Origin of the sequence: Xanthomonas sp., assembly GCF_017163755.1 — a bacterium.
GTDB lineage: Bacteria > Pseudomonadota > Gammaproteobacteria > Xanthomonadales > Xanthomonadaceae > Xanthomonas_A.
This window is the reverse complement of record NZ_JAFIWC010000023.1, coordinates 1-56502: the sequence shown is the minus strand read 5'-3', so window position 1 is coordinate 56502 and position 56502 is coordinate 1. Positions and strand designations below refer to the sequence as shown.

The following is a 56502-nucleotide window of genomic DNA, read 5'->3' as shown; positions in this document are numbered from 1 at the left end:
CGCTGGCGAGGGAGACGATGTACTTCTGGGGGGCGCCGGTAACGATGAAATGACCGGTGGCGCGGGCGACAACCGCTACTATTTCAACCGGGGCTTCGGCAGAGACATCGTCCATCTCGAGGATGGTGTCGATGGCTTGGTCTTTCAGGACGGTATCGCCTCGCATGAACTCGCCTTCACCCGATCAGGTGATGACCTGCTGGTCGATTTGATCGGACAGGCGGATCAGGTGCGGATCGTCAACTATTTCTCGGCCGGAACACGGGTTACGATCTTCACCGCGGATGGTCGCGCATATGGCCGTGCTGACTTCGATAGCGCCATCTTGTACACCATGCCGGTGGCGGGTGGAGACGGCGCCGACAGCTTGAACGCGGGTGAAGGTGCGCGCCTCTATGGGTTCGGTGGCGACGATACGCTGAATGGCGGTGGCGGCGATGACCTCCTCGATGGCGGCAGCGGCAATGATGTGCTGGTTGATGGGCTTGGCGGCGACATCATGCTGGGCGGTGCTGGCAACGACACGCTTCATTTTGTCGCCGGATCCAGCTCGACCACCAGCGACATCGCCGACGGCGGATCGGGCAACGACGTCTATCATGTTGCATGGCACTCCGGCATGGACACGATCGCTGGGTTGGGCGCCGCCGATGCTGGCATCGACCGGATCATCCTGGACGGTATCGCCGACACGATGGTGACCAACTTCCAGATTTCCGGAAATGACCTTTACGTCATGGTGGGCAATCCGTCGATCGGGGCCACCGACAATATTCTGAGGCTTTTGGGGTTTCTCGCGGAAGGCGCCGCGGCTCACACGCTCGAGTTCTCGAACGGCGTAACGTTGACCGCAGCGGACTTCATGAAGCAATGGTGGTTCGGTACAACGGGAGATGACGAATTTACCGGAACATTCGCACCCGACAGCATCCAGGGATACGGCGGAAACGACGTGCTGTCCGGGGGGATGGGCAATGACGACATCATCGGATCAGAAGGCGACGACATCCTTCACGGCAACGAAGGCAACGACGACTTGTACGACGGTGTGGGCCAGGATGTTGTCTATGGCGATGCCGGAGATGACGAGTTCTATATCGAATACGACAGCAGCGCGGATCGCTTCATTGGTGGGGTGGGTGACGACAAGTACTATTTCCGCAAATCGGACTTGAGTGCATTCACCGCGCAGGTAGAAGAGGACGTGGCGGGCGGAACAGACACGGTGTACAGCATGTCTTACCACACGACGCTGTCAGCCAACGTGGAAAACCTCGTCGCCGAGCACGGTGGCGTCACGTATCTCCAGAACGGGGTCGTCGTGCCGCGGAGGCTTGTGGGCAACGATCTGGCGAATGTCATCAGCATCGCGCGGGCTGGCGGCGCCAACTCGCACCGTGGAATGGTCTATTTGATGGACGGCGGTGCTGGCGAGGACACGTATATCGGCAGCGAGGCTGACGAGATATATGTGGTGGATAGTCCGGACGACGTGATTATTGAGCAGGACGTGCCCGGATACAGGTCAAGCGACACGGTACGCGCTTCCTTCTCGTATTCGATTGCCGGCCGGGCCGAGCTTGAGAACGTGGAGTTGACCATCGCTGGCACCACGGCCATCGGCAACGAGGGGGGCAACCGCCTGGATGGGCGGATGGCGGATGGTGCAAATACCTTGATTGGCGGCAACGGCGACGATGTCTATGTGATCGACTACCAGGATGTGATGGTGGAGGGTATCTCGGGCGGGCGAGACACCGCGATCGTCGGTGGCTTGCAGAGTGGTAGCGATTACTTCGATGTCCCGATTGGCACGTATGTCGAGGTGTTTCAGCTCCACGAGGATCTCGGCAATGCACATTTGCGCGGCAATGCCGAAAACAACGTACTGGTGGGGAACAGTTACTCCAACTGGCTGTCAGGCGGTGCTGGCGACGATGAGCTGAGGGTAGGGGCAGGCATGAGCGCCTATATCAACGACAGGCTTGACGGCGACGAAGGAAACGACCTGCTTGTGGCTGGCGGTGGCAATGCTGGCCTTTACGGCGGGAAGGGCAATGACGTGATCGAGCTGGGGTGGGGCGTCAACACGGTGGGTTATGCGTCGGGTGACGGTAGCGACGTGGTTCGCGCAGGTCCAGCAGCAGCCGGAAAGAAAGATAGGATATTTTTTGATTTGAGCATCGATGGCGATGATGCCGTCTGGGCGCGTGACGGAAATGATCTGCTGATCACGTTCGTCGATACCGCTGGCGACGCTATTACAGTAAAGGACTATTGGCGCCAGGAGCAGGGTGTCGATGTGCTGTCGGGCGTTATAGATGAATTTTATTTCAGTAATGGGCAGTCAACCAGGACCGGGCTAACGCTGGAACAGCTGCGCAATAAGGCCCCGGTGGCGAATATCGGGTACCGTCAAGAGTACGCGACTAGTGGCCAGTTCTTCAGTTATACCATGCCTGAAGATATGTTCTCCGATGAAGATATGGCGACGCTGGTCTACTCGGTGGCCAATTTGCCGGCTTGGTTAAGCTTCGATGCGGCGACCCGTACATTCTCTGGACTACCGACATCAAACGATGAGCCAACGAGCTATATTGAAGTCTTCGCCACCGATTCCTTAGGTGCATCGGCGACCTTGACATTGTCGATGTCGGTCATGAATCCGATCAGTGGGACCAGCGGCAATGACTCCATTGTGGGAACCGATCGGCCAGATCTCATCTTCGCCGGTGCGGGCAACGATGTTATCAACGGCGGACTGGGCGTGGATCGCATGTATGGTGAGGCCGGAAACGACAGCTATACCGTCGATGATGGCCGAGATGTCGTCGTGGAAGCGGAGTCAAATGGAGATGACTTGGTCAATGCTTCCGTAGACTACAGTTTGACGGACAACGTCGAGCGCCTGACACTAGGCGGCCAAGCCATGGAGGGAAGCGGCAATGCCCTGGACAACGCTATTACTGGCAACGGCTACTATAACGTGTTGAATGGGGAAGACGGCAACGACACCTTGCTTGGAAATGGCGGCGATGATTCTTTGGGGGGGGCTCGGGGAACGACTACCTGGACGGCGGGAGCGGTTCCGACTCGATGTACGGTGGCGAAGGCAACGATACCTATGTCGTGGCTAGCGCTGGAGACATGGTGCAGGAATGGGAGGGCGGTGGCATCGACACGGTTCGTGCGTCCATTTCCTACACGCTGGGCTACGAGATGGAGAATCTGGTGCTGACCGGCTCAAGCGGGCTGAGCGGCTCGGGCAACGAGCTCGACAACGTGATCACCGGGAATGGTGGTGCCAACACCTTGCAGGGTTTTGAGGGAAATGACTTCCTGGACGGCGGAAGCGGCAACGATAATCTGGTAGGCGGTATCGGCAACGATACATACGTTGTCGGATCTACTGGGGATGTGGTGACCGAGTCGGCTGGCGAGGGCGTTGATACCGTCAGGTCCTCGATCACCTACACGCTGGGCGCCGAGCTTGAAAACCTTACGCTTACCGGTACCTCCGTCATCAATGGCAGCGGCAACGCCGGCGCCAATATCCTTGTTGGCAACAGTGGAAACAACTCACTGTCCGGTCTGGGTGGCAATGATGTGCTTGAAGGCATGGGTGGCGTGGATACGCTGACGGGCGCGGCCGGGAACGACACCTATCTGATGGCGCGGGGCTATGGCACCGACACCGTAGTCGATAGTGATTCCGCAACGGGCAACTTTGATGTCGCTCGCTTCTTGACTGGAGTTGCGCACGACCAACTGTGGTTTAGGCGTCCATCAGGAACCAATAATCTCGAGATAGCGATCATCGGTACCACGGATAAGCTTGTGGTAAAGGATTGGTACCTGGGGTCGCAGTATCATGTAGAGGAGTTCCGTGCTGATGACGGGAACAAGATATTGCGTGCCGCAGATGTCCAGGTGCTGGTGAATGCCATGGCCGGAATGACGCAGCCCGCCCAAGGCCAAACTATCCTCAACCCGAGCCAGCGAGCGGCGCTCGACGCTGTCATCGCAAGCGCTTGGCAGTCTGGTCCGACTTCTGCAACCAGCGGGAGTGCACAGCGTATGACGGTGCAACAAAGCGGCGCCGAACTCGCCGTCATTCAGTCGTATGGGCTCGTGACAGCGGCGGCAGAGTCGCTCAATAGCGGAAGCGACCTCCATGCTCCCACCGCCATCGAGGCAGGTGCCGCTCCTCGGCAGTGGGGCTCGCTACCGTGGGAAGAAGATGGCTATGCTCAGCATTGGCGTCTTCACGATTTGAATAGTGGGGACTGGACCAGTGGGCCGGCGGACACCGGTCTAGTACCAGCTTTGCAATCATCGGTAGTTGATAAAATTCCGGCGTTGGATGTCCTGGTTTCCGCGATGGCAAGTTTCCAGGTGCATGAGGGTACGCTGGCGGCGGCGCCTATTCACGAGCGGCCACATCACGTGCTGTTCTCGATTCCGTTGGCCTGAGGGCTTTCGTCGTTGCAAGTGATAGTGGAGGTCGAGGCAGCTTTCGTCTCGACCTCTTTTTGTACCCGCTCGCTACATGCAGAAAGCCATGAGGCCGTCAGTTGCAGTAGCGCGATCAGCAGCCTCCACGCCCCGCCGCATAGCGCAGCCCCTGCCGCAGTTGCGCCAGGAAATTCGCGTCGGCGTATACCGCTTCGTCGTGGCCCAGGCCGGTGTACCAGCTGCGGCCGCCGTCGAAGGGGTGGCACCAGGCGATGGGGTGGTCCGTGCCCATCGTGCCGCCTTCGTAGAGGCCTTCGTCCACGGTGGCGATGACCTGCACCTGCGCGCGCGGATTGCTGCGGTAGTTGTAGATCTCGTCGCGGATGGGCCACGGCGCGCCGGCGGGGCGGCCGTCGCGTTCGGGCTGCACCTGGGTGGACTGCAATCCGGGCGGATGGCCCTTGAACCAGGCGCCGACCAGGCGCCCGTACCACGGCCATTCGTATTCGGTGTCGGCGGCCGAGTGCACGCCGACGAAGCCGCCGCCGTTGCGCACGAAGCCCTCGAACGCCTGCTGCTGCGCCGGGTCCAGGATCGCGCCGGTGGTGCTGGCGAACGCCACCACGCGGTAGCGGGCGAGGTTGGCGGGGGTGAAGTCGTCGGCGTTTTCGCTGTGGTCGGCGACCAGCCCTTCCTCCGCCGCAAGCCGGCGCAGCGTCGCGACGGCGGTGGGAATGGACTCGTGGCGGAAGCCGGCGGTCTTGCTGAAGACCAGCATGCGGTCCGGCGGCGGAGCGGCCGTGGCGGCCCCAGCGAGCATCGTGGCGAGCGAGAGGGCGAGTACGTTCATGGGCCGATTCTGCGCCCAATGGCGCGGCCGCGGTAGGGACGCATTCGACGCCTGGTGCCGGCGCCAATGCATTGCGTCTTGCTGCTCGTCCGGTTCCGTGGGACGGTCTCGGGCTGCGGACGCCGCTCAGCTGCCAACGGGCGGGATTTCCAGCGGCGTGTGCGCGCGGTCCACCGCCAGGATCGATGCGTCGTCGGGGTCGCGCAGCAGGTGCACCGTGGTGCCGGCCACGCAGAACTGCGGCAGCAGCGCTTCGTCGATCAGCGTGCGCAGCGTCGCCAGGCGGGTGGCGCCCTTGTGGTCAAAGACGTTCAACGCCAGCTCGACCGCGTGCACGGTCTGTCCATGGCTGCCGCCGCGGGTCAGTCCATGCTCGGAGCGCTTGAGCGATTCGATCTGCGCCTCGGTCGGGATGCCGCGGTGCACCAGGCGCTGCCAGGTCTTGGCTTCGGCGGAGTAGATGCGGTTCTCGCGCGTGGCGACGACGACCACCGAGGCCCCGGCCACCAGGACCGCGCCCATCATGATCGCGAACACGCTCCACATCAGGATCTCAAGGATGGCCATGCTCCGTCGTGGCCCATACCACTCGCTGTGCGGGAGTCTAGGAACCGCCTGTGTCACATGCATGACGCAAACCGCGGGCGCCGCCGGCACCGCCATAGGGCGCCGTGACTTCCGGGCCGCGACCGCCGGGCGCGATTGCGCTGCAATCGCGGGCATTCGCGCGGCGGGAACGGGACATGGGCATCGGCAGGTTCGCAACGATCGTTCCGCTGCTGCTGGCCGCCACGGCCATGGCCGCGCCCGCCGCGGACGACGAGGCGCAGGTGCGTGCCGCCGACGCGCGGTTCTGGCAGGCGTACAACGCCTGCGACCTGGCGGCGGTGGGCGAGGGCTTCACCGCCGACGTCGAGTTCTACCACGACAAGACCGGCCTGACCCAGTCGAAGCAGGCGGTGGTCGAATCGCTGCGCAAGGGCCCGTGCGCGGATCCGCGCATGCGCCTGCGGCGCGAGGCGGTGCAGGAGAGCCTGCGCTTCCACGCGCTCAAGGGCGGCTACGCCATCCTGTCCGGCAGGCACCGGTTCTACGTGGAGGAAGCCGGCAAGCCGGAGCGCCTGGACGGCGAAGCCGAGTTCACCAACCTCTGGCAACTCGCCGACGGCCGCTGGCGCATGCGCCGCGTGCTGAGCTACGACCACGGGCCGGCGGCGTACGTGCCGCCGCCACGAACGCTGACGCTGCCGGCCGACACGCTGGCGCGCTACGCGGGGCGCTACCGCTCGCCGCGTATCGGGCAGATCGTGGTCGCCGTCGATGGCGACCATCTCGCGCTGGTGGCCGGCAGCTTCGTCGCCACGCTGTATCCGGAGTCGCCACGGCGGTTCTTCGCGATGGAGCGCGACCTGCGCTTCGAGTTCGAAGGCGGCGGCGACGGAAAGGCGCAGGCACTGGCGGTCTACGAGCACGGCGCGCTCAGCGAGCGTGCGCAACGCGCCGAGTGAGGCGGTGCCAGGCCTGCGCTGCGCGTTCCGGGTTGGAGCGTGGCGGGGCTAGTGGTGCCCGCTGACCGCATGCGGCACGTAGTGGGCCTCCAGCGCCGCGATCTCGTCCGCGCTCAGCGCCAGGTCCAATGCGGCGACCGCGTCGTCCAGGTGCTGCGGCTGGGTGGCGCCGATGATCGGGGACGAGACCTGCGGCTTGGCCAGCACCCAGGCCAGCGCCACCTGCGCCATCGGCACGCCGCGCACGTGCGCGAGCTGCTCGACGGCGTCGATCACGCGTCCGTCGGCGTCCTCGGTGCCGGCGTACAGGGTCTGGCCGAAGGCGTCGCTGCGGGTGCGCTCGGTCTGCACGCCCTTGGGCCGGGTCAGGCGGCCGCGCGCCTGCGGACTCCACGGGATCAGGCCCACGCGCTGGTCGGCGCACAGCGGGATCATCTCGCGCTCTTCCTCGCGGTAGAGCAGGTTGAGGTGGTTCTGCATCGTCACGAAGCGGGTCCAGCCGTGGGCGCGCGCCACGTCCTGCGCCTTGGCGAACTGCCAGGCATGCATCGACGAGGCGCCGATATAGCGCGCCTTGCCGGCCTTGACCACGTCGTGCAGCGCTTCCATGGTCTCTTCGATCGGCGTGTCGTAGTCCCAGCGGTGGGTCTGGTACAGGTCCACGTAGTCCAGGCCCAGGCGCTGCAGGCTGGCGTCGATCGCGGCCATGATCGCCTTGCGCGACAGGCCCTTGCGGTTGGGCCCGTCGCCGTCCACGACGTTGAACACCTTGGTCGCCACCACCGCTTCGTCGCGGCGGGTGAACTCCTTCAGCAGGGTGCCGACGATGCGCTCGGAGGTGCCGGCCGAATAGGTGTTGGCGGTGTCGAAGAAGTTGATGCCGTGCTCCACCGCGCGGCGGAAGATCGGCCGGCTCGCCGCTTCGTCCAGGCTCCACGGGTGGGTGCCGGCGGCGGGGTCGCCGAAGCTCATGCACCCCAGGCACAGCCGCGAGACGTCCAGCCCGGTGCTTCCCAGTTTCACGTACTTCATCGTCTGCGCTCTCCGGTAATCGTTGCGACTGCGGGAGGGTAGCGCCTGGGCCCGCGCGGTGGGGCGGTGCGGGCGAAACAGCGCGTTGCGCGCGAAGCGCCAGCGCGGTCCTGCACCGCTGCGTGCGGGAGTCCGGCGCACGTTCGCCTGCCGCAGCGTCGCCGCGGCGGAAGGAGACGATCTGTGTGGCGCCGCAGGCGGCGGCTCCCGACCGAACGCCTAGGCGATATGCGCAGCGAACCCGGTCAGCGCCGGCGCGATCTCCGGCCGCAACACGAGCTCGGGAATCCGGTAGTCGCCGCCGTTCTGCGCGCGGAACGCGATCGGCGCGGCCGTCCACAGCGTGTCCAGGCGCTGCGCGAGCGCGTCGCGCACCTGCGCCAGCCGCGCCTCGTCCATGCGCCCGGTGCGATGGACCACGAACGGCGGCAGCACGTCGAAGCCGGGGTAGTGCAGGATGCCGTGCTGGATCGGGAACAGCAGGTCGTCGATGGGGCCGTTGATGCCGCGCGGGCCGTAGTGCGATTCCCAGCCGCCGGTGGTGACGATCAGCATGGCGCGCTTGCCGGCCAGCGTGCCCTCGCCGTAGCGCTCGCCCCAGCGCGTGTCGGAGTGCTCGCCCACGCCGTACGCGAAGCCGTAGGCATAGACGCGCTCGACCCAGCCTTTGAGGATCGCCGGCATCGAGAACCACCACAGCGGGAACTGCAGGACGACCGCGTCGGCCCATTGCAGCTTGTGCTGTTCGCGCGCGATGTCCGGGCTCTGCCGGCCGGCCGCGAACGCGCGCCGGGAGTCGAGCGATGGATCGAACCGTTCGCCCGCCGCGCCGTCGAGGCTGTCGTCGGCATCGAGCACGGCCTTCCACTGCATGGCGTACAGGTCCGAGACCTGGACCGTATGGCCGGCGCGGGTCAGGCGTTCGACCGCGAAGTCCTTGAGCGTGCCGTTCAACGAACGGGGTTCGGGATGCGCATAGACGAGAAGGAGGTTCATGTGGCGCCTTGGGAGTGGGGATGGACCCAAGCTAGGCGCGCGCCAGGTATATTGGAAATGAATTTCGAGTATTCCAGGTATCGACTTGGTTAATCTCAGGAGCTTGGACCTCAACCTGCTGGTCACGCTCGATGCGCTGCTCGCCGAGCACAACGTGACCCGTGCGGCCGAGCGCCTGCACCTGTCGCAGCCATCGGTCAGCGTGCACCTGGCCAAGCTGCGGCAGGCGCTTGGCGACCCGCTGCTGCTGCCGGGGCCGCGCGGCATGCGTCCGACCGCACGCGCCGACGCGCTGCGCGAGCCGCTGCGGCAGGCGCTGGAGGCGCTGCAGCGCGCGGTGGCGCCGGCCGCGCCGTTCGATCCGTCCCAGGCCGGCGATACCTGGCGCGTGGCCGCGTCCGACTACGGCGAATCGACGGTGCTGCTGCCGGCGCTGCGCGGCCTGCGCGCCGCGGCGCCGGGCACGCGGCTGGCGATCGTGGACATGGTGCCGGCGCGCATCGCCCGGCAGGCCGAACAGGGCGAGATCGACCTGGCCTTGCACACCAGCGAAGGCGCGCCGCCGGGGCTGCGCCGGCGCACGCTGTTCGCCGAACGCTACGTGCTGGCCGGCCGCGCGGACCATCCGCGCCTGCGGCGGCGGCCCACGCTGGCGCAGTTCTGCAAGCTCGAGCACGTGGTGGTGTCGCCGGACGGCGGCGGCTTCCACGGCGTCACCGACCAGGCGCTGGCCGAGGCGGGACTGGCGCGGCGGGTGGCGCTATCCGTACCGCATTTCCTGTTCGTGATGGCGGCGCTGGCCAGCACCGACCTGGTGGCGATGCTACCGGAGCGGCTGCTGCGCGATCATCCGGCGTTGCGCGTGGTCGAGCCGCCGATCGCGGTGCCGGGATACGAGATGGCGATGCTGTGGCACGAGCGCACGCATCGCGACCCGGCGCAGCAATGGCTGCGCGAGCACATCGCGCGCTCGGTGTGAGCGTGGCCGGGCCGTCGCGGCGGCATGGCGGCATCGCCGGGCGCGCCAGGCGCGCGCCGCGGCCGTCGCGCTCCTGGCAGGCGGATGCCCGGGCCCCGTCGCTCGGGTACACTGCCGCCGCTTGACGACGCGCCAGCCTCCGTTGCCGCCAGCCACAGTCGTGAGAGTCCGCGCCGGCGCCTGCCCGCGGTCCATTCCACACTTTGGAAACCTGCATGCGTATCTCTCCTGTTCGCGCCGGCGCGCTGCGCGTCGGCCTGCTGGCGGCCGGCCTGTCCGTGGCGGTGCCGGCCATGGCGCAAGCCGATGCCTCCGGCCCGACCGAACTGGACGCGGTCAACGTCAAGGGCCAGCGCGTGCGCTCCTATGCGGTGGAGCAGACCGCGGCGGCGACGCGGCTGGCGCTGACGCCGCAGGACACGCCGCAGTCGGTGAGCATCGTCACCGAGCAGCGGATCGAGGACCAGCACCTGACCTCGGTGCGCGAGGTGCTGGACAACGTCACCGGCGTGTCCTCCAGCGCCTACGACACCGAGCGGGTGCTGTTCTACGCGCGCGGTTTCCAGGTCGAGAACATGGCCTACGACGGGGTGCCGGTGGCGCCGGGGCTGAATTCCGGTTCGGCCGACGCCAGCCTGGACACGGCCATCTACGAACGCATCGAAGTGTTGCGCGGCGCCAGCGGCCTGCTCAGCGGCGCCGGCAGCCCGTCGGCCACGATCAACTTCGTGCGCAAGCGCGCCGACAGCGGCACCGCGCGGGCCGAAGCGTCGCTGAGCGCCGGTTCGTGGGACAGCGTGCGCGGCAGCGTCGACGTCGCCGCGCCGCTGAACGCCGACGGCAGCGTGCGCGGCCGCCTGGTCGGCGCGTACGAGCAGGGCGATTCCTACCTGGACCGCTACAGCAGGAAGAAGAACGTGCTGTACGGCGTGGTCGATGCCGACCTGGGCGCGGACACCACGCTGAGCCTGGGCTACGACTACCAGAAGAGCCGGCCGGAAGGGGTGACCTGGGGCACCTACCCGGTGTTCTACGACGACGGCGGCTTCATCGAATGGCCGCGCAGCTTCAGCAGCGCGGCCGACTGGACGTTCTGGAACAACACCACCCAGACCGCGTTCGCCGACCTGCGGCACCAGTTCGGCAACGGCTGGCTGCTGCGCGCGATGGCCAGCCGCCGCGAGACCGACGGCGACATGGCGCTGTTCTACGTCTACGGTTTCCCCAACCGCGCCACCGGCGAAACCGTGGATCCGTTCGCCTTCCGCGGCCGCGACCGCGGCCGCCAGAACATGCTCGACGTCTACGCGTCCGGCCCGTTCCGGGCCTGGGGCCGCGAGCACGAGCTGGTGGTGGGATTGAGCGGCTCGCGCTACACCAAGGCCTCGTGGGAGGCCGCGCACGGCGAACTGGCGCCGGTCGGCGACTTCCTGCAATGGAACGGCGACTATCCGTACCCGGATTTCGCCGCCGACGCCGACAAGGTCACCGACATCCGCACCGAGCAACAGGGCCTGTATGCCGCCGTGCGCCTGGCGCTGGCCGAGCCGTTGAAGCTGATCGCCGGCGCCCGCTACAGCCGCTGGAAGAACGACACCGACGACGTGTACAGCGGCGTGTTCCGCCACGACCACCGCAAGACCGTGCCCTATGCCGGCCTGGTCTACGAGATCACCCCGGTGTATTCGGCCTTCGTCAGCTACACCGAGATCTTCGACCCGCAGGACAGCCGCCGCCGCGACGGCAGCTTCCTCGACCCGGTGCTCGGCAGCAGCCGCGAGGTCGGCATCAAGGGCCGCCATTTCGACGGCCGCCTCAACACCTCGCTGGTGCTGTTCGACACCCGCCAGGACAACGTGGCCGAAGCCGACGTCGGCCAGACCCTGCCCGACGGCATGACCCAGGCCTACTACGCGGTGGACGGCACCCGCTCGCGCGGCTTCGAACTGGAGGCCTCGGGCGAACTGGCGCAGGACTGGAGCGCCGCGTTCGGCTGGTCGCACTTCGAGCTGGAGGGGCCGGACGGCGCCGACCTGCGCACGTCGCTGCCGCGCACCCTGGTGCGCCTGTTCACCACCTACCGGTTGCCCGGCCGGTGGCAACGGCTCACCGTGGGCGGCGGCGCCAACTGGCAGGCGGCCAGCGAGGTGCAAGTGGACGGCCCCGCCGGCCCGCAGCCGGTGGCGCAATCGTCGGTGACCCTGGTCAACGCGATGGCGCGCTACGCCTTCGGCGCGCAGGCGTCGCTGCAGTTCAACGCGACCAACCTGCTGGACCGCAAGTACTTCGTGCTGGACGAATACAGCAACCTGTACTACGCCGCCGGACGCGGCGCGACGCTGAGCTTCAGCTACCGGTTCTGAGCGATCGCGCTGCCGCGGGCGCCGCGTTCGTGACGCGGCGCCCGTGGGACGGCCGCGCGATGCGGCGGACGGCGCGGCCAGCGTGTGCGCGGCGCCTCCGCACGTCGTCGCCGGCGCCTATTTGTTCAGCTCGAGTATCGGCACGAAGCCGCCGTAGATCATGCGCTTGCCGTCGAACGGCATCGGATTCTTGGCCGGATCCATGCGCGGGTCTTCCATCATCTTCTGCATGCCGGCGTCGCGGGTGGCCTTGTCCGGCCACTCGATCCACGAGAACACCACCGTCTCGTCGTCCTTGGCCTCCACTGCGCGGTAGAAATCGGTCTGCTGGCCGCGCGGCACGTCGTCGCCCCAGCACTCGAGCACGCGCAGCGCGCCGAATTCGATGAAGACCGAGTCGATGCGCGCGTGTTCGAGGAACTTCTCCTTGTTGGCGGTGGGCACGGCGAGCACGAAACCATCGATGTACGACATGGAGAACCTCCGGTTGGGCGCACCGGAACGGGCGCCTTCCTGCATATGACGTACGAAGGGGCGGGAAATCGACATCCCGTGGCGGGCAAGGGCGCTTTGTCTACGCAGCGCCGGCGAAGAGGACGGGCGCCGCCGCGGGTGCATGCCGCCGGCCGGCTCATGGCACGCGTCGCGCTTTCCTGGCGCGCGGCGTGCGGCTGCCGGACGCAGCGGCGTCCATGAGCCGGCGGAAGCGGGCGCAATCCATATGGCTGGGCGCGGGGCAGGCCGCGGCGTGGCGCAGGCCGTCGCGCATGGCGCCGAGCCTGCGGATGGTCCGGTCCAACGCGTCCGCCTTGGCCGCGAGCATGCCCCGGTCGATGCGCGGTGTGCCGTCGGCCGCGAACATCCGCGCGATCTCGTCGAGCGAGAAGCCGGCGCTGCGCCCCAGCGCGATCAGCGCCAGCCGCTGCACCACGCCGGCATCGAACACGCGGCGCAGCCCGCGCCGGCCGACCGAGGCGATCAGGCCCTTCTCCTCGTAGTACCGCAGCGCCGAGGCGGCGACGCCGGAACGCTGCGCGACCTGGCCGATATCCAGTTCCGCCATCCGCTTGACCTCAAGTCGACTTGAACCTGCACAGTGGCGCTTTCCGCCTTCCCAGGCAAGCCGAGGACACGACGATGGAGGCCAGCCAAGCTGCCGGCGATGCGCAGGCCCTGCTGTGGAACGGCGCGGCCGGGCAGGCCTGGGTCCAGGCGCAGGCCACGCTGGACGGGATATTCGCGCCGTTCGCCGAACTGCTGGTCGAGGCGGTGGACCGTAGCGATGCACGCCGGGTGCTGGACGTCGGCTGCGGCACCGGCGGCACCACGCTGGCCATCGCCCGCCGCCTCGGCGCGGGCGGGCGCTGCGCCGGCGTCGACATATCGGCGCCGATGATCGCCGCCGCACGCCTGCGCGCCGAACGCGAGGGGGTGCCGGCCGACTTCGTCTGCGCCGATGCGCAGGCGCATGCGTTCGCGCCGGGCAGCGTCGATGCCATCGTCTCGCGCTTCGGGGTGATGTTCTTCGGCGATCCGGTCGCCGCGTTCGCGAACCTGCGCCGGGCCGCGGCGCCCGGTGCGCGGTTGCACTGCATCGCCTGGCGCAGCGCGACGGAGAATCCGTTCATGACCGCCGCCGAGCGCGCCGCGGCGCCGCTGCTGCCCGGACTCCCCGCGCGCCGCGCGGACGCGCCCGGGCAGTTCGCCTTCGCCGACCCGCAACGGGTGCGCCACGTGCTCGAGCGCGGCGGCTGGCGCGACGTGCACGTGCGCGCGCTCGATGTCGCCTGCGCCTTGCCCGAAGCCGGATTGCGCGATTACCTGCGCCTGCTCGGCCCGGTCGGCCTGGCGCTGCGGCAGGCGGACGAACGCACGCGTTCGCGCGTGGTGGAGACCGTGCGCGCCGCGTTCGCGCCCTACGTGCACGGCGCGCAGGTGCGCTTCGACGCGGCCTGCTGGTGGATCGGTGCGCACGCCCCGGATGTGGCGTAGCGCCGCCGCACGCACCGGTTACGTGGAGGACTTCACCGCCGCCTGCAACGCCGCGGCCAGCGCCGCGTCGCCGTTGACCAGTTCGCTCCAGCGCAGGTCCAGGCCCTTGCGCCGGCCCTTCTCGGTCAGTTTCAGCCCGTCCGGATCGAGGGTCAGCGTGTAGGGCTTGCCGTCGATCTCCAGTTCGCGGCGCAACGGTTTGTCCAGTGGGGTCATGGCGCACACCTGGTCGATTTCACGATGCGCCGAGGGTAGCTGCGGCAAGGTGACGGCGGACTCCACATGCGCGGGGCGCGATGAAGACGCTCAAGATCGCCACCTACAACGTCAACGGCATCCGCGGCCGCCTGCCGCAGCTGCTGGAATGGCTGCGGCGCGAGGCGCCGGACATCGTCGGCCTGCAGGAACTCAAGAGCGCCGACGGGGGCTTTCCGATCGAGGCGATCCACGCGGCGGGCTACGGCGCGCTGTGGATGGGGCAGACCGCGTGGAACGGGGTCGCGCTGCTGGCCAGGGGCTGCGACCCGGTCGAGAGCCGGCGCGGCCTGCCTGGCGATCCGCGCGATACGGAAAGCCGCTACCTGGAGGCGATGGCGCACGGCGTGCTGGTGGGCTGCCTGTACCTGCCCAACGGCAACCCGCGCCCGGGGCCGAAGTTCGACTACAAGCTGGCCTGGTTCGAGCGGCTGCAGCGGCATGCGCGCGGCCTGGTGGCGCTGCCGCATCCGGTGGCGCTGATCGGCGATTTCAACGTGGTGCCCACCGACGAGGACATCTACGATCCCAAGTCGTGGCGGCGCGACGCGTTGCTGCAGCCGGAAAGCCGCCAGGCCTACGCGGACCTGCTGGCGCAGGGCTGGACCGACAGCCTGCGCCAGCGCCATGGCGATGCGCGGATCTACACGTTCTGGGACTACTTCCGCCAGCACTGGCAACGCAACGCCGGGTTGCGCATCGACCACCTGCTGCTGAACCCGCCGCTGGCCGGGCGCCTGCTCGACGCCGGCGTGGACCGCTGGGTGCGCGATGCGCCGCATGCCAGCGACCACGCGCCGACCTGGATCACGCTGCAGCTGCCGGCGCCGCGCGACGACGCGGACGCGGCGGACGTGCCGGATGCGGCGGACAAGGTTGCCAAGCTCGCCGAGCCGGTGAAGCCGGCGAAGGCGAGCAAGACCGCCAAGACCGCCAAGACCGCCAAGACCGCCAAGACCGCCAAGACCGCCAAGACCGCCAAGGCGAGCAAGCCGGCAAGACCGGTGAAGCCGGCGAAGGCAGGCGACGCTGACCGGCCGGCGCCGGCAGAGCCCGCGCAGGCGAGCAAGGCCGCCAAGGCGGCTGGGGGACAGCAGACGAAAACTGCCAAGCCGGCCAGGGCCGCCGAGTTGGCCAAGCCAGCCAAGCCGGCAAAGGCAGCAGCCCCGGCGAATGCCGACAAGATTGGCAGGGCCACGAAGCACAAGCCGGCACGGAAGGCGAAGCCTGCCAAGGCTGCCAGGGTGGCAAAGCCGGCCGAGCCGGCAAAGGCGACGAAGCCAGCCAGGGCGACCAAGGCGACCAAGGCGCACAGGCCGGCAAGGAACCGCTGAGCCGCATTGCATGCGCGTGCGCAATCGGCGGCCCACGGCGGCGGTCGCGCGCCGCGCTGCCTATACTCCGGCGAGCGCCGCCGCACGCCGTGCGCCACGCTTCGCTTGCCAGGCTGTCCCGGATCTCCTTTCGCCACCTGCCGGAGTCGCCGTCCATGAACCTGCTCGTCATTGCATTGTTGATCGGCATCGTCGCGGGCCTGCGCGCGATGACCGCGCCGGCCGTGGTCAGCTGGGCCGCCAGCCTGGGCGTGCTGCCGCTGGTCGGCACGCCGCTGGCGTGGCTGGGCTGGCGTTTCACGCCGTGGATCGTCTCGCTGCTGGCGGTGGCCGAACTGGTCACCGACCAGCTGCCGAACACGCCCAGCCGCAAGGTGCCGCTGCAGTTCGGCACCCGCGTCGCGATGGGCGGCCTGTGCGGCGCGGCGGTGGGGCTGGCCGGCGGGCTGTGGGTGGCGGCGATGGTCGCCGGCGCGCTGGGCGCGGTGCTCGGCACCCTCGGCGGCGCCGCGGCGCGCGCGGCGCTGGCGCGGCGCTTCGGTCGCGACCGGCCCGCGGCCCTGCTCGAGGACGCGGCGGCGATCGGCCTGGGCGTGCTGGCGATGGCGCTGCTGCGATGAGCGAGGCCTTCGATGCGATCGTGGTCGGCGCCGGGCAGGCCGGGCCGTCGCTGGTCGGGCGGCTGGCCGCGGCCGGCATGCGCGTGGCGCTGGTGGAGCGGCACCTGCTCGGCGGCACCTGCGTCAACACCGGCTGCATGCCGACCAAGACCCTGGTCGCCAGCGCGCGCGTGGCGCACCTGGCGCGGCGCGCCGCCGACTACGGCGTGCAGCTGCAGGGCGAGGTCGGCATCGACATCGCGCGGGTGATGGCGCGCGCGCATGCGGTGACCGACAGCGCGCGCGGCAACCTGCAGGCCTGGCTCGACGGCATGGCGGGGGCCACCGTGCTGCAGGGCCACGCCCGCTTCGAGGCGCCGGACGTGTTGCGCGTGGGCGAGCGGCGCATCGCCGCGCCGCGGATCTTCCTCAACGTCGGCGGGCGCGCGCACGTGCCGGCGCTGCCGGGCGTGGACCGCATCGACTACCTGACCAACGTGTCGATCCTGCAGCTGCGCGAGGTGCCGCGGCATCTGGCGGTGATCGGCGGCAGCTACATCGGCCTGGAGTTCGCGCAGATCTTCCGCCGCCTGGGCGCGCAGGTCACCGTGGTCGAGCAGCAGTCGCGGCTGATCGCACGCGAGGACGAGGACGTGTCCGCCTGCATCCGCCAGGTGCTGGAAGGCGAGGGCGTGGCCGTGCGCACCGACGCCAGGTGCATCGCCTTCGCGCCGCATGCGCAGGGCGCGGCGGTGCAGGTGGACTGCACCCAGGGCGCGCCGGAAGTGGTCGCCAGCCACGTGCTGCTGGCGATGGGGCGCCGTCCCAACACCGACGACCTGGGCCTGGCCCAGGCCGGGATCGCCACCGACGCGCGCGGCTACATCGTGGTGGACGAGCAGTTGGCCACCAATGTGCCCGGCGTGTGGGCGCTGGGCGACTGCAACGGCCGCGGCGCGTTCACCCACACCGCCTACAACGACTACGAGATCGTCGCCGCCAACCTGCTCGACGGCGGCCGCCGCATGCTGTCGCAGCGCGTGCCCGGCTATGCGCTGTACACCGATCCGCCGCTGGGGCGGGTCGGCATGACCGAGGCGCAGGCGCGCGCCAGCGGCCGTCCGCTGCTCGTCGCCAAGCGGCCGATGACGCAGGTGGGGCGCGCGCGCGAGAACGGCGAGACCGCCGGCTTCATGAAGCTGGTGGCCGATGCGCAGACCCGGCGCATCCTCGGCGCGGCGATCCTGGGCATCAACGGCGACGAGGCGATCCACGGCGTGCTCGACCTGATCAACGCCGACCAGCCGCTGGAGACGCTGCAATGGGCGGTGCCGATCCATCCGACCGTGTCCGAGTTGTGGCCGAGCGTGGTGGGGGCGCTGGAGCCGGGACCGGGGACCGGGGACCAGGGACCGGACTAGGAGGACCTGTCGGGACTCGTTGAAACGCCACCGTGTGCCGCGCCTTGCGCATCTCATAAAACCGACGAGCATTTCCGGTCCCCGGTCCCCGGTCCCCGCGCCGCGCCATGTCATACATCCGTAACCCAACTGACGCAAAGTGGCGCGCCGGGACCTCCGCATCCGCGCCCGCGCTCACCGCTACGGAAGACATCGCATGAAGTACATCGTGGGCTCGCTGCTGTTGCTGGGGTCGCTGCTGGTTGCCGCGCCGGTGCGCGCGCAGGCCGGCTACGTGGAGATCGAACGCCGCTTGAGTCCGGAGCAGCTGCGCGAGGTGGGGCTGTCGCCGGCCCAGCTGGCCACGCTCAACCGCCTGCTGCGCGAGGCCGATGCGCGGCAGCCGCCCGCCGCGCCGGTGGCGGCGCCGCGTAACGCGCCCGCGGGCGCCGGCGTCGAGGAACCGGCCGAGAACGGCATGCTGATCGGCCTCAGCGACGGCCCGATCGGCAGCCGCGTGCGCGGCGAGGTCGCCGGCTGGGCGCCGGGCACGGTGTTCGACCTGGAAAATGGCCAGCAATGGAAGGTGCTCAAGGGCAGCATGACGCTGCGCAAGCCGCTGTCCTCGCCGCCGATCAAGGTGATCCCGGGCATCGCCGGGCGCTGGTTCCTGCAGGTGGACGAAGACATGCCGAAGGCGCGCGTCTACCGGATCCGCTGAGCCGCCCGCGCCGCGCGGCGGCGTCTCTGGCAGCGCGCCGGCAACGCGTGCGGGCGTGCCCGCCGCCGCACCGCACGCGCGGCAGATTCTTCAGCCCTGGCCGCCGCGCAGGCGCAGGGTCAGCCCCTTGAGGAAATTGCGCAGCAGCTGGTCGCCGCACAGGCGGAAGTTCTTGTGCTCCGGCTGCCGGAACAGCGCCGACAGCTCGGGCTTGGATACCGGGAAGCCGGCATCGGCGAAGATCTGGTGCATGTCCACGTCCTTGAGCTGGAACGCTACGCGCAGCTTCTTCAGCACCACGTTGTTGGTCACGCGCGGCTCGACCGGGCGCGGCGGCAGGCTGTCGTCGCGGCCGCGGAAGTGGAACACCAGCCCGTCGAGGAAGTGCGCAAGCACGCGGTCGCTGCATTCGACGAAGCCGTCCTCGTCTTCCTTCTTCAGGTAGGCCGGCACCTGCGCCTTGTCCAGCGGGAACGCCGGGTCGGCGAGCTGCACGATCTCGACGATCTTCTGGTCGCTCAGGTCGAGCATGTAGCGGATGCTGCGCAGTACGTCGTTGTTGATCATCGCCGGTCCGGTGCTGCCGGGCGGGGGCTCGGCTGGCGCCCATTCTAGCTTTCGGCGCCGCGCGCGTTTGCATAACGCCGCGCATGCGCCATCATCGGCGCATGGAAACGACGACGCAAAAGGCGCTGGGCGCGGGCGTGGCCCTCAATCCGCGGCAGGAGCAGCTGGTCGCGCTGGTGCGGCAGCAGGGCTTCGCCGAAGTGGAGGGGCTGGCCACGCGCTTCGACGTCACCCCGCAGACCATCCGCCGCGACCTGGTGCTGCTGTGCGACGCCGGGCTGCTGCGCCGCTACCACGGCGGGGTGAGCCTGCCGACCTCCAGCGTGGAGAACCTGGCCTACGCGGCGCGCAAGTCGCTGCAGGCGCGCGAGAAGCGCCGCATCGCCGCGCTGCTGGCGCAGCACATCCCCGACGACGCCTCGCTGTTCATCAACATCGGCACCACCAACGAGGACGTGGCGCGCGCGCTGATGGGCCACAGCGGGCTGCGGGTGATCACCAATAACCTCAACGTGGCGGTGATGATGAGCGCCAATCCCAGCTTCGAGGTGATGGTGGCCGGCGGGCTGGTGCGCGGCCGCGACCAGGGCGTGACCGGCGAGGCGACGATCGAGCTGATCCGCCAGTTCAAGGTGGACTTCGGCGTGATCGGCATTTCCGGCATCGACCCGGACGGCACCCTGCTGGACTTCGATTTCCACGAGGTGCGGGTGGCGCAGGCGATCATCGAGCATTCGCGCCAGGTATTCCTGGCCGCCGACCACAGCAAGCTGGGGCGCAATGCGATGGTCCGGCTGGGGTCGATCTCGCGGGTGCAGGCCTGGTTCACCGACCGCGCGCCGCCGCCCGAGCTGGCCGCGGTGCTGGACGAGGGCGGCACCCGGGTCTACGTGGCCGAGGCCGACCCGGACGAGGACGCCGCGGCGCGATAGCGGCTTGGGGCCGGTCGCGTGAGGGCCTCGCGGTCGAAGATATGCCGGGCTGGCGCGCAGCACGCACGCGCGTTGGTCGCTTCCTGCCGCCCACACCGGCGCTGCGTTGGCGCATGTGCGTTTATGAGCGTTGTTGATCGTATTTTCCGGATTTTTCACGGAACGCTAGCGCTGCGCCGACTCTGATGCGCCGTGGCGTGTCCTTTCTTCAGCCGGCTGAACCCCATCTGCCCGCGGCAAGCAAGAAATCCGCCACTTCACAGCCACGCTGCAGTGCAGCGTGCTATGTTCGAAAATGTTCGTTTATGATCTTTCGCGTCGTCGGCCTGTAGCCGTCGGACGCGCAGGCAAGGCATTCCGGAGGCGGCAAAGTGGCGGAAATCTACGACGTGCTGGTGGTGGGCGGCGGCATCAACGGGGTGGGCATCGCCCGCGACGCGGTCGGGCGCGGGCTGTCGGTGTGCCTGTGCGAGCGCGACGACCTGGCCTCGCACACCTCCAGCGCCAGCACCAAGCTGATCCATGGCGGGCTGCGCTACCTGGAGCAGTACGAGTTCGCCCTGGTCGGCAAGGCCCTGGCCGAGCGCGAGGTGCTGCTGCGCCTGGCGCCGCACATCATCTGGCCGCTGCGCTTCCTGCTGCCGCACCAGCCGCACCTGCGCCCGGCGTGGATGATCCGCACCGGCCTGTTCCTGTACGACCACCTGGGCCGCGGCCGCCGCACCCTGCCCGGTTCGCGGCGCCTGGCGCTGCGCTCGGACCCGGTCGGCGCGCCGTTGCGCGAGGAATTCCGCACCGGCTTCGTCTACTCCGACGCCTGGGTGCAGGACGCGCGGCTGGTGGTGCTCAACGCGATGGACGCCGCGCAGCGCGGCGCGAAGATCCTCACCCGCACGCGTTGCGTCGGTGCGCGGCGGCAGGCCGAGCTGTGGCACGCCGAACTGGAGCGGGCCGACGGCGTCCGCGTGCAGGTGCAGGCCCGCGCGCTGGTCAATGCCGCCGGGCCGTGGGCGGTGCAGTTCCTCGACGACGTGGCCCAGGTCGGCCACGACCATGCGCTGCGCCTGGTCAAGGGCAGCCACATCGTGGTGCCGCGGCTGTTCGACCACGACCACGCCTACATCTTCCAGCAACCTGACCGGCGCATCGTGTTCGCCATTCCCTACGAACACGACTTCACCCTGATCGGCACCACCGACGTGGACTACCGCGACGATCCGTCGGCGCCGAAGATCGACGCCGACGAGACGCGCTACCTGTGCGAGGCGGCGAACCGCTACTTCATCAAGCAGATCGCGCCGGCCGACGTGGTGTGGAGCTACAGCGGCGTGCGCCCGCTGCTCGACGACGAGGAAGACAATGCCGCCGAGGTCACCCGCGACTACCTGCTCGAACTCGATGCGAAGGGCGGCGCGGCGTTGCTCAACGTGTTCGGCGGCAAGCTCACCACCTACCGCCGGCTGGCCGAGGAGGCGGTGGACCGGCTCGCCGCGCAACTCGGACGCAAGGCGCCGGCGTGGACCGCGCACGGCGCCGCGCTGCCCGGCGGCGAGCGCCGCGACATCGACGCGCTGGCCCGCGAACTGCGCGCGGCGCGGCCGTGGCTGGCCGAGGCGAGCGCGGCGCGCCTGGCGCGCAACTACGGCACCCGCGCCGAAGCGCTGCTCGCCGGCGCGGCGTCGCTGGCCGACCTGGGCGAGCACTTCGGCGCCGACCTGTACCAGGCCGAGGTGGACTACCTGCGCGCGCACGAATGGGTGACCCGCGCCGAGGATCTGCTGTGGCGGCGCAGCAAGCTCGGCCTGCGCGTGGACGTGGCCGGCCGCCAGCGCCTGGAAGAGTACCTGCGCACGGCGACGCCGCAGGCGGCGCCGGCATGAACGGCATTGCGCGTGGCGGCCGGAGGGCGCACGCGCGGTAGTGGTTAGGCAACACGCAGCGGCCGCCGGCTCGGGGCCGCATCCTGGATCAACCGTGGAGGGCAACCGGTATGACGATCGAATCGAGCAGGCTGAAGAACCCGGCAGGCGCCGCCTGCACGCAACGGCCGGAGACAACGGCATGAACCGCCAGCTGCTTGGCGAACTGATCTCCGAGGCGATCGCGATGCTGATCATCATCGCCTTCGGCGACTCGGTGGCGGCGATGTACATCCTCTACGACCCCAGTCCCTACCAGAACGCCTACTGGGGCGTGTGCATCGCCTGGGGCCTGGCGGTGACGATCGCCATCTACGTCACCGGCTCGGTGTCCGGCACCCACGCCAACCCGGCGGTGACGCTGGCGCTGGCGCTGTTCCGCGGCTTTTCGTGGAAGAAGGTGCTGCCGTACTGGATCGCGCAGGTGATCGGCGCCTTCCTCGGCGCGGTGATCGTGTACCAGCTGTACGGGCCGGTCATCGACCACTTCAACCAGGCCCAGCAACTGACGCGCGAGGCGGGCGGCGCGGCCGGCGTGTTCTTCACCTCGCCCGGGCTGGCGGTCACGCCGATGCACGCGCTGGGCGACCAGGTGATCCTGACCGCGTTCCTGGTGTTCGGCATCTTCGCCATCACCGAGCGCTACAACGAGTCCGCGCCCACCGCCAATTCCGGCGCGTTGATCATCGGCCTGCTGGTGGCCACGATCGGCGCCTCGATGGGCTACCTGGAAGCCTGGGCGATCAACCCGGCGCGCGACTTCGGCCCGCGCCTGTTCGCCTTCCTCGCCGGCTGGGGCCCCTCGGCGCTGCCCGGCAAGGACGGCTACTGGTGGATTCCCATCGTCGGCCCGCTGCTCGGGGGCGTGGTCGGCGCGGCGGCCTACCAGTGGCTGATCTATCCGTTCCTGCCGGCACGGGTGAAGGCGCTGGAACTGGAGCGCACGCAGCGCGCCGCCGGGCAGCAGGACGCCTCCATCCGTTGAGCAACCGGCCGCCGGCGCGCGTTCGCGCCGCGGCGGCCTTCGCCCCTGTTTCGGCGCCCGCGCAGCGCGGCGCCCCCACGAGGAAGCACCGATGGACAAGCAATTCATCCTGGCGATCGACCAGGGCACCACCAGTTCGCGCGCGATCCTGTTCGACCGCAAGGGCCAGATCGCCGGCATGGCGCAGCGCGAGTTCGGGCAGATCTTCCCGCAGCCGGGCTGGGTCGAGCACAACCCGCGCGAGATCATGACCAGCGTGTACACCACGATCACCGAGCTGCTCAACAACCAGCAGGTGGACGCGCGCGCGATCGCCGGCATCGGCATCACCAACCAGCGCGAGACCGCGGTGGTGTGGGACCGCGCCACCGGCCAGCCGATCTACAACGCCATCGTCTGGCAGTCGCGGCAGACCAAGGACATCTGCGAACAGCTGCAGACCGACGGCCACGCCGACATGGTGCGGGCCAAGACCGGGCTGCTGATCGACGCGTATTTCTCCGGCACCAAGGTCAAGTGGATCCTCGACCACGTCGAGGGCGCGCGCGAGCGCGCGCAGCGCGGCGAGCTGGCGTTCGGCACCATCGACAGCTGGCTGATCTGGAACCTCACCGGCGGCAAGGTGCACGTCACCGACTACACCAACGCCTCGCGCACGCTGATGTACAACATCCACGAGCTGCGCTGGGACGACGAACTGCTGGCGATGCTCGACGTGCCCAAGTCGATGCTGCCGGAGGTGCGTTCCTCCAGCGAGATCTACGGCCACACCCAGGGCCAGTACTTCTACGGCCACGAAGTGCCGATCGCCGGCGTCGCCGGCGACCAGCAGGCGGCGCTGTTCGGCCAGGCCTGCTTCGAGCCGGGCATGGCCAAGAACACCTACGGCACCGGCTGCTTCATGCTGATGAACACCGGCGAGAAGGCGGTGGCGTCGGACAACGGGCTGCTCACCACCATCGCCTGGGGCGTGGACGGCAAGGTCGAGTACGCGCTGGAAGGGGCGATCTTCGTCGCCGGCTCGGTGGTGCAGTGGCTGCGCGACGGCCTGCGCATGTTCGGCAAGGCCAGCGACTCGCAGGCCTACGCCGAGCGCGCCGGCGACAACGACGGGGTGTACTTCGTGCCGGCCTTCGTCGGCCTGGGCGCGCCGTATTGGCGCAGCGACATCCGCGGCGCGGTGTTCGGCCTGACCCGTGGCACCACCAAGGAGCATTTCGTGCGCGCGGCGATCGAATCGATGGCCTACCAGACCCGCGACGTGCTGACCGCGATGCAGGTCGATTCGGGCATCGAGCTGAAGGAGCTGCGCGCCGACGGCGGCGCGATCAGCAACGACTTCATGGCCCAGTTCCAGAGCGACATCCTCGACGTGCCGGTGCTGCGCCCGCAGGTGGCCGAAACCACCGCGCTGGGCGCCGCGTACCTGGCCGGGCTGGCCACCGGGTTCTGGTCCAGCCGCGAGGAGATCGCGCAGCAGTGGGCGGTGGACCGCCGCTTCGAGCCGGACATGCCGGCCGAGCGCCGCGAGGCGCTGTACGCGGGCTGGAAGCAGGCGGTGGAAGCGACGATGGGTTTTCGCATCCGCTGACAGCGATGCTTCCCGCTTCCTGTAGGAGCGGCTTCAGCCGCGACCGCGGCTTTACCGGTAATGCCCGGGTCGCGGCTGAAGCCGCTCCTACAAGGAAGGCTGAGGCGAGCGCTACACGTACTGTGTCGGCCCGCGCGGACCGGGTACCGGCGCGTCGACATCGCCGACCGGGTCGCTGATCGGTGGAATGGTCGGGTCGATCGGCTGGTCGGGAATCGGATCCACGCCGGGAGACGATGGGCCTCGCATTCGATGCTTCCTGTAGGAGCGGCTTCAGCCGCGACCGCGGGGCTTTTACCGAACATGCCGGTCGCGGCTGAAGCCGCTCCTACAGGGAAGGCTGAGGCCGAGCGCTATACGTACTGCGTCGGCCCGCGCGGACCGGGTACCGGCGCGTCGACATCGCCGACCGGGTCGCTGATCGGCGGAATGGTCGGGTCGATCGGCTGGTCGGGAATCGGATCCACCGGCCGGTCCGGTGTCGGGTCCACGCCGGGGTTGGGGACCTGGCCCGGCACCTGGTCCGGCGGCCGCTGCGGGTCCTGTCCTGGGTTGGGATTGTGCATCTGCATGGGCGTCTCGCGATTCTGGGCCAGGGCGTACCGTGCGCGCCGCGGCGGACGCGGCACGTGAAGCCAACGGCAAGGGCGGATGAAGAACGCCGCCGCCGCACGCCATCGACGTGGCGCGGCGCGCACGCACCCGTGCCGTTACGTGTGCATCGATCATCGACGATGGCGATTGCTCGACGCCGGCGGCGTATTCGCCGATGGCGCACCACGTCATGCCGCACGGTACGGTATCGTCGCGCCGACGAAGCCGACGAAGCCGACGAAGCCGACGAAGCCGACGAAGCCGACGAAGCCGGCGCAGCGGTGAGCGCATGCTCCGCCGGCGCGGTGCTCAGGCCGGCTGCCGCAGTCCGTTGGCCGCCGGCGGCAGGCAGCAGGCGGCAGGCGGCAGGCGAAGCATCGCGACCGCCGCGCTCAACTCGCCGGCCTCCCTCTGTCGATCGGGGAGTCTCTCTGGTCTATCGATCCGCCGCCGTGGCGCTGACGGCGCGCGCCGCCGACGCCTGTCGGAAGCCTTGCTGGCCAACCTGCCCGGGTGGGGGCAGGTGCGCACGCTGCGCGGCGATGCGCCGAGCGAATCCTGGCGGCTGCCGGATCCGGCGGCCGGCATCGGCCGCTGCGCAAGCGCCGCTTCCATTCCAGTCGGCGCGTGACCTGTTCCCCAGCGTCGCAATGCGTCGCATGAAAGCGCACGCGACGCATTGACCGCGGGCGCCGGCTTGCGCAGCCTGCAGTCCGGTCACGGCACAGGACGCTTCCGGCATGGCACGTCGCTTTCCCTGGGTCTGGTTGGGCTTGCTGGGCGCCTGCGCGCTGGTGGCCGTGCTGGCATGGCAGAACCGCCAGCTGCGCGAGGAACGGCAATGGTTCGTCGCGCGCACCACCGAGCCGTACCTGGGCATGTACGTGCCGCAGATCGCGGTGACCGCGCTCGACGGCGCGACCCATGTGCTCGGCACGCCGGCGGCGCAGTTCCAGGTGCTGTACTTCTTCACTCCGAACTGCCCGTACTGCAAGCGCTCGGCGCCCAGCGTGGTGCAGGCCGCGCAGCGCATCGATGCCGAGAGTGGCGGCCGCGCGCAGCTGATCGGGGTGTGCCACTGCGCGCCGGCGCAGGCGCGCCGCTACGCCGCCGAGCACCGCTTCGACTTCCCGGTAGCCACGCTCACCGACCGCCGCGCGCTGATGCTGTTCCGCGCGCGCAACGTGCCGCTGATGCTGGCGCTGGACCGCGACGGCCGCGTGCGCCACGCGCGCGTCGGCGCCTTCGATACCACGGAGCGGGTGCAGGACCTTCTGGCCGCAGTGCGACGCACGGACGCGCCGGCGGCCTTGGCCAATGTCGAGGAGTGAGTGATGAAACAGCGTTGGATGTCGTTGCGTAACGGGATCGTCGCGGCCTTGTTTCTGACCAGCATGGGCTTCGGCGCGATGCAGGCGGTGGCGGGCGATGGCGCGGAGACGAAGGCCGCCTGCAGTGCCTGGGCGTGCCAGCAGGAATGCGCGCCGTTCGGCGGCGACCTGGGGCCCGGCGGACCGGGCCAGCCGCTGCAGTGCTACTGTTGCGGTTGAACGAAGACGGGGCCCGCTGTGGCCCCGTTTTTTTTTCCGTACCCGCGTGATACCGGCCATGCGCGGCCATGCCTACATCGTCTCGCGCGCGTCCCGCACGCGCCAACGCGGTGCGATCGGCGCGCAAGCGCGCCCGGTGCGTTGCCTGGCCTGCGCAGGCATTGAAGTCGCGCGACGCCGGTGCACCGTCCTGACGCCGGGATCGGGCTGCAGTCCCGTAGAAGGCTGCCGCACCGCTTGATATCTGCCGGGCATCCCGTGCAGCCGGATGCAGCCTCCACTGACGGCCTCGTCGAACGCGCACGTCGCCGCCTGGCGTCGACAGTGGAATAGGGTTCCCTGAGATCCAGGTCCGATTAGATCAGGCGCGCACCGGCGCGCCGGCCCTGATCACTTGGCAGATCGCCGACATGATGGTGACGAAGGCGGCCGTTGCGCCGCGGCTGCGGCGATGAGCAGCGGCGCGTCGGTCGTGTCCGACTGTTCGTGGGCCTGCCCCGCTGGCCAGCGCCCCGACCTGCGCCTTGTGGTGGTAGAACGGCGGCAGCCCTCCCATGCAGGCGGGCGGGCGCGGTGAGCCACGTCGCGTCGTGAGCCAGCGGGTACCGGGACGCCGGCGCACGACGCGTTGGCCAGGCCGAGGTGCTCTGCACTGTCGCCAAGGCCCGCACGGCATGTTGCAGTGCAGCGTGTCATGTTCACTCATGATTGCCATATTCATATGCGAACATGCCGGCCTCCGCTGGCTCGTGGACGTGATCGATGCCCAGGCCTTGCCATTGTGTCCCTGCACGCGCGTGCGCTGCCCCTGCCGGCGGCGCGGGAGCGCGGGCATGAGCGCGACGCGGCGCCTGGGCGCCACCGCGGTGCAGCTTTCGCCGCTGGGCTTCGGCGCCGCGCCGATCGGCAACCTGTACGCCGAGGTGGACGACGCCGTGGCGCTGGCCGCGGTCGCCGCCGCGCATGCCGCCGGCATCCGCCACTTCGACACCGCACCCTACTACGGCTACGGCCTCAGCGAGAGCCGGCTCGGCCGCGGCCTGCGCGGCGTGCCGCGCGCCAGCTACACGCTTTCGACCAAGGTCGGCCGCCGCCTGTACGACGACGCCGGTGCCGCGCCGGGCCGCGACGGCTTCGCCGTGGCCGGGCGCCGCGCCGAGTTCGACTACAGCCGCGACGGCGTGCTGCGCGCGTTCGAGTCCAGCCTGCAGCGGCTGGGCACCGACCACGTCGACGTGCTGCTGCTGCACGACATCGGCCGCCTGACCCACGGCGAGCGCCACGAGGCGGTGCTGCGCCAGGCGCTGGACGAGGCGCTGCCGGCGATGGCCGAACTCAAGGCCGCCGGCGCCTGCCGCGCGATCGGCATCGGCGTCAACGAAGAGGACATCGCGGTCGAACTGATGCCGTTGTTCGCGCTGGACTGCGTGATGCTGGCCGGGCGCTACACCCTGCTCGAACAGCACGCGGCGCGGCGCATCATGGACCTGGCGCTGCAGCGCCAGGTCGGCATCCTCGTCGCCGGCCCGTACAGCTCCGGCCTGCTGAGCGATGCGCGCGGCCCCGGCGACACCTACAACTACGCGCCGGTGGACCCGGCCACCTTGCGGCACGCGCAGCGCCTGTTCGCCACGTGCGCGGCGCACGGCGTGGACGTGGGCGCGGCGGCGCTGCAGTTCCCGCTCGCGCACCCGGCGGTCGGCGCGGTGGTGGCCGGCATGCGCACGCCGGACGAGGTGGCCAGCGCCGCGATGCGGCTGCGCGCGCCGCTGCCGGCGGCGCTGTGGCAGGCGCTGCGCGCCGACGGGCTGCTCGACGCGTGGGTGCCCACGCCGTGAGAGTGGTCGATGCGCACCTGCATTTCTGGCACCTGGCGCGCGGCGACTACGACTGGCTGACGCCGGAATTCTCCGCGCTGTACCGCGACTTCGCCCCGCACGACGTGATGGCCGCGCTCGACGCGCACGGCGTGGACGCGGTGATCGCGGTGCAGGCGGCGGCCACCGAGGACGAGACCTGCTACCTGCTGCAGCTGGCGCGCGAACAGCCGCGCATCGCCGGCGTGGTCGGCTGGGTCGATTTCGAGGCCGGCGACGTCGCCGCGCGCATCGCCTCGCTGTGCGACGGCGCCCAGGGCCGGCTCAAGGGCCTGCGCCCGATGGTGCAGGACCTGGCCGATCCGCAGTGGCTGGCGCGGCCGTCGCTGGACGCCGCGTTCGACGCGATGCTGCGCCACGACCTGGCCTTCGATGCGCTGGTGACGCCGCTGCACCTGCCGGCACTGCAGGCGCGCCTGCAACGCCATGGCGCGCTGCGCGTGGTGCTCGACCACGCCGCCAAGCCCGACATCGCCGGCGCCGGCTTCGCCGCGTGGCGCGAGGCGCTGGAGCCGCTGGCGCGGCACGGCAACGTGCTGTGCAAGCTGTCCGGCCTGCTCACCCAGGCCGCGCCCGGCGCTGGCCTGCCCGAACTGGAGCCCTACGTGGCGCAGGTGTTCGCCAGCTTCGGCCCGACCCGGGTGATGTGGGGCAGCGACTGGCCGGTACTGACCGAGCGCGGCGACTACACGCACTGGTTCGAACTGGCGCGCGCGCTGGTCGAGCGCCACGCCGCCGGCCACGAGGCCGCGGTGTTCGCCGGCACCGCGCAGCGTTTCTATCGCCTGCCACAGCCGATCACCTTCAACTGACTGCGGAGTTCGCCCATGACCACGCCACATCGCCGTTTCCGGAGCCGCGCATGAGCGGCCGGCTGCAGGGCAAGCGCTGCCTGATCACCGCCGCCGGTGCCGGCATCGGCCGCGAGAGCGCGCTGGCCTGCGCGCGCGAAGGCGCGCAGGTGCTGGCCACCGACATCGACGCCGCCGCGCTGCAGGCGCTGGCCGCCGAGGCCGGCACGATCGCCACGCAGGCGCTGGACGTCACCGACCCGGCCGCGATCGCCGCGCTGGTCGCGGCGAACGCGCCGTTCGACGTGCTGTTCAACTGCGCCGGCTACGTGCACCAAGGCAGCATCCTGGACTGCGACGAAGCGGCGTGGCGGCGCTCGTTCGCGATCAACGTCGATGCGATGTACTACCTGTGCCAGGCGGTGCTGCCGGGCATGCTGGAACAGGGCCGCGGCAGCATCGTCAACATGTCCTCGGTGGCCTCGAGCATCAAGGGCGTGCAGAACCGCTTCGCCTACGGCGTGACCAAGGCCGCGGTGATCGGACTGAGCAAGGCGATCGCCGCCGACTACGTGGCCAAGGGCATCCGCTGCAACGCGATCTGCCCGGGCACGATCAAGACCCCGTCGCTGGCGCAGCGCGTGCAGGCGCTGGGCGGCGACGAGCAGGCGGTGTGGAAGAGCTTCACCGACCGCCAGCCGATGGGCCGCCTCGGCGACCCGCGTGAGATCGCGCAGCTGGTGGTGTACCTGGCCTCGGACGAGTCGTCGTTCACCACCGGGCAGACCCACATCATCGATGGCGGCTGGTCGAACTGACCGCTGCACTTTCCCCATTGCAAGAGGACACACCATGAAACTGCTGCGTTATGGCGAACCGGGCCGCGAACGTCCGGGCCTGCTGGATGCCGACGGCCGCCTGCGCGACCTGGGCGGGGTGATCGACGACATCGCCGGCGAGCACCTCACCGCCGCCGGGCTGCAGACGCTGCGCGATCTGGACCCGTCCACGCTGCCGCTGGTCGAAGGCGAAGTGCGCTATGGCGCGGCGGTGGGCCGCATCGGCAAGTTCATCTGCGTCGGCCTGAACTACGCCGACCACGCCGCCGAGTCAGGCATGGCGGTGCCGGAGATGCCGATCCTGTTCATGAAGGCCACCACCGCGGTCAGCGGCCCCAACGACACCGTGGTGATCCCGCGCGGCTCGGTCAAGAGCGACTGGGAAGTGGAGCTGGGGGTGGTGATCGGCGACGTGGCGCGCGACGTGAGCGTGGAGGAAGCGATGCAGTACGTCGCCGGCTACGCGGTGATCAACGACCTGTCCGAGCGCGAGTTCCAGCTCGAGCACGGCGGCCAGTGGGTCAAGGGCAAGAGCTGCGACACCTTCGGCCCGATCGGCCCGTGGCTGGTCACCACCGACGAGGTGCCGGAGCCGCAGAACCTGTCGATGTGGCTGGAGGTCAACGGCCATCGCTACCAGAACGGCAACACGCGCACGATGGTGTTCGGCGTGGCCGAGCTGGTCAGCCACATCAGCCGCTACATGACGCTGATGCCGGGCGACGTGATCAGCACCGGCACCCCGCCGGGCGTGGGCCTGGGGCAGAAGCCGCCGGTGTACCTGAAACCCGGCGACGTGATGGAGCTGGAGATCCAGGGCCTGGGCCGGCAGCGGCAGCAGGTCGTGGCCCACCCACGCGACGCACGGTAAAGCTAAAGCCCCTCTCCCCCCGGGAGAGGGGTTGGGGTGAGGGTAGGGGCGAAGCCACCTGGCCATGCACCTGGGCAGGGCAGGGGCGAAGCCGCCCGACCCCGCATCCAGGCACGGTCGGGAGCGAAGCCACCACGCGATCCACCTCATGCGCCACCGGCGGCTGCGCGCCGCGCTTGCAACCGTAGGCGCGCCGGCGTCCGCACCCTCACCCCCAACCCCTCTCCCGGAGGGAGAGGGGCGCTGTGCACTGCATTTTCCTTTTTCTCCATCGCCTCACCGATCAGGATTCCCATGAGCAGAATCGTTGCCCTCGAGACCTTCGACGTGCGTTTCCCCACCTCGCGCGAACTGGACGGTTCCGATGCGATGAATCCCGATCCGGACTACTCGGCCGCCTACCTGCGCCTGCGCACCGATAGCGACGACGGCCTGGCCGGCTACGGTCTGGTGTTCACCATCGGCCGCGGCAACGACGTGCAGAGCGCGGCCATCGCGGCGCTGTCGCACCACGTGGTCGGGCGCGACGTGGACGCGGTGATCGGCGACCTGGGCGGCTTCGCGCGCAGCCTCACCGACGATTCGCAGCTGCGCTGGCTGGGTCCGGAGAAGGGCGTGATGCACATGGCCATCGGCGGGGTGATCAACGCCGCCTGGGACATGGCCGCGCGCCGCGCCGGCAAGCCCTTGTGGCGCTTCATCGCCGAGCTGTCGCCGGAGCAGCTGGTGGCCACCATCGACTTCCGCTACCTGACCGATGCGTTGACCCCGGACGAGGCGCTGGCGATGCTGCGCGCCGCCGAGCCGCAGCGCGCTGCGCGCACGCAGGCGCTGCTCGAGCAGGGCTACCCGGCCTACACCACCTCGCCGGGCTGGCTCGGCTATTCCGACGAGAAGCTGGTGCGCCTGGCCAAGGAGGCGGTGGCCGACGGCTTCCGCACCATCAAGCTCAAGGTCGGCGCCGACGTGCAGGACGACATCCGCCGCTGCCGGCTGGCGCGCGAGGCGATCGGCCCGGACATCGCGATGGCGGTGGACGCCAACCAGCGCTGGGACGTGGGCCCGGCGATCGCGTGGATGCGCCAGCTGGCCGAATTCGGCATCGCCTGGATCGAGGAACCGACCAGCCCCGACGACGTGCTCGGCCACGCCGCGATCCGCCAGGGCATCGCCCCGGTGCCGGTGTCCACCGGCGAGCACACCCAGAACCGGGTGGTGTTCAAGCAGCTGCTGCAGGCCGGTGCGGTGGACCTGATCCAGATCGACGCCGCGCGCGTGGGCGGGGTCAACGAGAACCTGGCGATCCTGCTGCTGGCGGCGAAGTTCGGCGTGCGCGTGTTCCCGCACGCCGGCGGCGTCGGCCTGTGCGAACTGGTGCAGCACCTGGCGATGGCCGACTTCGTCGCCATCACCGGCAAGATGGAGGACCGCGCGATCGAGTTCGTCGACCACCTGCACCAGCACTTCGTCGATCCGGTGCGGATCGAGCGCGGCCGATACCTGGCGCCGACGCTGCCGGGCTTCTCGGCCGAGATGCACGCGCAGTCGGTGACCCAGTTCCTGTATCCGGACGGCCCGTTCTGGCGCGCGGACCTGGCCGCGCAGGCGCAGGCGTAGCATCGCCGCTGCCGGCGCGCGGCCGTCTTGGCGACGGCGCCGCGACGGCACGACGGCTTGGACATCGGCGATGCGTGCGCATCGCCGCCACGGGGAGCGACAGCATGGGACGACCGGTTACCGATCTACGCGAGGCGGCGCGGCGGCGCCTGCCGCGGCTGTTGTTCGACTACATCGACGGCGGCTCGTACGACGAGATCACCATCGCCCGCAACCGCGAGGACCTGAAGGCGATCGCGCTGCGCCAGCGCGTGCTGCGCGACATTTCCTCGCTCACCACCGCCACCACGCTGTTCGGCCAGCCGATGAGCCTGCCGCTGGCGCTGGCGCCGGTCGGCTTCGCCGGCATGTACGCGCGCCGCGGCGAAGTGCAGGCCGCGCGTGCGGCGCATGCGGCGGGCGTGCCGTTCTGCCTGTCCACGCTGAGCATCTGCGCGCTGGAGGAAGTGGTGCGCGACAGCGGCGCGGCGCCGTGGTTCCAGCTGTACATGGTGCGCGACCGCGGCTTCTGCGAGGCGCTGCTGCAGCGGGCCAAGGCGGCCGGCTGCCCGGTGCTGCTGCTGACCGTGGACCTGCCGGTGGCCGGCGCGCGCTACCGCGACCTGCGCTCGGGCATGTCCGGCCCCGGCGGCCTGAAGGGCGCATGCATGCGTGCCTGGCAGGGCGCCACGCATCCGGCCTGGCTGTGGGACGTGCAACTGCATGGCCGCCCGCACGGCTTCGGCAACATCCCGCCGGAGGTGATCGGCGAAGGCGGCGTCGGCGGCTTCGCCGGCTGGATCAAGGCCAACTTCGATCCCACCGTGACCTGGGCCGAGCTGGAATGGCTGCGCGCGCGCTGGGACGGCCCGATCGTGATCAAGGGCATGCTCGACCGCGAGGATGCGCGCCAGGCGCTGGCGGCGGGCGTGGACGGCATCGTGGTGTCCAACCACGGCGGCCGCCAGCTGGACGGCGTGCCGTCGAGCGCGGCGGCGCTGCCGCCGATCGTGGACGAAGTCGGCGGCCGCGTGCCGGTACTGGTCGACGGCGGCATCCGCTCGGGCCTGGACATCCTGCGCATGCTCGCGCTCGGCGCACAGGCCTGCCTGGTCGGCAAGGCCTGGGCCTACGCGCTGGGCGCCGGCGGGCAGGCCGGCGTGGCCGAGATGCTCGGCACGCTGCGCGCGGAACTGGAGGTGGCGATGTCGCTGACCGGCTGCACCGACGTGCGCGAAGCCGGCCGCCATCTGCTGGTGCAACAGCGCCACGCGTGATGCGATTTTTTGCCCGAACGGCGGCCACGGCTGCGGCGGTCGTGGCGGCGCACTCGCCGGGATCGGTACTGCATTTCCGGACTGAAGCCCTCCCGCACCGTCGCCGCATCTGACCGCCGGCTTCGCAGGAGCGGCTTCAGCCGCGACGACCGAAGCGGCAATCGCACCGGCGTCGGCATTGCCTGCCCTGAAGCCCCGTCCCACACCACCGCCACATCCGGCCACAGGTTTGTAGGAGCGGCTTCAGCCGCGACGATCGACGCAGCTATCGCACCGGCATCGCACCGATCCGATACACCGCGCACTCGACGCCAGCAGCAACCGGCCACCGCGAAGCCGCCGATCAAGCCTCGCCGTGCTGGCCTTCCTGCACCGCCAGCGCTTCGCGCAGCGAGAAGATGCGCAACGCCTCGCGCCATTTCTCGCCAGGGGCCGAGCCCGGCAGCGGCTTCTGGAACCGCCACATCAGGTCTTCCCAGGCCTGCACGCGCGGGTTGGCCGCATCGGCGGCGGCCTTGGCGGCGGGCGAATAGTCCTCGTCCACCTCCATCAGCATCACCAGCCGGTCGCCGCAGCGATGGATGTCCAGTTCGCGGATGCCGGCGTCGCGGAGCGAGGCGACGATCTCCGGCCATACCGTGTCGGCGCGATGCCAGCGCTCGTATTCGGCGATCAGCGCCGGGTCGTCGTACAGGTCCAGCACGTAGCAGTGGCGCGGCATCGCTCAGGCTCCGGCAGGCGCGGGGGCGGCGCGCGCGCGCCTGGCCCTTGCCAGCACGTAGCCGGCAAAACCCAGGATCACCGCGAAGCACAGCGCCGGCACCGCCATCGCCCAGTGGATGCCGACCAGGTCCGACACCCAGCCCATCAGCGCGGTCAGCGCCGCGCCGCCGATGATCGACATCACGATCAGCGACGAGCCGAGCTTGCGCGCGTCGTCGCCCAGATCGTCCAGCCCCAGCGCGAAGATGGTCGGGAACATCACCGACATGAACAGGCTGCTGGCGACCAGCGCGTACAGCCCGATCCAGCCCGGCAGCGCGATGGCCACGCCGCACAGCAGCAGGTTGAGCAGCGCGAACACGCCCAGCAGCCGCGCCGGCGCCACGTAGCGCAGCAGCGCGGTGCCGATGAAGCGTCCGGCCATGAACAGCACCAGCGACACGGTGAGGAAACCGGCCGCGGTCTTCTCCGGCGTGCCCGGCACCGCGTCCTGCAGGTAGCGGATCAGGTAGCTCCAGATGCCGACCTGTGCGCCGACGTAGAAGAACTGCGCGACCACCGCGAACACGAAGCGTCCGTTGCGCAGCAGCGGCCCGAAGTAGGCGGTGTCGCCGGCGCCGATGTGCTCGTCGCGGGTGGTCGGAAACCGCGTCAACGCGATCAGCAGCGCCCACAGCACCACCACCGCGCCGATGATCAGGTACGGCGTCTGCACCGCCGCCGATTCGGCGGCGAAGAACGCCTCGCGCGCCGCCGGCGCCATCGCCGCCAGCTGCTGCGGCGTGTGCTCCACGCCCGAGAGGATGAAGTGCTGGCCGATCAGCACGCCAGTGATCGAGCCTAGCGGATTGAACGCCTGCGCAAGGTTCAGGCGCCGCGCCGCACCGTCGGCCGGGCCGAGCACGGTGACCAGCGGGTTGGCGGTGGTCTCCAGGAACGCCAGGCCGCTGGCGATCACGAACAGCGCCAGCAGGAACAGCCCGTAGGTATGCACCTGCGCGGCCGGATAGAACAGGAACGCGCCGGTGGCGTACAGCAGCAGCCCGAGCACCACCGCCGCCTTGTAGCTGTAGCGGCGCATGAACATGCCCGCGGGGATCGCGAACACGAAGTAGCCCAGGTAGAACGCGCTCTGCACCAGCCCCGCCTGCAGGTCGGACAGCTCGAAGGCCTTCTTGAACTGCTTGATCAGGATGTCGTTGAGGTTGTTCGCCATGCCCCAGAGGAAGAACAGGCTGACGATCAGCACCAGCGGCAGGATGGCCGTACGCGCCAGGCTGCCGGGCGCCGCTGTCGCGGTGTCGCTGCTGTAGTGCATGCCGCCTACCCCTCCCAAGGTGTGCCGCGTTGGATTGTCGGCGGAGCGTACTGCGCGCGACCACGCCATGCAAATATAAAATTAGTGTTCATATTTGCATGTCCGCGATGGGCGGCGTCGCTGCACGCACCGGTTGCCCAGCATGCCCGCCAGCTTGCGGCACGACCACGACCACGGGCGCGACCGCGCAGCGACGACACCGCGCCGATCCCGGCGCTCATGCGCCTGTTGCCGCGCCTGTCGCGGAGGGCCTGGCGGGCGAACGCGACCCCGCGTCCCGCGGCGGGCATTCCCTGTACCCTAGCGCCCACCAGAACCACAGGGGCCCCCACAGGATGACCACGCCCGCGCCCAAGTACCGCGCGCCCGCCCTCGACAAGGGCCTGGATATTCTCGAATTGCTGGCGCGCGATGGGCGGCCGATGACGATGAGCGAGATCTCGCAGGGCATCGGCCGCTCGCGCGGCGAGATCTTCCGCATGCTGCAGGTGCTGGAGGAACGCGGCTACCTGACCAAGGGCCCGGGCGAGGGCGGCTACGTGCTGACCAACCGCCTGTTCATGCTCGGCATGCAGCAGCCGCAGGTGCAGAACGTCACCGAGGTGGCGCTGCCGGTGATGCGCCGGCTGGCCGAGGCGATCCGCCAGCCGTGCCATCTGGTGGCGCCGTCGGACGACCAGATCGTGGTGATCGCGCAGATGGACGTGCCCAGCGACCTGGGCCTGGTGGTACGCCCCGGCCATCGCCGTCCGCTGGCCCATTCCACGTCGGGCCTGGTGCTGTTCGCGTTCCAGCACGCCGACGCGCAGGCGCGCCTGCTCGAGCGCCTGGACGCCGGCGACGTGGCCTACGACCGCGAGGCCTTCGTCGCCGCCGCGCGGCAGGTGCACGAGGTGGGCTACAGCATCCACGCCAGCGAGGCGGTGGTCGGCGTGATCGACCTGACCGCGCCGATCCTGCAGCACGGCAGCGCCACCTACACGCTGACCGTGCCCTTCATCGAGCGCCGCCCGCAGCAGATCGACGCGCAGGCGGCGATGCAGGCGGTATGCGATGCCGCCGCCGAGATCACCCGCGCGCTGATGTACAGCCCGCCACGCGGCGGCGCGGGCTAGTAGCGGTTCCGGTCCGTCGCCAGCCTGCGCGGCTCGGCGCAGCGCCGGCCGGCGCCACGGGTCCTGCACCGGTTGCACGCGTGCGCGCCCCCCGCGCAGCGACCAGCGCTCATGCGCACGGAGGTGCAGCAGGCGGCAGCGCCGCGTGCGATGGGAGCGATGGCCAAACCAGCCATGGCCGTGGCAGCAGTCGCCAGGCCTGCGCAAGGCGTACGCATCGAGGGGATGGTCGCGATCATCGACCGCGCCTGGTTTCGCAGCTGGTCGATGCCACGCCCCCACTCATGGAGGCCCGGCGTTTCCAGATCAGTCCAGGCCTGCACGACAGCTACGCGCGGCGCGCCACCGCAGCGACACGATCCAGTCCGGCGACAAGGGAGTGGCGGCCGATCGACAAGGTGATGGATCCGCGCCACCGCCTTGGAAGCGTTCCGTGCGTCGGCACTGGCGACCTGTGCGGCGCGCACTACAGCGCGGTGGCTCGACGGCACCGGCGACTCTGCCAGGCAGCGGCGTGCTGCTGCACCGCAGCGTGCATTGTCACAGCGTCATAATTATACCGTAATTACGATCTTGGACGCCCCGCTGCCGCGGGGCCTCGCCTATCCCACGGGACGCCTTATGCCTGACGACTGGAACACGCTGGCCGACAACCGCCGGCAACGGATGCAACGCGGCGCCGGGCTCGCGCGCGGACGCCTGGTGCAGGCCAGCGACGCGGTGGCGCTGCTGGAAGCGGTGATCGAGCCGGGCGACCGGGTGTGCCTGGAAGGCAACAACCAGAAGCAGGCCGACTTCCTGGCGCAGTGCCTGACCGAGGTGGACCCGGCGCGGGTGCACGGCCTGCACATGCTGCAATCGGTGCTGGCGCTGCCGTCGCACCTGGACGTGTTCGAACGCGGCATCGCCCAGCGCCTGGACTTCTCCTTCTCAGGCCCGCAGGCGCTGCGCCTGGCCAAGCTGGTGGCCGACGGCCGCATCGAGATCGGCGCGATCCACACCTACCTGGAGCTGTTCGGACGCTACTTCATCGACCTGACCCCGCGCGTGGCGCTGGTTGCCGCGCAGGCCGCCGATCGCCACGGCAACCTGTACACCGGGCCGAACACCGAAGACACGCCGGTGATCGCCGAGGCCACCGCGTTCAAGGGCGGCATCGTCATCGCCCAGGTCAACGAGATCGTCGACACGCTGCCGCGCGTGGACATCCCCGCCGACTGGGTCGGCTACGTGGTGCAGGCGCCGCGCCCGCACTACATCGAACCGCTGTTCACCCGCGATCCGGCGCAGATCTCCGAGATCCAGGTGCTGATGGCGATGATGGCGATCAAGGGCATCTACGCCGAGTACGGCGTGGACCGGCTCAACCACGGCATCGGTTTCGACACCGCGGCGATCGAGCTGCTGCTGCCGACCTACGCCGAATCGCTGGGCCTGCGCGGCAAGATCTGCCGGCACTGGGCGCTCAATCCGCATCCGGCGCTGATCCCGGCGATCGAGTCGGGCTTCGTCGAGTCGGTGCACTCGTTCGGCTCGGAGCTGGGCATGGAGAAGTACATCGCCGCGCGCGCCGACGTGTTCTTCGCCGGCCCCGACGGCTCGATGCGCTCCAACCGCGCGTTCTCGCAGACCGCCGGCCTGTACGCCTGCGACATGTTCATCGGCTCCACGCTGCAGATCGACCTGCAGGGCAACAGTTCCACCGCCACGCGCGACCGCATCGCCGGCTTCGGCGGCGCGCCCAACATGGGCTCGGACGCGCGCGGCCGCCGCCACGCCAGCAGCGCCTGGCTCAAGGCCGGGCGCGAGGCGGCGCGGCCGGGCGAGATGCCGCGCGGGCGCAAGCTGGTGGTGCAGATGGTGGAGACCTTCCGCGAACACATGGCGCCGGCCTTCGTCGACCGGCTCGATGCGTGGGAGCTGGCCGAGCGCGCGAACATGCCGCTGCCGCCGGTGATGATCTACGGCGACGACGTCAGCCACGTGCTGACCGAGGAAGGCATCGCCAACCTGCTGCTGTGCCGCACGCCGGAGGAACGCGAGCAGGCGATCCGCGGCGTGGCCGGCTATACCGCGGTGGGCCTGGGCCGCGACAGGCGCGCGGTGGAGAACCTGCGCGACCGCGGCGTGATCCGCCGCCCGGAAGACCTCGGCATCCGCGTGCGCGATGCCAGCCGCGACCTGCTGGCCGCGCGCAGCGTCAAGGATCTGGTGCGCTGGTCCGGCGGGCTGTACGACCCGCCGCAACGATTCCGCAACTGGTAGGGCCGACATGGAAACCCTTCGCTATCGCTACGACGGGCGCAACGCGCCCAACGGCCGGCTCGACCACGTGCTGGTCGGCGTGGTGTCCTCGGGCAACCTGGAAGTGCTGATCGAACCGCAGGACCTGGACGGGGCGATGCAGATCGACATCGTCACCGCCGCGCACGGCTTCGGCGACATCTGGCAGGCGGTGCTGGACGATTTCGCCGCGCGCCATCCGCTGCGCGACGTGCGCATCTCGATCAACGACGTCGGCGCGACGCCGGCGGTGGTCAGCCTGCGCCTGGACCAGGCGGTGGAAGCCTTGCAGGAGGGCGGGTGATGCGTCCAGTCCCGACGTCCGCAATCGCAGCGCTCCCTGTAGGAGGGGCTTCAGCCCCGACTATGTCCGCAGCCTGGAACGTCTCGGCTCCGTTGGTCGCGGCTGATCCCGAAAAGCGCACAGGCGCCGCTCCCACCCGGCGCGCTGCCCTTGCGGGAGGCGCGTCGGTTCCGAAGCCAACCGCGGCGGCCGCTGTCCGGGCTTCGCTCGTCGCGACTGAAGTCGCTCCCACAGGTGATTCCGTTCGGTTTCTTCCTGTAGGAGGGGCTTCAGCCCCGACCGTGTCCGCAGCCGGCGACAGGGTGGCTGCGTTCGTCGCGGCTGATCCCGAAAAGGAGACAAGAGCCGCTCCTGCGGAAGACGTCGCCGCCGCCAACGACCATTCCGCGACGCCCGCCGCGCGCGCGCGTCGCCCACACCGGAGCTGCGCATGAGCGCGATCCCCAACCACCGCCGCCCGCGCAGCTTCTACGAGGCCGATGCGCGCGAACGCATCGCCGGGCTGCTCGATTCCGGTTCGTTCCACGAATTCCTGGGCCCGCGCCAGCGCGCGATGAGCCCGCACCTGGCGCAGCTGGACCAGCCCGGCGCGTTCGACGACGGCATCGTCGTCGGCGAAGGCCGGCTCGACGGGCGTGGCGTGCTGATCGCCGCGCAGCAGGGCCACTTCATGGGCGGCGCGGTCGGCGAAGTGCACGGGGCCAAGCTCACCGGCCTGCTGCAGCGCGCGGCCGCGAGCAGGCCCGACGCGGTGCTGCTGTTGCCCGACACCGGCGGCGTGCGCCTGCACGAAGCCAACGCCGGGCTGATCGCGATCTCCGAGATCATGCGCGCCACGCTGGACGCGCGCGCCGCCGGCGTGCCGGTGCTGGCGCTGATCGGCAGCGGCAACGGTTGCTTCGGCGGCATGGGCATCGTCAGCCGCTGCTGCAGCCGCATCATCATGTCCGAGGAAGGGCGGCTGGCCTTGTCCGGCCCGGAAGTGATCGAGACCGTGCGCGGCGTGGAGGAATTCGACTCGCGCGACCGCGCGCTGGTATGGCGCGTCACTGGCGGCAAGCACCGCTACCTGCTGGGCGAGGCGCAGACGCTGGTCGCCGACGCAATCGAGGCGTTCCGCGCCGCGGCCATCGCCGCGCTGTCCGCGCCCGACGCCGACGCCGACGACGGCCTGGCGCGCATCGCCGCCGAACACGACAGGCTGCGCAAGCGCCTGGACGCCTATGGCGACTGCCGCGACGGCCTGGACATCTGGCGGCGGCAGGGCATCGCCGACGCCGAGAAGCTGCCGTTGCTGGACACCGACGCCTTCCTCGCCGCGGTCGCGAACCGGAGCCTGCCATGGAGCTGACGACGCTGCTCGAACGAATGTTCCCGCTCGGCCACGCCGTGCGCGTCGATGGCGGGGTGATCGGCGGCAGCGCGACCACCGCGCTCGGCGAGGTCACCGTGATCGGCACCGCCGACAAGCTCGAGGTGGGCATCGAGCACGCGCTGGCGCTGGCGGCGACGGTGCTGGACAGCACCCGCGCGCATCCGCAGCGGCCGATCGTGATGCTGGTGGACACCGCCGGACAGCGGCCGTCGCGCAAGGACGAACTGCTGGCGATCAACGGCTACTTCGGCCACCTGGCGCAATGCCTGGACCTGGCGCGGCGCCGCGGCGCGCGGCTGCTGTCGCTGGTCTACGGCGAGTCGGTCAGCGGCGGCTTCCTGTCCTTCGGGCTGATGGCCGATGCGATCTACGCGCTGCCCGAGGCGCAGGTGCGGGTGATGGACCTGCGCGCGATGGCGCGGGTCACCAAGCAGCCGCTGGAAAAACTGCAGGCGTTGAGCCTGAGCTCGCCGGTGTTCGCGCCGGGCGTGGAGAACTACGTGGCGATGGGCGCGGTGCAGGCGCTGTGGCAGGGCGACCTGGCCGCCGCGCTGACCGACGCGCTGCAGGCGCCGCTGCACGGCGATGCGCGCGCGCGGCTGGGCGCCGAGCGCGGCGGCCGCACCCTGGCCGCGTCGATCGCCGCGCAGGTGGCCGCCGGACATGACTGAGGGCTACGCCCGGCACGACCTGGTCTGGCTGGACGCCGGCGCGCCCTGGCAGCCGCGCACGCCCGGCGCGCAGGCGCGGCTGCAGGCATGGTTCGACGCCGGCCATCCGGCGATCGTCGCGCGCCACGATCCGGCCGATGCCGATGACCACCTGCGCCTGGGCGTGCCGCTGCCGCCGGCCGAGGACAAGCAGCGCCTGTCGCTGTCGGCGCCGCGCATCAGCGTGGTGCGGCGGCGCGCGCCGCTGGCGCTGGACGAGGTGCGCCGGCATGCGCCGGCGGACTGGCAGGCGCCGCTGCAGGACCTGCAGGCGCTCGGCGACGGGCTGGAACTGCAGCCGCGCGTGTTCGGCGCGTTCGCGTGGCAGGCGCTGACCGGGCTGCGTTACGTGCATGTCGGTTCGGATATCGACCTGCTGTGGCAGGTGCCGGCGCCGGCCCAGGCGCGCGCGCTGCTCGCGCAGCTGGCACAGTGGGAGCAGCGCCACGGCCGCCGCGCCGATGGCGAACTGTTGCTGCCCGACGGCCGCGCGGTGAGCTGGCGCGAACTGGCCGGCGGCAGCGCCCAGCTGCTGGTCAAGGCGTTGCGCGATTGCCGGCTGCAACCGCGCGCCGCACTGTTGCAGGCGTGGGGGGCATGATGGACCTGCAGGTGCCGCGCGGCGGAGAGCGCGACGGATTCGCCGCACCGGTCGTCGCGTCCGACGTCGCCGCGTCGGCGCACCTGCCCAGCTATCCACCTGCATCTGCAGCAGCGGCTCCAGCCGCGACAAACGAAGCAGCGATGTTTCCTGTCCCGGAAGCGGTCGGGGCTGAAGCCCCTCCTACAGTGCAGGGAACCCAACCCACGCCAGTTCCTGTAGGAGCGGCTTCAGCCGCGACCAACGAAGCGGCGATATTTCCGGCCCCGGAAGCGGCCGGGGCCGATGGCCCCAGGCCACCCGGAACTGCTCCTGCAGCGCACGCGGCCGGTCTCGCGCGATCGGCCGCAACGAACGCGATAGCCAACGCGTCCGTTCACGCCGCGGCCACGCCGCAGCGCCTCGGCCGCCTCGCCGTCGCCAGCCTGCACGCCGAACTGGCCTGCGCGCCGAAGCCGGGGCTGGTCACGCCGTTCGACCGCGGCAGCCACGACGACATGGACGCGTCCACCTTCCTGCGCAGCCTGTTCGCGTTGCGCGGCTACTTCGTCGCGATCGCCGCCGCCGGCGCACGCGACGACGCCTTCCCCGCGTTGCGCGCGCTGGGCATCGCCGCCGAACGCGCGATGCTGCGCGCCACCGGCGGCGTCAACACGCATCGCGGCGCGATCTTCAGCCTGGGCCTGCTGGTCGCCGCGGCGGCGCGGCTGCGCACGCACGCGGCCACCCCGCCGCGCGCGGAAGCGGTCTGCGCCACGGTCGGCCGCTGGCGCGAGGCGTTGCTGGACGCGCCGCTGGACCCGCACAGCCATGGCCAGCGCATGCGCCGCGCGCATGGCGTGGCCGGCGTGCGCGAACAGGCCGCGGCCGGTTTCCCGCTGCTGCGCGGGCATGCGCTGCCGGCGCTGCGTGGCGCGCTGCAGGCCGGGCTGGACGAACGCGCGGCGCTGGCGCAGACGCTGATGAACCTGATCGCGCATACCGATGACCTGAACCTGCTGCACCGCGGCGGGCGCGCCGGCCTGGCGTTCGCGCAACGCAGCGCGCGGGCGTTCCTGGCCGCCGGCGGCGCCGCGCGCGATGGCTGGCCGGCGCGCCTGGCATCGATCGGCGATGCGTTCGTGGCGCGCCGGCTCAGTCCCGGCGGCAGCGCCGACCTGCTCGCCTGCGCGTGGTTCCTGCACCGCCAGGAGCGCGCGTGAGCCTGGCGCTGCTATGTCCGGGGCAGGGCGCGCAGCATCCGGCGATGTTCGGCTATGTCGCCGACGTGCCGGCGGCCGCGGCGGTGCTGGACGCGGCGGCGCGCGTGCTGGGCGCCGATCCGCTGGCGCTGGCGGGCGAGGACCGGCGCTACGACAACGCGCTCGCGCAACCGCTGGTCTGCGCCGCCACGCTGGCCAACTGGGCGGCGCTGGCGCCGCAGCTGCCCGCGCCGTCGCTGGTGCTCGGCTACAGCATCGGCGAGCTGGCCGCGCATGCGGTCGCCGGCGGGCTCGATGCCGGCAGCTGCCTGGCGCTGGCCGCGCAGCGCGCACAGCGCATGGACGCGGCCAGCCGCGATGGCGACGGCCTGATCGCGGTGCAGGGACTGCGGCGGCGCGAGGCCGAGGCGCTGTGCGCGCAGACCGGGCTGTACCTGGCGATCGTCAACGGCGAGGACCACGTGATCCTGGGCGGCCACGGCGATGCGCTGCTGCGCGGCGAGCGCGAGGCGCGCGCGCAGCGCGCGCGGGCGACGCGGCTGCCGGTGGCGGTGGCCTCGCATACGCCGCTGCTGGCGCCGGCCGCGCAGGCCTTCGCCGCGGTGCTGGGCGATTCGCCGATCGCCGCGCCGCGGCTGCCGCTGCTGGCCGGCACCGACGGCCACCGCATCGGCGGGCGCGCCGACGCCATCGCCGCGCTGTCGGCGCAGCTGGCCACCACGCTGGACTGGGCCGGCACGATGCGCCAGGCGGTCGAGCGCGGCGCGCGGGTGTTTCTGGAACTGGGCCCGGGCTGCGCGCTGGCGCGCATCGCGCGCGAGCTGGCGCCGCAGTGCCAGGCGCGTTCGGTGGAGGAGTTCGGCAGCCTGGCGGCGGCGGCGGCCTGGGTGCGGCAGGCGCAGGCGCGGCTGGACTGAGCGCCGCGGTGCGCAGGCAGCGGCCGCGCGGCGAACACGGGCGGCTGCGGCGTGCGGGTGAGGGCGATCGACCCAGGGTGGCGGGTGGCCACTCGAGGCAGGTACGGATCAAGCAAGCTCGGGAGGGCGCATGAGTCCACAAATCGCGACGATCATCGGGTTGGTCGTCATGTTCATCGTCGCCACGGCATTGCCGGTCAACATGGGCGCGGTCGCGTTCGCGTTGGCCTTCATCGTCGGAGGCGTGTGGGTCGGCATGGACGGCAAGGAGGTGTTGGCCGGGTTCCCGGGCGACCTGTTCCTGACCCTGGTCGGCATCACTTACCTGTTCGCGATCGCGCGCAACAACGGCACCATCGATCTATTGGTGCATTGGGCGGTGCGCGCGGTCCGCGGCAAGATCGTGGCGATCCCGTGGGTGATGTTCGTGGTCACCGCGGTGCTGACCGCATTCGGCGCGCTGGGACCGGCGGCGGTGGCGATCATCGGTCCGGTGGCGCTGCGCTTCGCCAAGCAGTACCGGATCAATCCGCTGCTGATGGGCCTGCTGGTGATCCACGGCGCGCAGGCCGGCGGTTTCTCGCCGATCAGCGTGTACGGCGGCATCACCAACAAGGTGGTGGAAAAGGCCGGGCTGGACGTCACCGAGATGGCGGTGTTCCTGACCAGCCTGGGCTTCAACCTGCTGATGGCGCTGATCTGCTTCTTCGCCTTCGGCGGGCTGGCGCTGTTGCGGCGCGGCGCGGCGCCGTCGCTGGCCACCGCCGAGTACGTGCCGGTGGGCGACGAGTCCTCGCACCGGCAGTTCGCCATCGAAGGCCATGGCGCGCTGCTGGCCGCCGGCGGCGGCACCCTGTCGACCAATCCGGTCGCGCTGGAAGCGGTGGGCCTGAGCCGCGACCGCGTGCTGACCCTGATCGGCCTGCTCGGCCTGGGCGTGGCCTCGCTGATCTACAACCTCAACGTCGGCCTGGTGTCGATCACCGTGGCGGTGGTGCTGGCGCTGCTGTCGCCCAAGGCGCAGAAGGGCGCGGTGGACGGCATCAGCTGGTCGACCGTGCTGCTGATCAGCGGCGTGGTCACCTACGTGGCGGTGCTGCAGGAAAGCGGGGCGGTGGACTACATCGGCAACGGCGTGTCCAGCATCGGCATCCCGCTGCTCGGCGCGCTGCTGGTGTGCTACGTCGGCGGCATCGTCTCGGCGTTCGCGTCCTCGGCGGCGGTGCTCGGCGCGACCATCCCGCTGGCGGTGCCGTTCCTGATGCAGGGCCATCTCGGTGCGGCCGGGGTGATCTGCGCGCTGGCGATCTCTTCCACGGTGGTGGACGTGAGCCCGTTCTCGACCAACGGCGCGCTGGTGGTGGCCTCGGCCGCCCCGGACGAGCGCGAGTCGCTGTACAAGCGCTTCCTGGTCTACAGCGGCCTGGTGGTCGTCTTCGGCCCGCTGCTGGCGTGGCTGTTGCTGGTGGTGCCGGGGTGGATGTGAGGCCCGCAGACCGGGGAGCCGCCGCCGATCGCGGCTCCTGGTTCGCCACGCGTTGAACAAAGAAGCGCCGCCCCAAGGGACGGCGTTTTTTGTGTGGCTTTCCGCGAGAGCGCCGCCTCTACGAGTCCCGAGTCCCAAGTCCCGAGTCCCGCCCACTAGGCAACGGCGCCGGCACGTTGAGCTTGCCGCCGGCGGCCACGTACATCGCCAGGGCGTTGCCCTGGCTGCGCAGGTGGCGGTTCATGGTGCGCTCGGCGGCTTCGGCGTCGCGGCGGCGGAAGCACTCCATCAGTTCGCGGTGCTCGGACAGCGACTGCTGCAGGCGCCCGGGCGCGAGCAACTGGCGGCCGCGGTGCATCTTGAGGATGCGGTGCAGGTCGTGGGTGACCCGGATCAGCCAGGGGTTGCCGGCGAATTCCTGCACCGACTCGTGGATCAGGTAGTTCTGCCGGTAGTACTCGGCCAAGTCGCCTTCGCTCGCGGCCTGTTCCATCCGCGCATGCAGCGCTTCCAGCCGCGCCAGCCCGGTGGCGTCGACCTTGCGCACCGCCTCGTAGGCGCAGCGGCCCTCCAGCAACGCCATCACCGGGAACAGCTCGTTGAGGTCCTCCAGGTTCAGCCGGGTCACGCGCGCGCCGCGGCCGGGCTCGATCTGCACCAGGCCTTCGGCGGCGAGCAGCTTCAGGCTCTCGCGCAGCGGCGTGCGGCTGATGCCGAGCTCCTCGACCAGCGCCGGCTCGTCGATCCACTCGCCCGGCGGCAGCACGTAGTCGTAGATCTTCTGCCGCAGCCGTTCGGCCACGTCTTCGTACAGCGCCACGCGCTTGCGCGGTGTGCGGGTGTCGGGCGCAAGGGTCATCGGCGGATCGAAACGCTCTGCAGCCTGTGATGGCGATAGCGGCATTCTAGCGGCCGGCGGGAAACGCTGCCGCTGCGGCATTTCCCGCCGGCGCCGTCTATTTGCCTTTGTTCTTGTCCGGACGCTGCGACAGTGCCGATCCTGCGGCGGTCTTGCTGTCCTTGCCGGTGCGTCCGTCCTTGAGCACCTTGGACGCAGCCTTGCCGGCCTTGGCGCCGGTTTTCTCGTTGTTGGCCATGTGCGGTCTCCACGATGCCGCGGTTGCGGCAGACCACTGCATGCGCCTGGCCGCGTCGAGACCGCGTTACGAAAAGCGCAGCGGTTCACGCAGGTTTGCGCGCTGCCTGGGCAAGGTAGGCACTGGCAGACCAGGAGTACCCCACGACCCCGAGGCTCATCACGACCCGGCTTCCGATCCTCGCGGCGCTGGCCGCCGTGGCGCTGAGCGGCTGCGGCAAGCCGGGCGACCAGGCGTCGCGCACCGCGCCGGCGACCTCGCCGGCGCCCACCGCCGCGCCGGTCGGCGGCGAAAGCGGGCGTGCTCCGATCAGCGGCGACGCCTCGGCCAAGGCGATGCTGCAGGTGCTGGAAGGCAATGCGGTGGCGCTGTCGCAACAGGCGCTGTCGCGCAACGTCGCCGGCAGCGTCGCCGATTTCGCCCGCGAGGTGGTCGCCGCGCACCAGGGCGCCGCGGCCGCGGACGCCGGCAAGGGCGGGCCGGGCGATGCGGAGAAGATCGCCGCGCAGGCGGCCAAGGGCCGGGCGCAATTGCAGGCGCTGGATCAGGAAAAGGACGAGTCGGCGTACATGAACGCCTACACCGCGACGATGGTGCGCAGCTACTCCGATGCGCTGGCGGTGATCGACGCCGAACTGGTGCCGGCGGCGCAGCAGGACGCGACCAGGCAGGAACTGCAGCAGGCGCGCAAGCGCATCGCCGAGCAACTGGAGCGCGCGCAGGCGCTGGCGTCGGCGCGTTACTGAGGGCGCTACCGCATGGATCTACGCGAGGCTTTCGCGAGGCTTTCGCCCGTACCCTCATCCGCCCCTACGGGGCACCTTCTCCCGATGGGAGAAGGGAACAGCCTAGCCCCTCTCCCACCGGGAGAGGGGTTGGGGTGAGGGTCCGGCGCGAAGCGTCTCGCGGAGTTTGGGTGCACGAGGCTGCGCCCGTACCCTCATCCGGCCCTACGGGCCACCTTCTCCCGATGGGAGAAGGGAACAGCCTAGCCCCCTCTCCCACCGGGAGAGGGGTTGGGGTGAGGGTGGCGCGAAGCATCTCGCTGAGTTGGGAGCATGAGGCTGCGCCCGTACCCTCATCCGCCCCTGCGGGGCACCTTCTCCCGATGGGAGAAGGGAACAGCCTAGCCCCTCTCCCGCCGGGAGAGGGGTTGGGGTGAGGGTACGGCGCGAAGCGTCTCGCGGACCGGGTACGCGAAGCGCAGCGCGCTACGTTTCCGCAGCCATTGGCCAGGGAAACCACCTCTACCGTTAACCGTCCGCGATGTCCGCAGCTGCCGCGCGCGGCACCGGGCGCTCCTCGCGCCCGTCCGGGTGCCGCGCGAAGCGGTCCGGATCGCTTCCGTGCACCGGCGCCTCGTCCTTCCAGGGCCAGCCGCCGAACTGGGTGCGACGGTAGTCGGCCACGGCCTGTGCGATCTCGGCTTGGGTGTTCATCACGAAGGGGCCGTGCTGAACTACCGGCTCGGCGATCGGTCGGCCCTGCAGCACCAGGAACTCGCTCGCGGCCGCATCGCCGTTGACCAGTTCGACTGCCTGATCGGCGCGCAATTCGATGGCGGCGTGGCGTGCCACGTCGCGTCCGCCCACGGTCACCGATGCGCCCTTGAAGAAGTACAGGCTGCGGCGCGTGCCCCGGCCCTGCGCGGCGGGCAGCGTCCAGCGTGCGCCGGGCGCCATGCGGAGGGTCCAGATGGCGACGTCGGCGTCGTCCTGCGCGGCCCACGAATCCGGCGGCGGCGCGAGCGGGCCGCCGGCGGTGCCGGGCGCGGCGTCGACCGGGCCGATGCGACCGGCCACGCAGGTGACGTCGGTGCTGCGGCCGGCGGCGTCGGTGGCGGTGAAGCGCGGCAGGTCCTGCGCCCAGAACATGGTGAAGTGCGGCGCGGCCATCTTGCTGCGCGCCGGCAGGTTGAGCCAGATCTGGAACAGTTCCAGCGGGTTCGGCGCATCGGTGTCGAGCAGTGGGAACATTTCCGAATGGACGATGCCGGCACCGGCCGTCAGCCACTGCACGTCGCCGGCGCCGAAGCGCGCTGCCGCGCCGAGCGAGTCGGCATGGTCGATGAGGCCCTTGCGCACGATGGTCACGGTCTCGAAACCGCGATGCGGGTGGCCGGGAAAGCCGGGGACGGCGTTGCCGTGATACATGCTCCAGCCGTCCTTGCGGCTGAAGTCCTGCCCGATGTCGCGGCCCTCGAGCGACACCGCCGGGCCCATTGCGCCGTTGCCGGCGGGGTAGGCGTCGTCGTGATAGACGCAGAACAGGAACGGGTCGATGGTGTCCCATGGAAAGCCGAGCGGCTTGATCTGGACGATGGGGTCGGTCATGAGGGTGTCCTTCGTGCGGGCGCGGCTGGGAGGCAGCGGCAATCCATCGAATATGGCGCGGGCCCGGCGGAATGAAAGGCCGGTGCGGAGGACATCCTGTCCCGCACGTGGAACGCGGCCGCGGCGCTGCCGTCCCCGCAGGCGCTGCGCGCCAGCCGCTTCGATGGCGACGGACTGCGCGGGCGGCGTGGGGCCTGCCGGGTTGCCGCCGCCGCCGAAGCTGCCTGTGGGCGATCGCGTTGCCGCCGCTGCAGGCGCAGCGGAACGCGCGGCAGGTGCAGGCCGACCGTGCCGTGCCGACGCCGACGCCGACGCCGTAGGCGGTGCAGGCGATACAGGCGATACAGGCGGTGGCAGACGGCTGGCGAGGTCTCTCCAAGCCGATTGCACAACTGCGGGAGCGACTTCAGTCGCGACAGGTGTTACCGGGAAGGCCCGTCGCGACTGAAGTCGCTCCCACATGGTTTCCCGGCATTCCTCATTCCGGGTGGGCGGTGTTGGCCGGGAAGGAACGCTGCGCACCGTCACGGACCGCAACGCGGCGAACGCCGATCATCGCGGTTCCCCCGCGTTTCGCGCCCGCGTGGCGCTGCGCCTTTGCCCAGGTTCCCGCCATGCCCCCGACCTCCGCCGCTTCGCTCCCCGATTCGATGACCGCGATCGAGATCTGCCGCCCCGGCGCGCCGGAGGTGCTGGTGCCGGTGCGCCTGCCGCTGCCGCATCCGGGCCGCGGCGAACTGCTGGTGCGGGTGGCCGCGGCCGGGGTCAACCGCCCCGACGTGATGCAGCGCCGCGGCAGCTATCCGCCGCCGCCCGGTGCCTCGCCGCTGCCCGGGCTGGAGTTCGCCGGCGAGGTGGTGCAGCTGGGCGAAGGCGTGGAGCGCTACCGGGTCGGCGACCGGGTCTGCGCGCTGGTCGCCGGCGGCGGCTACGCCGAATACGCGGTGGTGCACGAGCGCAACGCGCTGCCGGTGCCGGCGCCGTTGAGCCTGACCGAAGCGGCGGCGCTGCCGGAGACCTTCTTCACCGTGTGGGCCAACGTGTTCCAGCGCGGCCGCCTGCAACCCGGCGAGACGCTGCTGGTGCACGGCGGCACCTCCGGCATCGGCAGCGTGGCGACGATGCTCGGCAAGGCGTTCGGCGCGCGGGTGATCAGCACCGTCGGCTCGGCGGACAAGCGCGCGGCCAGCCTGGCGCTGGGCGCCGACGCGGCGATCCTGTATCGCGACGAGGACTTCGTCGCGCAGACCCTGGCGCTGACCGGCGGACGCGGCGCCGACGTGATCGTCGACCTGGTCGGCGGCGACTATCTTTCGCGCAACTACCAGGCCGCGGCGCTGGAAGGGCGCATCGTGCAGATCGGCATCCAGCACGGCACGGTGCGCGAGCTGGACCTGATGCCGCTGCTGGCCAAGCGCCTGACCCATACCGGCTCGACGCTGCGCGCGCGTTCGGTGATGGAGAAGGCGGCGATCGCGCGCGAACTGGAACAGCAGGTATGGCCGCTGCTCGAGCGCGGCACCGTCAAGCCGCGGCTGGACCGCAGCTTCCCGCTGGCCGACGCGGCGCAGGCGCACGCGCTGATGGAGTCCAGCGCGCATATCGGCAAGATCGTGCTGCTGACGCAGGCGGGCGCGGCGCAGGGGGCGCAGTAGTCCGAAGCCTGCCGGCTGCACTACTTCGTTCGTCGCGACTGAAGTCGCTCCCACAGGGGCTTCACGGGTTGCTGGCTGAATAACCGCAGGAGGGCTTCAGCCCCGACAGGCGGTCCGAAGCCTGAGGCCGCGCCGCTTCGTTCGTCGCGGCTGAAGCCGCTCCTACAGGGCTGCGCGGCGTGCCGGCTGGAAGCTATAGGAGGGGCTTCAGGCCCGACAGGAATCCCAAGCGCTGCCAGCGCCCGCCGCTTCGTTCGTCGCGGCTGAAGCCGCTCCTACAGGACTGCGCGGAGCGTCGGCTGGAGTCTGTCGGGATGGCCGCCGCGTCGGGAGCGAAGCCCGCGCTGGCTCTGTTCAAGCGCCAGCCCGTATATTGCCCCGCACGCGCGGTGGTCCGCGCCTGCCTTCGGTTACCGCGTGCGCCTGCGTCTTCCCGTCCTGTCCCGTTGGCCGCTGTGGCGGTGGTCGTTGCTGCTGCTGTGGCTGGCGCTGGCGGTGCCGGCATCGGTGTCGGCGCAACCGGAGGTGGAGAGCCAGGCGCCCGATCCGCAGGCGCTGCTGACCCGTGCCGAGCAGGCCCTGGACGACGTGCAGCGACGCATGGACGCAGCCGACGACCAGGACACGCTGCGCGCGCTCGCCGGCCGCGTGGTCGACGCGCAGCGCGACGCCGAGGCGGCCGTCGCCGCGCTGACCCCGCAACTGAGCCAGGTCGATGCGCGGCTGCAGCAGCTCGGCCCGGCCGTCGACAACGAGGCGCGTGACATCATCGCGCAGCGCAGGGACCTGGCGCGGCAACGCGCGCCGCTGGACTCGGGCATCAAGCGCGGCAAGCTGCTGGCGATGGAGGCCAAGCAGCTGGGCGAAGAACTCGAGCGCGCGCAAACCGAGCAATTCAGCCAGGAGTTGTCGAGACGCTCGTCGTCGCCGCTGTCGCCGGCGCTGTGGCAGCAGATCGCCACCAATTTCCCCGCCGACCGCGCGCGCCTGCTGGCGCTGTATCGTCTCGGCGCGCGGGCGCTCGGCGATGCGGTGGACGAGCACGGCGCCGGTGCGCTCGGCGTCGGCGTGGCGATCGCGCTGCTGCTGCTGTTCCCGCTGCGCTACCTGCTGCGCTGGTTGGGCAAGCGCTATGCGATGTCGCGCGCGCCGGGCAGCCGCCTGCGCCGCTCCGGGCTGGCGCTGTGGTTCCTGCTGCTGGGCACGCTCAGCCCCGGCCTGGCGGCGCTGACCCTGGTCGAGACCCTGCGCGGGCTGGGCGCGGTGCCGGCAGGGCTGGACATCGTGCTGCGCGGCTTCGTCTGGTTCAGCTTCGCCGCCGCGTTCATGGGCTCGCTCGGCGCCAGCGTGCTGCTGCCGAACCAGCCGTCGTGGCGGCTGTTCCCGATCGACGACGCCACCGCGCGGCGGCTGCGCAAGTACACCTGGGCCACCGCGGCGCTGGCCTGGGTCAGCAGCATGCTGCTGGTGATCAACCGGGCCAGCCGCACCAGCGAGTCGGCGACCATCGCCGCCGACGGCGTGATCGCGCTGGCCTACGCGGTGCTGATCCTGGCGATCCTGACCAGCCTGTCGCGGCTGCGGCGGCGGCAGTACGCCGAGGCCGCGGCGCAGGCGCTGGCGGACGGCCAGCCGCCGCCGCCCGGGCAGCACGGCGGCGCGCTGGCGCTGGTGGGCCTGCTGGTGAGGACGGCGGTGGTGGTGGCGCTGCTGGCCTCGCTGGTGGGCTACCTGCACCTGGGCCTGTTCATCACCCGGCAGATCATCTGGATCACGATGATCGTCGGCGCGGTGCGGCTGCTGATGACCTTCGCCGACGACTTCGCGCTGTGGCTGTTCGCCAGCGAAGGGCGCATCGGCCGTGCCGCCAGCGGCGCGTTCGGCGTGCGCAGCAGCCGCCTGGACCAGGCCGGGGTGCTGACCTCGGCGGTGCTGCGGGTGGCGCTGCTGCTGATCGGCCTGGGCGCGCTGCTGATGCCGTTCGGCTCCAACGTCAGCACCGTGACCGAATGGTTCTCGGTGCTGTCCGACGGCATCAAGCTCGGCAAGGAGACCACGCTGTATCCGGGCGCGGTGGTGCGCGCGGTGCTGGTGCTGATCCTCGGCCTGGCGGCGATGCAGTACCTGCACGGCTGGCTGGTCAAGACCTACCTGCCCAAGACCGAGCTGGACGACGGCTCGCGCAACTCGATCAGCACGGTGGCCCGCTATGTCGGCATCCTGCTCGCCGCGCTGTGGGCGCTGGCGGCGCTGGGCATCGGCGTGGAAAAGATCGCGCTGGTGGTCAGCGCGCTGTCGGTGGGCATCGGCTTCGGCCTGCAGTCGATCACCCAGAACTTCGTGTCCGGGCTGATCCTGCTGGCCGAGCGCCCGGTGAAGATCGGCGACTGGGTCAAGATCGGCGACCAGGAAGGCGACGTGCGCAAGATCAGCGTGCGTTCCACCGAGATCCAGGTCGGCGACCGCTCCACGCTGATCGTGCCCAACTCCGAGCTGATCACCAAGACCCTGCGCAACATGACCCTGGCCGGGCCGCTGGGACGGGTGCAGATCCAGTTCGCGGTGTCGCTGAGCGCCGACGTGGGCCGCGTGCGCACGCTGCTGCTGGAGCTGTACGCCGCGCATCCGGGCGTGCTCGAGGACCCGGCGCCGTCGGTGTTCATCGATTCCATCGCCAGCGGCCATGTCTCGCTCAACAGCTTCGCCTACGTCGCCAGCCCGCGGCTGACCTACGGCATCCGCAGCGAGCTGCTGTTCGATCTGCTGCAACGGCTGAGCACCGAAGGCATCGCGCTGGAATCGCCGCACGAGGTGCGGATCCTGCGCGACGACCCCTGATGCGCCCCGTCCCATCGTTCGCCGATCGCCGCCGCCGGGAGCCGTGTCCCGGCAACGCCACTGGGAAGCGCGCATGCGGCTGGACGTGACCTCGGATTCGCCGAGCTGGACGGACGTATTCGAAATCGCCGACGAGCTGACCGCGCTGGACGCGATCGCGGAGAAACACTACCCCTCGCTCGACTGGGAGCTGGGGATCTGCCTGCGTTGCCTGCCGCGCAGCCTGGGGAGAAAAACCTTCTGCCGCTACTACGCCCGGGGCAAGCTGTTCGTCCTGGATATATCCATGGATGAGGAGCGCTTCGTTCCCCACAAGAAAGACCGCAGCGCGCAGCGCCGGATCATCGGCGACGCCTTCTTCAGCGGCTTCGAAGCCAGCATGAAGAAGTACGAAAGGACGCTGCCCGGCCTGGCGGACGCGTCCGCGAGCCTGATCGACGAGGTGCGGCGCTGGTGCATCGAAAACAAGTGGATCGACTAGCTTTTTAGCGGTTCGGACCGAGACGCTGGAATCCGAGTCCCGAGTCCCGAGTCCCGACTCCCCTACCGCCCGCCACGCTCCTCGCGCACCCGCGTGCGGCGGTCGAACAGCACCGCGCTGACCACGATGCCCAGGCCCAGCGCCACGCCGAGCAGGAACAGCACCATCGCGATCGTCGGGTAGCCGAACAGCGTGCTGCCGGTATCGATGCGCATCATCTGCGCCGAGGCCAGGATCAGCGCCGCGGTGACCACGCCGGCCGCCACGCGGTTGGCGATCTTCTGCAGGCTCTCCATCAGGTGCGATTCTTCCAGCCCGGCCACGCGCACCTGCATGCGGTTGTCGGCGACCAGCGACAGGATGTCCGACAGCTTGCGCGGGCCTTCGCGCAGCAGCGCCTGCACCTCCATCGCCTCGCTGGCCAGGTTGGCCGCCGACAGCGACTTCTTCAGCCGCGCGCGCATCACGTGCTGCAACTGGTCCTCGACCACGCCGCGCGTGTCCAGGTGCGGCGACAGCGCGCGGCACACCGCCTCCAGGTTCAGCAGGGTCTTGCCGAGCAGGCTCAGCTCCGGCGGCGTGCGCAGGCCGTTGGCGGTGGCGATGCGCACCAGGTCCAGCACCACGCGGCCTTCGGAGGTGGCGTCGTGGGCGGCGTAGCGGGCGATCATCTGCCCGGTCTCGCGCTGGTAGCGGGCTTCGTCGTAGTCCTCCAGGCGCGTGCTCAGCGCGATGGTCTCCTCGGCCACTTCCTCGCCACGGCCGTCGACCGCGGCGAACAGCAGCTTGAGCAGGCGCTCGCGCAGCTTCGGCGGCACGTGCGCGACCATACCCAGGTCGAAGATCGCCAGGCGCCCGTCGGCGAGCACGCGCAGGTTGCCCGGATGCGGATCGGCGTGGATCTCGCCATGCACGAACATCTGGTCCAGGTAGCCACGCACCAGCGCCGCAGCCAGATCGTCCATCGGCTGCTCGGTGCGGCGCAGCCCGGAGATCTTGTCCACGCGCACCCCTTCGGCCAGCTGCATGGTCAGCACCTTGCGACTGCACAGGTCCCAGATCGGCTGCGGCACCCACAGCAGCGGGAACGGCTGCAGGTGCTCGCCGAAGCGCGCCAGGTTCTCCGCCTCGGCCTCGTAGTCCAGCTCGGCCATCAGCGCCTTGCCGAACTCGCTGAGCCAGTCGGCGAAGCGCACGCGCCGGCCCAGGCCGGTCAGCTTGTCGGCGGCGTTGGCGAAGCTCCTGAGCACCTCCAGGTCCGAGCGCACCTGCGCGGCGATCTCCGGCTTCTGCACCTTGATCGCCACCGGGGTGCCGTCGCGCAGCGCCGCGCGGTGCACCTGCGCCAGCGACGCGCTGCCCAGCGGGGTGTCGTCGAACTCGGAAAAGGCCTTGTTGACCGGCACGCCGAGCTCGCGCTCGATGATCTCGCGGATCCGCTCCACCGGGATCGGCGCGGTGTTCTCCTGCATCCGTTCCAGCGCGGTGGCGAACTCCGGCGGCACCACGTCCGGGCGCGTGGACAGCATCTGCCCGAGCTTGACGAAGGTGGGACCCAGCGCTTCCAGGTCGGTGACGAACTGCTCGGGGCTGCCTTCGGCCGGCACCTCGTGGCCGTCGTCGATGGCATCGATGTTCATGCCGGAGAACACGCCGGAGCTGCGGTAGCGCAGCAGCAGGCGCAGGATCTGCGTGCGGCGGCTGAGGCCGCCGACCACGTGCGTGGTCTCCGCGTCGGGCGTCGCGCTCAAGGTCGGGCTCCAGGAATGGCTGGGATTGCGGCGGCCAGTGTGGCGCCGGCCGGGTCGTCGTCCGGTGAATCCTGCACCGTTCGCTGCGGCCGGGTGGGCGGGGGGGCGCGGTGGCTGGCCACGCGCGCTGCGGGGCGTCGGCGGTTGCCTGCAGGAGGGGCTTCAGCCCGGCGGCCGGCGAAGCCCGCGGTCTGACCGTTGTTTGTAGTCGCGGTTGAACCGCTCCTGCAGGTGCGAACTGGGCGGGTTTCGTTCGTCGCGACTGAAGTCGCTCCCACAGTGGCTTGCGGCATGCTCGCTGGGTGCGTTGTAGGAGGGGCTTCAGTCCCGACGGCGGCCGAAGCCCGCCATCTGGCCGTTGTGTCTGGTCGCGGTTGAAACCGCTCCTGCAGGTGCGAGCTGGATAGGTTCCGTTCGTCGCGACTGAAGTCGCTCCCACA

The 56502-nt window shown here is 70.2% G+C and carries 51 protein-coding genes and 2 pseudogenes (1 of these 53 only partly in view); 37 read left to right on the top strand and 16 right to left on the bottom strand.

What is annotated here, in order from left to right; translation table 11 throughout:
* Positions 1-3034, top strand: a pseudogene (locus tag JR065_RS15650) (putative Ig domain-containing protein) (its annotated part extends 2951 nt beyond the left edge of the window); the annotation flags it as partial.
* 113 nt (positions 3035-3147) lie between these two features.
* On the top strand, positions 3148-4473 hold the full coding sequence (locus JR065_RS15645; RefSeq protein WP_206235229.1) for a calcium-binding protein: 1326 nt from the start codon (positions 3148-3150) through the stop codon (positions 4471-4473).
* A gap of 115 nt (positions 4474-4588) precedes the next feature.
* Here the strand turns inward: JR065_RS15645 and JR065_RS15640 are convergent, their stop codons facing one another.
* Both JR065_RS15640 and JR065_RS15635 read right to left on the bottom strand, forming a co-directional pair.
* Positions 4589-5305, bottom strand: coding sequence for a ThuA domain-containing protein (locus JR065_RS15640; RefSeq protein WP_206235228.1), 717 nt, complete (start codon positions 5303-5305; stop codon positions 4589-4591).
* 126 nt (positions 5306-5431) lie between these two features.
* On the bottom strand, positions 5432-5872 hold the full coding sequence (locus JR065_RS15635) for a hypothetical protein (RefSeq protein WP_206235227.1): 441 nt from the start codon (positions 5870-5872) through the stop codon (positions 5432-5434).
* A 176-nt stretch (positions 5873-6048) separates the two neighbouring features.
* Here JR065_RS15635 and JR065_RS15630 point away from each other — a divergent pair, with 176 nt between their 5' ends.
* Positions 6049-6813 (top strand): DUF4440 domain-containing protein, encoded by a 765-nt coding sequence (locus JR065_RS15630; protein ID WP_206235226.1) that lies wholly within the window; start codon positions 6049-6051, stop codon positions 6811-6813.
* A gap of 48 nt (positions 6814-6861) precedes the next feature.
* Here JR065_RS15630 and JR065_RS15625 read toward each other — a convergent pair whose 3' ends face one another.
* Together JR065_RS15625 and JR065_RS15620 are read right to left on the bottom strand one after the other, a co-directional pair.
* Positions 6862-7845 carry an aldo/keto reductase gene (locus JR065_RS15625; protein ID WP_206235225.1) on the bottom strand — a complete coding sequence of 328 codons (984 nt, stop codon included), beginning with the start codon at positions 7843-7845 and terminating at the stop codon, positions 6862-6864.
* A 219-nt stretch (positions 7846-8064) separates the two neighbouring features.
* The gene (locus JR065_RS15620; protein WP_206235224.1) at positions 8065-8841 is read right to left on the bottom strand and encodes an NAD(P)H-dependent oxidoreductase; all 777 of its coding nucleotides are present in this window, start codon (positions 8839-8841) and stop codon (positions 8065-8067) included.
* A gap of 103 nt (positions 8842-8944) precedes the next feature.
* Here JR065_RS15620 and JR065_RS15615 point away from each other — a divergent pair, with 103 nt between their 5' ends.
* Positions 8945-9820: a LysR family transcriptional regulator gene (locus tag JR065_RS15615; RefSeq protein ID WP_241093663.1), complete on the top strand. Its 876-nt coding sequence runs from the start codon at positions 8945-8947 to the stop codon at positions 9818-9820.
* Positions 9821-10035: 215 nt separating this feature from the next.
* Complete coding sequence (locus tag JR065_RS15610; RefSeq protein WP_206235222.1) at positions 10036-12183, top strand: TonB-dependent siderophore receptor; 2148 nt, start codon at positions 10036-10038, stop codon at positions 12181-12183.
* A gap of 117 nt (positions 12184-12300) precedes the next feature.
* Here JR065_RS15610 and JR065_RS15605 read toward each other — a convergent pair whose 3' ends face one another.
* Both JR065_RS15605 and JR065_RS15600 read right to left on the bottom strand, forming a co-directional pair.
* Positions 12301-12657, bottom strand: coding sequence for a DUF1428 domain-containing protein (locus JR065_RS15605; RefSeq protein ID WP_206235221.1), 357 nt, complete (start codon positions 12655-12657; stop codon positions 12301-12303).
* Positions 12658-12814: 157 nt separating this feature from the next.
* Complete coding sequence (locus JR065_RS15600; protein WP_241093662.1) at positions 12815-13246, bottom strand: helix-turn-helix domain-containing protein; 432 nt, start codon at positions 13244-13246, stop codon at positions 12815-12817.
* Between the two features lie 74 nt (positions 13247-13320).
* Between JR065_RS15600 and JR065_RS15595 the strand changes: the two genes are divergently transcribed.
* Complete coding sequence (locus JR065_RS15595; protein WP_206235220.1) at positions 13321-14175, top strand: class I SAM-dependent methyltransferase; 855 nt, start codon at positions 13321-13323, stop codon at positions 14173-14175.
* Between the two features lie 18 nt (positions 14176-14193).
* Here JR065_RS15595 and JR065_RS15590 read toward each other — a convergent pair whose 3' ends face one another.
* A complete protein-coding gene (locus tag JR065_RS15590) occupies positions 14194-14391 on the bottom strand; it encodes a hypothetical protein (RefSeq protein ID WP_206235219.1) in 198 nt (65 codons plus the stop codon).
* Between the two features lie 80 nt (positions 14392-14471).
* Here JR065_RS15590 and JR065_RS15585 point away from each other — a divergent pair.
* The 4 genes and pseudogenes from JR065_RS15585 to JR065_RS15570 form a co-directional block, all read left to right on the top strand.
* Positions 14472-15449, top strand: a pseudogene (locus JR065_RS15585) (exodeoxyribonuclease III); the annotation flags it as partial.
* Positions 15450-15919: 470 nt separating this feature from the next.
* A complete protein-coding gene (locus JR065_RS15580) occupies positions 15920-16384 on the top strand; it encodes a DUF4126 domain-containing protein (protein ID WP_206235217.1) in 465 nt (154 codons plus the stop codon).
* Positions 16381-17784: an FAD-containing oxidoreductase gene (locus tag JR065_RS15575; protein WP_206235216.1), complete on the top strand. Its 1404-nt coding sequence runs from the start codon at positions 16381-16383 to the stop codon at positions 17782-17784. The genes JR065_RS15580 and JR065_RS15575 overlap by 4 nt, the downstream gene beginning before the upstream one ends.
* A gap of 196 nt (positions 17785-17980) precedes the next feature.
* Entirely contained in the window at positions 17981-18484 is a 504-nt protein-coding gene (locus JR065_RS15570; protein ID WP_241093661.1) for a hypothetical protein, read from the top strand.
* A gap of 90 nt (positions 18485-18574) precedes the next feature.
* Here JR065_RS15570 and JR065_RS15565 read toward each other — a convergent pair whose 3' ends face one another.
* Positions 18575-19051, bottom strand: coding sequence for a DUF1456 family protein (locus JR065_RS15565; RefSeq protein WP_206235215.1), 477 nt, complete (start codon positions 19049-19051; stop codon positions 18575-18577).
* Between the two features lie 83 nt (positions 19052-19134).
* On the opposite strand from JR065_RS15565, the gene JR065_RS15560 reads away from it, so the two are divergent.
* From JR065_RS15560 to glpK, 4 genes are all read left to right on the top strand, one after another.
* Positions 19135-19983 carry a DeoR/GlpR family DNA-binding transcription regulator gene (locus JR065_RS15560; RefSeq protein WP_206235214.1) on the top strand — a complete coding sequence of 283 codons (849 nt, stop codon included), beginning with the start codon at positions 19135-19137 and terminating at the stop codon, positions 19981-19983.
* Positions 19984-20354: 371 nt separating this feature from the next.
* Positions 20355-21863: a glycerol-3-phosphate dehydrogenase gene (gene glpD / locus JR065_RS15555; protein WP_206235213.1), complete on the top strand. Its 1509-nt coding sequence runs from the start codon at positions 20355-20357 to the stop codon at positions 21861-21863.
* 181 nt (positions 21864-22044) lie between these two features.
* Complete coding sequence (locus JR065_RS15550) at positions 22045-22887, top strand: MIP/aquaporin family protein (RefSeq protein WP_206235212.1); 843 nt, start codon at positions 22045-22047, stop codon at positions 22885-22887.
* Between the two features lie 91 nt (positions 22888-22978).
* Positions 22979-24478 (top strand): glycerol kinase GlpK, encoded by a 1500-nt coding sequence (gene glpK / locus JR065_RS15545; protein ID WP_206235211.1) that lies wholly within the window; start codon positions 22979-22981, stop codon positions 24476-24478.
* Between the two features lie 111 nt (positions 24479-24589).
* On the opposite strand, the gene JR065_RS15540 is transcribed toward glpK, so the two are convergent.
* Together JR065_RS15540 and JR065_RS15535 are read right to left on the bottom strand one after the other, a co-directional pair.
* Positions 24590-24727 (bottom strand): hypothetical protein, encoded by a 138-nt coding sequence (locus JR065_RS15540; RefSeq protein ID WP_206235266.1) that lies wholly within the window; start codon positions 24725-24727, stop codon positions 24590-24592.
* Positions 24728-24831: 104 nt separating this feature from the next.
* Positions 24832-25050 carry a hypothetical protein gene (locus tag JR065_RS15535; RefSeq protein WP_206235210.1) on the bottom strand — a complete coding sequence of 73 codons (219 nt, stop codon included), beginning with the start codon at positions 25048-25050 and terminating at the stop codon, positions 24832-24834.
* Between the two features lie 79 nt (positions 25051-25129).
* Between JR065_RS15535 and JR065_RS15530 the strand changes: the two genes are divergently transcribed.
* The 10 genes from JR065_RS15530 to JR065_RS15485 all read left to right on the top strand — a co-directional run bounded on the left by JR065_RS15530 (position 25130) and on the right by JR065_RS15485 (position 33873).
* Entirely contained in the window at positions 25130-25357 is a 228-nt protein-coding gene (locus tag JR065_RS15530; protein ID WP_206235209.1) for a hypothetical protein, read from the top strand.
* A 208-nt stretch (positions 25358-25565) separates the two neighbouring features.
* Positions 25566-25703 (top strand): hypothetical protein, encoded by a 138-nt coding sequence (locus tag JR065_RS15525; protein WP_206235208.1) that lies wholly within the window; start codon positions 25566-25568, stop codon positions 25701-25703.
* A 136-nt stretch (positions 25704-25839) separates the two neighbouring features.
* Positions 25840-26403, top strand: a complete 564-nt coding sequence (locus tag JR065_RS15520; protein WP_206235261.1) for a peroxiredoxin family protein — start codon at positions 25840-25842, stop codon at positions 26401-26403.
* A gap of 3 nt (positions 26404-26406) precedes the next feature.
* Positions 26407-26622, top strand: a complete 216-nt coding sequence (locus JR065_RS15515; RefSeq protein ID WP_206235207.1) for a hypothetical protein — start codon at positions 26407-26409, stop codon at positions 26620-26622.
* Positions 26623-27455: 833 nt separating this feature from the next.
* On the top strand, positions 27456-28460 hold the full coding sequence (locus tag JR065_RS15510; RefSeq protein ID WP_206235206.1) for an aldo/keto reductase: 1005 nt from the start codon (positions 27456-27458) through the stop codon (positions 28458-28460).
* The gene (locus JR065_RS15505; RefSeq protein WP_206235205.1) at positions 28457-29311 is read left to right on the top strand and encodes an amidohydrolase family protein; all 855 of its coding nucleotides are present in this window, start codon (positions 28457-28459) and stop codon (positions 29309-29311) included. The genes JR065_RS15510 and JR065_RS15505 overlap by 4 nt, the downstream gene beginning before the upstream one ends.
* Before the next feature lie 50 nt (positions 29312-29361).
* Entirely contained in the window at positions 29362-30108 is a 747-nt protein-coding gene (locus tag JR065_RS15500) for an SDR family oxidoreductase (RefSeq protein WP_206235204.1), read from the top strand.
* Between the two features lie 34 nt (positions 30109-30142).
* Positions 30143-31000: a fumarylacetoacetate hydrolase family protein gene (locus tag JR065_RS15495; RefSeq protein WP_206235203.1), complete on the top strand. Its 858-nt coding sequence runs from the start codon at positions 30143-30145 to the stop codon at positions 30998-31000.
* Positions 31001-31294: 294 nt separating this feature from the next.
* Positions 31295-32617 carry an L-fuconate dehydratase gene (locus JR065_RS15490; protein ID WP_206235202.1) on the top strand — a complete coding sequence of 441 codons (1323 nt, stop codon included), beginning with the start codon at positions 31295-31297 and terminating at the stop codon, positions 32615-32617.
* Positions 32618-32721: 104 nt separating this feature from the next.
* Entirely contained in the window at positions 32722-33873 is a 1152-nt protein-coding gene (locus JR065_RS15485) for an L-lactate dehydrogenase (RefSeq protein ID WP_206235201.1), read from the top strand.
* Between the two features lie 343 nt (positions 33874-34216).
* On the opposite strand, the gene JR065_RS15480 is transcribed toward JR065_RS15485, so the two are convergent.
* The gene (locus tag JR065_RS15480; RefSeq protein WP_206235200.1) at positions 34217-34594 is read right to left on the bottom strand and encodes an L-rhamnose mutarotase; all 378 of its coding nucleotides are present in this window, start codon (positions 34592-34594) and stop codon (positions 34217-34219) included.
* Between the two features lie 3 nt (positions 34595-34597).
* Positions 34598-35914 carry an L-fucose:H+ symporter permease gene (gene fucP, locus JR065_RS15475; protein ID WP_206235199.1) on the bottom strand — a complete coding sequence of 439 codons (1317 nt, stop codon included), beginning with the start codon at positions 35912-35914 and terminating at the stop codon, positions 34598-34600.
* Between the two features lie 335 nt (positions 35915-36249).
* On the opposite strand from fucP, the gene JR065_RS15470 reads away from it, so the two are divergent.
* The 9 genes from JR065_RS15470 to JR065_RS15430 all read left to right on the top strand — a co-directional run bounded on the left by JR065_RS15470 (position 36250) and on the right by JR065_RS15430 (position 45907).
* Positions 36250-37029: an IclR family transcriptional regulator gene (locus tag JR065_RS15470; protein ID WP_206235198.1), complete on the top strand. Its 780-nt coding sequence runs from the start codon at positions 36250-36252 to the stop codon at positions 37027-37029.
* A gap of 621 nt (positions 37030-37650) precedes the next feature.
* Positions 37651-39294 (top strand): malonate decarboxylase subunit alpha, encoded by a 1644-nt coding sequence (gene mdcA / locus JR065_RS15465; RefSeq protein WP_206235197.1) that lies wholly within the window; start codon positions 37651-37653, stop codon positions 39292-39294.
* A 7-nt stretch (positions 39295-39301) separates the two neighbouring features.
* A complete protein-coding gene (gene mdcC, locus JR065_RS15460; RefSeq protein WP_206235196.1) occupies positions 39302-39616 on the top strand; it encodes a malonate decarboxylase acyl carrier protein in 315 nt (104 codons plus the stop codon).
* A gap of 430 nt (positions 39617-40046) precedes the next feature.
* Positions 40047-40967 (top strand): biotin-independent malonate decarboxylase subunit beta, encoded by a 921-nt coding sequence (locus tag JR065_RS15455; protein ID WP_206235195.1) that lies wholly within the window; start codon positions 40047-40049, stop codon positions 40965-40967.
* Positions 40958-41662: a biotin-independent malonate decarboxylase subunit gamma gene (gene mdcE, locus JR065_RS15450; protein WP_206235194.1), complete on the top strand. Its 705-nt coding sequence runs from the start codon at positions 40958-40960 to the stop codon at positions 41660-41662. Before JR065_RS15455 ends, mdcE begins: the two co-directional genes overlap by 10 nt.
* On the top strand, positions 41655-42302 hold the full coding sequence (gene mdcG / locus JR065_RS15445) for a malonate decarboxylase holo-[acyl-carrier-protein] synthase (RefSeq protein WP_206235193.1): 648 nt from the start codon (positions 41655-41657) through the stop codon (positions 42300-42302). The genes mdcE and mdcG overlap by 8 nt, the downstream gene beginning before the upstream one ends.
* 359 nt (positions 42303-42661) lie before the next feature.
* Complete coding sequence (mdcB, locus tag JR065_RS15440) at positions 42662-43504, top strand: triphosphoribosyl-dephospho-CoA synthase MdcB (RefSeq protein ID WP_343237283.1); 843 nt, start codon at positions 42662-42664, stop codon at positions 43502-43504.
* Complete coding sequence (gene mdcH / locus JR065_RS15435; protein WP_206235191.1) at positions 43501-44421, top strand: malonate decarboxylase subunit epsilon; 921 nt, start codon at positions 43501-43503, stop codon at positions 44419-44421. The genes mdcB and mdcH overlap by 4 nt, the downstream gene beginning before the upstream one ends.
* Before the next feature lie 130 nt (positions 44422-44551).
* Positions 44552-45907 carry an SLC13 family permease gene (locus tag JR065_RS15430; RefSeq protein ID WP_206235190.1) on the top strand — a complete coding sequence of 452 codons (1356 nt, stop codon included), beginning with the start codon at positions 44552-44554 and terminating at the stop codon, positions 45905-45907.
* 118 nt (positions 45908-46025) lie between these two features.
* Here the strand turns inward: JR065_RS15430 and JR065_RS15425 are convergent, their stop codons facing one another.
* Complete coding sequence (locus JR065_RS15425) at positions 46026-46766, bottom strand: GntR family transcriptional regulator (protein ID WP_206235189.1); 741 nt, start codon at positions 46764-46766, stop codon at positions 46026-46028.
* A 97-nt stretch (positions 46767-46863) separates the two neighbouring features.
* Positions 46864-47004: a hypothetical protein gene (locus JR065_RS15420; protein ID WP_206235188.1), complete on the bottom strand. Its 141-nt coding sequence runs from the start codon at positions 47002-47004 to the stop codon at positions 46864-46866.
* 197 nt (positions 47005-47201) lie between these two features.
* Here JR065_RS15420 and JR065_RS15415 point away from each other — a divergent pair, with 197 nt between their 5' ends.
* Positions 47202-47750 (top strand): DUF4142 domain-containing protein, encoded by a 549-nt coding sequence (locus JR065_RS15415; RefSeq protein ID WP_206235187.1) that lies wholly within the window; start codon positions 47202-47204, stop codon positions 47748-47750.
* Between the two features lie 507 nt (positions 47751-48257).
* Here the strand turns inward: JR065_RS15415 and JR065_RS15410 are convergent.
* Positions 48258-49337, bottom strand: coding sequence for a pirin family protein (locus tag JR065_RS15410; protein WP_206235186.1), 1080 nt, complete (start codon positions 49335-49337; stop codon positions 48258-48260).
* Between the two features lie 614 nt (positions 49338-49951).
* Between JR065_RS15410 and JR065_RS15405 the strand changes: the two genes are divergently transcribed.
* The 3 genes from JR065_RS15405 to JR065_RS15395 all read left to right on the top strand — a co-directional run bounded on the left by JR065_RS15405 (position 49952) and on the right by JR065_RS15395 (position 54311).
* Complete coding sequence (locus JR065_RS15405) at positions 49952-50992, top strand: NAD(P)H-quinone oxidoreductase (protein ID WP_206235185.1); 1041 nt, start codon at positions 49952-49954, stop codon at positions 50990-50992.
* Between the two features lie 417 nt (positions 50993-51409).
* Positions 51410-53830, top strand: a complete 2421-nt coding sequence (locus JR065_RS15400) for a DUF3772 domain-containing protein (RefSeq protein WP_343237281.1) — start codon at positions 51410-51412, stop codon at positions 53828-53830.
* Between the two features lie 73 nt (positions 53831-53903).
* Entirely contained in the window at positions 53904-54311 is a 408-nt protein-coding gene (locus JR065_RS15395; protein WP_206235184.1) for a hypothetical protein, read from the top strand.
* Between the two features lie 62 nt (positions 54312-54373).
* Here the strand turns inward: JR065_RS15395 and JR065_RS15390 are convergent, their stop codons facing one another.
* Positions 54374-56062: an ABC1 kinase family protein gene (locus tag JR065_RS15390; RefSeq protein ID WP_206235183.1), complete on the bottom strand. Its 1689-nt coding sequence runs from the start codon at positions 56060-56062 to the stop codon at positions 54374-54376.
* Between the last annotated feature and the right edge of the window lie 440 nt (positions 56063-56502).

What these genes read in the sequence shown, in the direction of transcription:
- mdcE (WP_206235194.1), top strand. Translation starts at nt 40,958, where the DNA reads ATGGAGCTGACGACGCTGCTCGAACGAATGTTCCCGCTCGGCCACGCC.
- JR065_RS15510 (WP_206235206.1), top strand. Translation starts at nt 27,456, where the DNA reads ATGAGCGCGACGCGGCGCCTGGGCGCCACCGCGGTGCAGCTTTCGCCG.
- JR065_RS15640 (WP_206235228.1), bottom strand. Translation starts at nt 5,305, where the DNA reads ATGAACGTACTCGCCCTCTCGCTCGCCACGATGCTCGCTGGGGCCGCC.
- JR065_RS15635 (WP_206235227.1), bottom strand. Translation starts at nt 5,872, where the DNA reads ATGGCCATCCTTGAGATCCTGATGTGGAGCGTGTTCGCGATCATGATG.
- JR065_RS15485 (WP_206235201.1), top strand. Translation starts at nt 32,722, where the DNA reads ATGGGACGACCGGTTACCGATCTACGCGAGGCGGCGCGGCGGCGCCTG.
- JR065_RS15530 (WP_206235209.1), top strand. Translation starts at nt 25,130, where the DNA reads ATGAAGAACGCCGCCGCCGCACGCCATCGACGTGGCGCGGCGCGCACG.
- JR065_RS15645 (WP_206235229.1), top strand. Translation starts at nt 3,148, where the DNA reads ATGGTGCAGGAATGGGAGGGCGGTGGCATCGACACGGTTCGTGCGTCC.
- JR065_RS15470 (WP_206235198.1), top strand. Translation starts at nt 36,250, where the DNA reads ATGACCACGCCCGCGCCCAAGTACCGCGCGCCCGCCCTCGACAAGGGC.
- JR065_RS15625 (WP_206235225.1), bottom strand. Translation starts at nt 7,845, where the DNA reads ATGAAGTACGTGAAACTGGGAAGCACCGGGCTGGACGTCTCGCGGCTG.
- JR065_RS15405 (WP_206235185.1), top strand. Translation starts at nt 49,952, where the DNA reads ATGCCCCCGACCTCCGCCGCTTCGCTCCCCGATTCGATGACCGCGATC.
- JR065_RS15420 (WP_206235188.1), bottom strand. Translation starts at nt 47,004, where the DNA reads ATGGCCAACAACGAGAAAACCGGCGCCAAGGCCGGCAAGGCTGCGTCC.
- JR065_RS15610 (WP_206235222.1), top strand. Translation starts at nt 10,036, where the DNA reads ATGCGTATCTCTCCTGTTCGCGCCGGCGCGCTGCGCGTCGGCCTGCTG.
- JR065_RS15540 (WP_206235266.1), bottom strand. Translation starts at nt 24,727, where the DNA reads ATGCGAGGCCCATCGTCTCCCGGCGTGGATCCGATTCCCGACCAGCCG.
- JR065_RS15560 (WP_206235214.1), top strand. Translation starts at nt 19,135, where the DNA reads ATGCGCCATCATCGGCGCATGGAAACGACGACGCAAAAGGCGCTGGGC.
- JR065_RS15575 (WP_206235216.1), top strand. Translation starts at nt 16,381, where the DNA reads ATGAGCGAGGCCTTCGATGCGATCGTGGTCGGCGCCGGGCAGGCCGGG.
- mdcC (WP_206235196.1), top strand. Translation starts at nt 39,302, where the DNA reads ATGGAAACCCTTCGCTATCGCTACGACGGGCGCAACGCGCCCAACGGC.
- JR065_RS15590 (WP_206235219.1), bottom strand. Translation starts at nt 14,391, where the DNA reads ATGACCCCACTGGACAAACCGTTGCGCCGCGAACTGGAGATCGACGGC.
- mdcG (WP_206235193.1), top strand. Translation starts at nt 41,655, where the DNA reads ATGACTGAGGGCTACGCCCGGCACGACCTGGTCTGGCTGGACGCCGGC.
- JR065_RS15480 (WP_206235200.1), bottom strand. Translation starts at nt 34,594, where the DNA reads ATGCCGCGCCACTGCTACGTGCTGGACCTGTACGACGACCCGGCGCTG.
- JR065_RS15395 (WP_206235184.1), top strand. Translation starts at nt 53,904, where the DNA reads ATGCGGCTGGACGTGACCTCGGATTCGCCGAGCTGGACGGACGTATTC.
- JR065_RS15495 (WP_206235203.1), top strand. Translation starts at nt 30,143, where the DNA reads ATGAAACTGCTGCGTTATGGCGAACCGGGCCGCGAACGTCCGGGCCTG.
- JR065_RS15595 (WP_206235220.1), top strand. Translation starts at nt 13,321, where the DNA reads ATGGAGGCCAGCCAAGCTGCCGGCGATGCGCAGGCCCTGCTGTGGAAC.
- JR065_RS15580 (WP_206235217.1), top strand. Translation starts at nt 15,920, where the DNA reads ATGAACCTGCTCGTCATTGCATTGTTGATCGGCATCGTCGCGGGCCTG.
- JR065_RS15565 (WP_206235215.1), bottom strand. Translation starts at nt 19,051, where the DNA reads ATGATCAACAACGACGTACTGCGCAGCATCCGCTACATGCTCGACCTG.
- JR065_RS15620 (WP_206235224.1), bottom strand. Translation starts at nt 8,841, where the DNA reads ATGAACCTCCTTCTCGTCTATGCGCATCCCGAACCCCGTTCGTTGAAC.
- JR065_RS15430 (WP_206235190.1), top strand. Translation starts at nt 44,552, where the DNA reads ATGAGTCCACAAATCGCGACGATCATCGGGTTGGTCGTCATGTTCATC.
- JR065_RS15500 (WP_206235204.1), top strand. Translation starts at nt 29,362, where the DNA reads ATGAGCGGCCGGCTGCAGGGCAAGCGCTGCCTGATCACCGCCGCCGGT.
- JR065_RS15605 (WP_206235221.1), bottom strand. Translation starts at nt 12,657, where the DNA reads ATGTCGTACATCGATGGTTTCGTGCTCGCCGTGCCCACCGCCAACAAG.
- JR065_RS15550 (WP_206235212.1), top strand. Translation starts at nt 22,045, where the DNA reads ATGAACCGCCAGCTGCTTGGCGAACTGATCTCCGAGGCGATCGCGATG.
- JR065_RS15425 (WP_206235189.1), bottom strand. Translation starts at nt 46,766, where the DNA reads ATGACCCTTGCGCCCGACACCCGCACACCGCGCAAGCGCGTGGCGCTG.
- JR065_RS15490 (WP_206235202.1), top strand. Translation starts at nt 31,295, where the DNA reads ATGAGCAGAATCGTTGCCCTCGAGACCTTCGACGTGCGTTTCCCCACC.
- glpK (WP_206235211.1), top strand. Translation starts at nt 22,979, where the DNA reads ATGGACAAGCAATTCATCCTGGCGATCGACCAGGGCACCACCAGTTCG.
- JR065_RS15535 (WP_206235210.1), bottom strand. Translation starts at nt 25,050, where the DNA reads ATGCAGATGCACAATCCCAACCCAGGACAGGACCCGCAGCGGCCGCCG.
- JR065_RS15455 (WP_206235195.1), top strand. Translation starts at nt 40,047, where the DNA reads ATGAGCGCGATCCCCAACCACCGCCGCCCGCGCAGCTTCTACGAGGCC.
- fucP (WP_206235199.1), bottom strand. Translation starts at nt 35,914, where the DNA reads ATGCACTACAGCAGCGACACCGCGACAGCGGCGCCCGGCAGCCTGGCG.
- JR065_RS15570 (WP_241093661.1), top strand. Translation starts at nt 17,981, where the DNA reads ATGAAGTACATCGTGGGCTCGCTGCTGTTGCTGGGGTCGCTGCTGGTT.
- JR065_RS15410 (WP_206235186.1), bottom strand. Translation starts at nt 49,337, where the DNA reads ATGACCGACCCCATCGTCCAGATCAAGCCGCTCGGCTTTCCATGGGAC.
- mdcA (WP_206235197.1), top strand. Translation starts at nt 37,651, where the DNA reads ATGCCTGACGACTGGAACACGCTGGCCGACAACCGCCGGCAACGGATG.
- JR065_RS15600 (WP_241093662.1), bottom strand. Translation starts at nt 13,246, where the DNA reads ATGGCGGAACTGGATATCGGCCAGGTCGCGCAGCGTTCCGGCGTCGCC.
- JR065_RS15515 (WP_206235207.1), top strand. Translation starts at nt 26,407, where the DNA reads ATGAAACAGCGTTGGATGTCGTTGCGTAACGGGATCGTCGCGGCCTTG.
- JR065_RS15630 (WP_206235226.1), top strand. Translation starts at nt 6,049, where the DNA reads ATGGGCATCGGCAGGTTCGCAACGATCGTTCCGCTGCTGCTGGCCGCC.